The sequence below is a fragment of the Streptomyces toxytricini genome (assembly GCF_014649915.1).
Classification (GTDB): domain Bacteria; phylum Actinomycetota; class Actinomycetes; order Streptomycetales; family Streptomycetaceae; genus Streptomyces; species Streptomyces toxytricini.
Genome location: NZ_BMTY01000028.1, coordinates 1 through 56,110, shown reverse-complemented (window position 1 = coordinate 56,110; position 56,110 = coordinate 1). Strand labels below are relative to the sequence as shown.

At 75.7% G+C, this 56,110-nt stretch carries 50 protein-coding genes (1 of these 50 cut by a window edge); 23 read left to right on the top strand and 27 right to left on the bottom strand.

Annotation, left to right across the window (positions count from 1 at the left end; all coding sequences use genetic code 11):
- The 6 genes from IE170_RS28970 to IE170_RS28945 form a co-directional block, all read right to left on the bottom strand.
- Window positions 1-1,707: the 5' portion of an FAD-dependent monooxygenase gene (locus tag IE170_RS28970; protein WP_189812437.1), read on the bottom strand. Its footprint begins 18 nt before the window's first position; the window shows 1,707 of its 1,725 coding nt (coding positions 1-1,707); it begins with the start codon at window positions 1,705-1,707; its stop codon lies beyond the left edge, outside the window.
- A 154-nt stretch (window positions 1,708-1,861) separates the two neighbouring features.
- Entirely contained in the window at window positions 1,862-4,414 is a 2,553-nt protein-coding gene (locus IE170_RS28965; protein WP_189812465.1) for an acyl-CoA reductase, read from the bottom strand.
- 2 nt (window positions 4,415-4,416) lie between these two features.
- Complete coding sequence (locus IE170_RS28960; protein ID WP_189812436.1) at window positions 4,417-5,565, bottom strand: LuxE/PaaK family acyltransferase; 1,149 nt, start codon at window positions 5,563-5,565, stop codon at window positions 4,417-4,419.
- Window positions 5,562-6,710, bottom strand: a complete 1,149-nt coding sequence (locus IE170_RS28955; protein ID WP_229885264.1) for a GNAT family N-acetyltransferase — start codon at window positions 6,708-6,710, stop codon at window positions 5,562-5,564. Before IE170_RS28955 ends, IE170_RS28960 begins: the two co-directional genes overlap by 4 nt.
- Entirely contained in the window at window positions 6,707-8,062 is a 1,356-nt protein-coding gene (locus IE170_RS28950) for an MFS transporter (protein WP_189812435.1), read from the bottom strand. Before IE170_RS28950 ends, IE170_RS28955 begins: the two co-directional genes overlap by 4 nt.
- A complete protein-coding gene (locus IE170_RS28945; protein ID WP_189812434.1) occupies window positions 8,059-9,327 on the bottom strand; it encodes a phenylacetate--CoA ligase family protein in 1,269 nt (422 codons plus the stop codon). The genes IE170_RS28950 and IE170_RS28945 overlap by 4 nt, the downstream gene beginning before the upstream one ends.
- A 286-nt stretch (window positions 9,328-9,613) precedes the next feature.
- Here IE170_RS28945 and IE170_RS28940 point away from each other — a divergent pair, with 286 nt between their 5' ends.
- The gene (locus IE170_RS28940) at window positions 9,614-9,931 is read left to right on the top strand and encodes a hypothetical protein (RefSeq protein ID WP_189812433.1); all 318 of its coding nucleotides are present in this window, start codon (window positions 9,614-9,616) and stop codon (window positions 9,929-9,931) included.
- 84 nt (window positions 9,932-10,015) lie between these two features.
- Window positions 10,016-11,119, top strand: coding sequence for a hypothetical protein (locus IE170_RS28935; RefSeq protein WP_189812432.1), 1,104 nt, complete (start codon window positions 10,016-10,018; stop codon window positions 11,117-11,119).
- Between the two features lie 153 nt (window positions 11,120-11,272).
- Here IE170_RS28935 and IE170_RS28930 read toward each other — a convergent pair whose 3' ends face one another.
- Together IE170_RS28930 and IE170_RS28925 are read right to left on the bottom strand one after the other, a co-directional pair.
- The gene (locus IE170_RS28930) at window positions 11,273-12,463 is read right to left on the bottom strand and encodes an alpha/beta hydrolase family protein (RefSeq protein ID WP_189812431.1); all 1,191 of its coding nucleotides are present in this window, start codon (window positions 12,461-12,463) and stop codon (window positions 11,273-11,275) included.
- A gap of 211 nt (window positions 12,464-12,674) precedes the next feature.
- On the bottom strand, window positions 12,675-13,361 hold the full coding sequence (locus IE170_RS28925; protein WP_189812430.1) for a spermidine synthase family protein: 687 nt from the start codon (window positions 13,359-13,361) through the stop codon (window positions 12,675-12,677).
- 456 nt (window positions 13,362-13,817) lie between these two features.
- Between IE170_RS28925 and IE170_RS28920 the strand changes: the two genes are divergently transcribed.
- From IE170_RS28920 to IE170_RS33280, 4 genes are all read left to right on the top strand, one after another.
- Window positions 13,818-15,257, top strand: a complete 1,440-nt coding sequence (locus IE170_RS28920; protein WP_229885261.1) for a N,N-dimethylformamidase beta subunit family domain-containing protein — start codon at window positions 13,818-13,820, stop codon at window positions 15,255-15,257.
- A 65-nt stretch (window positions 15,258-15,322) separates the two neighbouring features.
- Window positions 15,323-16,684: an LCP family protein gene (locus IE170_RS28915; protein WP_223855761.1), complete on the top strand. Its 1,362-nt coding sequence runs from the start codon at window positions 15,323-15,325 to the stop codon at window positions 16,682-16,684.
- Window positions 16,685-16,728: 44 nt separating this feature from the next.
- Entirely contained in the window at window positions 16,729-17,199 is a 471-nt protein-coding gene (locus IE170_RS28910) for a hypothetical protein (protein ID WP_189812429.1), read from the top strand.
- A 102-nt stretch (window positions 17,200-17,301) separates the two neighbouring features.
- Window positions 17,302-19,080, top strand: a complete 1,779-nt coding sequence (locus IE170_RS33280) for a serine/threonine-protein kinase (RefSeq protein WP_189812428.1) — start codon at window positions 17,302-17,304, stop codon at window positions 19,078-19,080.
- A 15-nt stretch (window positions 19,081-19,095) separates the two neighbouring features.
- Here the strand turns inward: IE170_RS33280 and IE170_RS28900 are convergent, their stop codons facing one another.
- Window positions 19,096-19,893 (bottom strand): hypothetical protein, encoded by a 798-nt coding sequence (locus IE170_RS28900; protein ID WP_229885259.1) that lies wholly within the window; start codon window positions 19,891-19,893, stop codon window positions 19,096-19,098.
- Between the two features lie 124 nt (window positions 19,894-20,017).
- The gene (locus IE170_RS28895; RefSeq protein ID WP_189812426.1) at window positions 20,018-21,448 is read right to left on the bottom strand and encodes a hypothetical protein; all 1,431 of its coding nucleotides are present in this window, start codon (window positions 21,446-21,448) and stop codon (window positions 20,018-20,020) included.
- Between the two features lie 75 nt (window positions 21,449-21,523).
- Here IE170_RS28895 and IE170_RS28890 point away from each other — a divergent pair, with 75 nt between their 5' ends.
- Window positions 21,524-22,111: a GNAT family N-acetyltransferase gene (locus IE170_RS28890; protein WP_189812425.1), complete on the top strand. Its 588-nt coding sequence runs from the start codon at window positions 21,524-21,526 to the stop codon at window positions 22,109-22,111.
- A gap of 46 nt (window positions 22,112-22,157) precedes the next feature.
- A complete protein-coding gene (locus tag IE170_RS28885) occupies window positions 22,158-22,607 on the top strand; it encodes a hypothetical protein (RefSeq protein ID WP_189812424.1) in 450 nt (149 codons plus the stop codon).
- Between the two features lie 158 nt (window positions 22,608-22,765).
- Here IE170_RS28885 and IE170_RS28880 read toward each other — a convergent pair whose 3' ends face one another.
- The 3 genes from IE170_RS28880 to IE170_RS28870 form a co-directional block, all read right to left on the bottom strand.
- Window positions 22,766-23,023 carry a hypothetical protein gene (locus tag IE170_RS28880; RefSeq protein ID WP_189812423.1) on the bottom strand — a complete coding sequence of 86 codons (258 nt, stop codon included), beginning with the start codon at window positions 23,021-23,023 and terminating at the stop codon, window positions 22,766-22,768.
- Window positions 23,010-23,279, bottom strand: coding sequence for a DUF6400 family protein (locus IE170_RS28875; protein WP_189812422.1), 270 nt, complete (start codon window positions 23,277-23,279; stop codon window positions 23,010-23,012). The genes IE170_RS28880 and IE170_RS28875 overlap by 14 nt, the downstream gene beginning before the upstream one ends.
- A gap of 165 nt (window positions 23,280-23,444) precedes the next feature.
- Window positions 23,445-23,972: a hypothetical protein gene (locus tag IE170_RS28870; protein WP_189812421.1), complete on the bottom strand. Its 528-nt coding sequence runs from the start codon at window positions 23,970-23,972 to the stop codon at window positions 23,445-23,447.
- 439 nt (window positions 23,973-24,411) lie between these two features.
- Here IE170_RS28870 and IE170_RS28865 point away from each other — a divergent pair, with 439 nt between their 5' ends.
- The 3 genes from IE170_RS28865 (at window position 24,412) to IE170_RS28855 (ending at window position 27,934) form a co-directional block, all read left to right on the top strand.
- Window positions 24,412-25,728: an FAD-dependent monooxygenase gene (locus IE170_RS28865; protein WP_189812420.1), complete on the top strand. Its 1,317-nt coding sequence runs from the start codon at window positions 24,412-24,414 to the stop codon at window positions 25,726-25,728.
- Window positions 25,725-26,786, top strand: coding sequence for a hypothetical protein (locus IE170_RS28860; protein ID WP_189812419.1), 1,062 nt, complete (start codon window positions 25,725-25,727; stop codon window positions 26,784-26,786). The genes IE170_RS28865 and IE170_RS28860 overlap by 4 nt, the downstream gene beginning before the upstream one ends.
- A 110-nt stretch (window positions 26,787-26,896) precedes the next feature.
- Window positions 26,897-27,934, top strand: coding sequence for a quinone oxidoreductase family protein (locus IE170_RS28855; RefSeq protein ID WP_223855808.1), 1,038 nt, complete (start codon window positions 26,897-26,899; stop codon window positions 27,932-27,934).
- 172 nt (window positions 27,935-28,106) lie between these two features.
- Here IE170_RS28855 and IE170_RS28850 read toward each other — a convergent pair whose 3' ends face one another.
- The 4 genes from IE170_RS28850 to IE170_RS28835 form a co-directional block, all read right to left on the bottom strand.
- Window positions 28,107-29,363 (bottom strand): cytochrome P450, encoded by a 1,257-nt coding sequence (locus IE170_RS28850; RefSeq protein ID WP_189812417.1) that lies wholly within the window; start codon window positions 29,361-29,363, stop codon window positions 28,107-28,109.
- Between the two features lie 27 nt (window positions 29,364-29,390).
- Entirely contained in the window at window positions 29,391-30,782 is a 1,392-nt protein-coding gene (locus tag IE170_RS28845) for an NAD(P)/FAD-dependent oxidoreductase (protein ID WP_189812416.1), read from the bottom strand.
- Complete coding sequence (locus IE170_RS28840) at window positions 30,775-30,984, bottom strand: ferredoxin (protein ID WP_189812415.1); 210 nt, start codon at window positions 30,982-30,984, stop codon at window positions 30,775-30,777. Before IE170_RS28840 ends, IE170_RS28845 begins: the two co-directional genes overlap by 8 nt.
- A gap of 92 nt (window positions 30,985-31,076) precedes the next feature.
- Window positions 31,077-31,721 (bottom strand): hypothetical protein, encoded by a 645-nt coding sequence (locus IE170_RS28835; RefSeq protein WP_189812414.1) that lies wholly within the window; start codon window positions 31,719-31,721, stop codon window positions 31,077-31,079.
- 217 nt (window positions 31,722-31,938) lie between these two features.
- On the opposite strand from IE170_RS28835, the gene IE170_RS28830 reads away from it, so the two are divergent.
- Complete coding sequence (locus IE170_RS28830) at window positions 31,939-32,850, top strand: aminoglycoside phosphotransferase family protein (protein WP_189812413.1); 912 nt, start codon at window positions 31,939-31,941, stop codon at window positions 32,848-32,850.
- Window positions 32,851-32,880: 30 nt separating this feature from the next.
- On the opposite strand, the gene IE170_RS28825 is transcribed toward IE170_RS28830, so the two are convergent.
- Complete coding sequence (locus IE170_RS28825) at window positions 32,881-34,158, bottom strand: Nramp family divalent metal transporter (protein ID WP_189812412.1); 1,278 nt, start codon at window positions 34,156-34,158, stop codon at window positions 32,881-32,883.
- 81 nt (window positions 34,159-34,239) lie between these two features.
- On the bottom strand, window positions 34,240-35,514 hold the full coding sequence (locus tag IE170_RS28820) for an MFS transporter (RefSeq protein WP_189812411.1): 1,275 nt from the start codon (window positions 35,512-35,514) through the stop codon (window positions 34,240-34,242).
- 96 nt (window positions 35,515-35,610) lie between these two features.
- Here IE170_RS28820 and IE170_RS28815 point away from each other — a divergent pair, with 96 nt between their 5' ends.
- Window positions 35,611-36,651, top strand: coding sequence for an ArsR/SmtB family transcription factor (locus IE170_RS28815; RefSeq protein ID WP_189812410.1), 1,041 nt, complete (start codon window positions 35,611-35,613; stop codon window positions 36,649-36,651).
- Window positions 36,652-36,679: 28 nt separating this feature from the next.
- On the opposite strand, the gene IE170_RS28810 is transcribed toward IE170_RS28815, so the two are convergent.
- The 4 genes from IE170_RS28810 to IE170_RS28795 form a co-directional block, all read right to left on the bottom strand.
- A complete protein-coding gene (locus tag IE170_RS28810) occupies window positions 36,680-37,108 on the bottom strand; it encodes a VOC family protein (RefSeq protein ID WP_189812409.1) in 429 nt (142 codons plus the stop codon).
- A gap of 71 nt (window positions 37,109-37,179) precedes the next feature.
- A complete protein-coding gene (locus tag IE170_RS28805) occupies window positions 37,180-37,788 on the bottom strand; it encodes a CAP domain-containing protein (RefSeq protein WP_189812408.1) in 609 nt (202 codons plus the stop codon).
- A gap of 191 nt (window positions 37,789-37,979) precedes the next feature.
- The gene (locus IE170_RS28800; RefSeq protein WP_189812407.1) at window positions 37,980-38,507 is read right to left on the bottom strand and encodes an SMI1/KNR4 family protein; all 528 of its coding nucleotides are present in this window, start codon (window positions 38,505-38,507) and stop codon (window positions 37,980-37,982) included.
- A 44-nt stretch (window positions 38,508-38,551) separates the two neighbouring features.
- The gene (locus tag IE170_RS28795) at window positions 38,552-39,145 is read right to left on the bottom strand and encodes a maleylpyruvate isomerase family mycothiol-dependent enzyme (protein ID WP_189812406.1); all 594 of its coding nucleotides are present in this window, start codon (window positions 39,143-39,145) and stop codon (window positions 38,552-38,554) included.
- 71 nt (window positions 39,146-39,216) lie between these two features.
- Here IE170_RS28795 and IE170_RS28790 point away from each other — a divergent pair, with 71 nt between their 5' ends.
- Both IE170_RS28790 and IE170_RS28785 read left to right on the top strand, forming a co-directional pair.
- Window positions 39,217-40,164: a LysR family transcriptional regulator gene (locus IE170_RS28790; protein WP_189812405.1), complete on the top strand. Its 948-nt coding sequence runs from the start codon at window positions 39,217-39,219 to the stop codon at window positions 40,162-40,164.
- 159 nt (window positions 40,165-40,323) lie between these two features.
- Window positions 40,324-42,165 (top strand): glycoside hydrolase family 15 protein, encoded by a 1,842-nt coding sequence (locus IE170_RS28785; protein WP_189812404.1) that lies wholly within the window; start codon window positions 40,324-40,326, stop codon window positions 42,163-42,165.
- A 27-nt stretch (window positions 42,166-42,192) separates the two neighbouring features.
- On the opposite strand, the gene IE170_RS28780 is transcribed toward IE170_RS28785, so the two are convergent.
- The gene (locus tag IE170_RS28780) at window positions 42,193-42,924 is read right to left on the bottom strand and encodes a hypothetical protein (protein ID WP_189812403.1); all 732 of its coding nucleotides are present in this window, start codon (window positions 42,922-42,924) and stop codon (window positions 42,193-42,195) included.
- A 112-nt stretch (window positions 42,925-43,036) separates the two neighbouring features.
- On the opposite strand from IE170_RS28780, the gene IE170_RS28775 reads away from it, so the two are divergent.
- Both IE170_RS28775 and IE170_RS28770 read left to right on the top strand, forming a co-directional pair.
- Window positions 43,037-43,519 (top strand): Imm50 family immunity protein, encoded by a 483-nt coding sequence (locus IE170_RS28775; RefSeq protein ID WP_189812402.1) that lies wholly within the window; start codon window positions 43,037-43,039, stop codon window positions 43,517-43,519.
- A 1-nt stretch (window position 43,520) separates the two neighbouring features.
- Window positions 43,521-43,907, top strand: coding sequence for an Imm50 family immunity protein (locus tag IE170_RS28770; protein WP_189812401.1), 387 nt, complete (start codon window positions 43,521-43,523; stop codon window positions 43,905-43,907).
- Window positions 43,908-44,102: 195 nt separating this feature from the next.
- Here the strand turns inward: IE170_RS28770 and IE170_RS28765 are convergent, their stop codons facing one another.
- Complete coding sequence (locus IE170_RS28765; protein ID WP_189812400.1) at window positions 44,103-44,633, bottom strand: GNAT family N-acetyltransferase; 531 nt, start codon at window positions 44,631-44,633, stop codon at window positions 44,103-44,105.
- 253 nt (window positions 44,634-44,886) lie between these two features.
- On the opposite strand from IE170_RS28765, the gene IE170_RS28760 reads away from it, so the two are divergent.
- On the top strand, window positions 44,887-45,390 hold the full coding sequence (locus IE170_RS28760; protein ID WP_189812399.1) for a tetratricopeptide repeat protein: 504 nt from the start codon (window positions 44,887-44,889) through the stop codon (window positions 45,388-45,390).
- Window positions 45,391-45,464: 74 nt separating this feature from the next.
- Here the strand turns inward: IE170_RS28760 and IE170_RS28755 are convergent, their stop codons facing one another.
- A complete protein-coding gene (locus IE170_RS28755; protein ID WP_189812398.1) occupies window positions 45,465-45,950 on the bottom strand; it encodes a cation:proton antiporter regulatory subunit in 486 nt (161 codons plus the stop codon).
- 279 nt (window positions 45,951-46,229) lie between these two features.
- On the opposite strand from IE170_RS28755, the gene IE170_RS28750 reads away from it, so the two are divergent.
- The gene (locus IE170_RS28750) at window positions 46,230-46,901 is read left to right on the top strand and encodes a response regulator (protein ID WP_189812397.1); all 672 of its coding nucleotides are present in this window, start codon (window positions 46,230-46,232) and stop codon (window positions 46,899-46,901) included.
- Here the strand turns inward: IE170_RS28750 and IE170_RS28745 are convergent.
- Window positions 46,888-47,577: a TetR/AcrR family transcriptional regulator gene (locus tag IE170_RS28745; protein ID WP_189812396.1), complete on the bottom strand. Its 690-nt coding sequence runs from the start codon at window positions 47,575-47,577 to the stop codon at window positions 46,888-46,890. The genes IE170_RS28750 and IE170_RS28745 overlap by 14 nt on opposite strands.
- A 94-nt stretch (window positions 47,578-47,671) precedes the next feature.
- Here IE170_RS28745 and IE170_RS28740 point away from each other — a divergent pair, with 94 nt between their 5' ends.
- The 4 genes from IE170_RS28740 to IE170_RS28725 form a co-directional block, all read left to right on the top strand.
- Window positions 47,672-48,190 (top strand): hypothetical protein, encoded by a 519-nt coding sequence (locus IE170_RS28740; RefSeq protein ID WP_223855760.1) that lies wholly within the window; start codon window positions 47,672-47,674, stop codon window positions 48,188-48,190.
- Window positions 48,191-48,375: 185 nt separating this feature from the next.
- Window positions 48,376-49,350, top strand: a complete 975-nt coding sequence (locus IE170_RS28735; protein WP_189812395.1) for an SAM-dependent methyltransferase — start codon at window positions 48,376-48,378, stop codon at window positions 49,348-49,350.
- 194 nt (window positions 49,351-49,544) lie between these two features.
- Window positions 49,545-51,026, top strand: coding sequence for a hypothetical protein (locus IE170_RS28730; protein ID WP_189812394.1), 1,482 nt, complete (start codon window positions 49,545-49,547; stop codon window positions 51,024-51,026).
- Between the two features lie 584 nt (window positions 51,027-51,610).
- Window positions 51,611-56,110: DNA-binding protein (locus IE170_RS28725; protein WP_189812393.1), on the top strand; the 4,500-nt coding region annotated here is incomplete at its 3' end.

Below are 56,110 nucleotides of genomic sequence, written 5' to 3'. Positions count from 1 at the left end.
CGCGAAGTGGGCGGCCAGCCCGGCCGCCGTCTCCGGCGCCGCGACCGGCGCCAGCCGCACCCCCAGGTAGCCGTCCGGCCGCACCACGAAGGCCGTCGCGCCGCCCGTCCCGTACGCCCGGGCGAACTCGCCCCGGCCGTCCACGAACACCGGCAGCGGCGCGGTGTCCGAGGCCGACCCCTCGTACGTGGCGTCCACCGCCGCCCCGTGCCAGTCCCGCCCCCCGCCGCCTGCGGACGGGTCGGGCGCCGCGAGCACCACGCACGCCTGCGGCCCGCCCCCTTCCGCGTCGGCCGCCGCGCCGGCCGACCGCCGGGCCAGCGCGGCCAGTTCGCCGCACGCGGCCAGGTCCGCCGCCGACTCCGCGTACAGCACGAGCACGTGCCCGCGGTCCCGCAGCAGGTCGAACAGCCGCAGCTCCACCGCCGCCACCCCGCTCGTCAGGCCGCCGCAGTCCGGGGCGCGCTCGCCCGGCCCCGGTCCGGCGCCGTCCCCGCCGCGCGGGCCGACGAGCGGGCTGCCCGGGTACGCCACCAGCAGCTGCGCCTCGCGGAGCAGCGCCGTGCCCGCGTCCTCCGCATCCGGCACGGAGCCCTGCCGGGCGTGCCGGACGGTCCGGCCCACCACCTCCTCGCCGACCGGGTGCCGCTCGGCGTGGTAGCTCTCCAGCAGCCGCGGGTGTGCCCGGCCCGCCACGGCGAGCGCCAGCTTCCAGGCCAGGTTGTGGGCGTCCTGGATGCCGGTGTTCATGCCCTGCGCGCCGGTCGGCGGGTGGATGTGCGCCGCGTCGCCCGCGACGAACACCCGGCCGTCCCCGTACCGGTCCACCAGGCGGTGGCTGATCCGGAACACCGACGACCAGCGCAGCGCCGAGGCGGTGACCGGCTCGGGCGCCAGCCGGTCCAGCACCGCCTGGATGTCCTCCAGCCCCGGCCCCCGCCCGGTCTCCAGCCCGTGCGCGAGCCCGTCCGCGCTGACGCCGTCGGCGGAGCCGGCCGCGGACAGCTCGGGCGGCACGAGCATCGACATCCGGTACCGGTGGCGGCCCGGCAGCGGAATGCACACCAGCACGTCGTCCACCGCGCCGTCCGCACCGTGGTGCAGCGACCGGACGCCGTACCCCGCGGGCAGGCTCCAGTCCACCTCCACGTCGCCGAGCATGTACTCCTCGGGGAACGCCCCGCCCTCGAAGGAGAGGCCGAGCCCCTTGCGTACGGTGCTGTGCGCGCCGTCGCAGCCCACGAGGAACAGCGACCGGACCTCCTCGTCGCCGTCGCCCGCGGTGATCCGGCTGAGCACGCCGTCCTCGTCCTGCGCGAACGACACCAGCTCGGCCCCGCGCTCGATGCGCGTGCCGAAGCGGGCGAGGTGCTCCTCCAGGATCCGCTCCGTCTCGTACTGGGGGAGTGCCGCGAAGCCGTACGGCACCTCCGGCGGCAGCCGCAGGTCGATGCGGCCCTGCTCGGCCCCGTCCACGTACAGCAGCTGCCCGCGCATCGGGACGGCGGCCTCCAGCGCGGCGCGGACCAGGCCCATCCGGTCCCACACCTCCAGGGTGCGGGGCTGGATCCCGACCGCCTTCGCGTACGGCAGCCGGCCCGGCAGCCGGTCGATGACGCGGCAGTCCACGCGCTGCCGGCGCAGTTCCGCCGCCGCGGTCAGTCCGACCGGTCCGGCGCCCACGATCAGCACATCGGTGTCCGTCACTGGCCCTCCCGGGGGACATCCCCGAGCGCATGTCCTCCCATCGTCGGCCGGGGCCCCGGCCCCGGCCACTCGGCGCCGGGGCCCGCGCCCGCCCCGCCCCGTGCCCGCGCCCGCCCGGCCCGGAGCGGATCCGGGCGGGCGCGGAGGCGGCGGGTCAGACGGCGCGGGGCCGGTCGTCCACCACCGAGCGGAGCTTGCCGCTCGTCGGGACCCGGTCGAGCGCGGCGCCGTCCACCGCCTCGACGACCAGCTCCAGCAGCCCCTCGCCCACGGCCGAGCGGAGCTCCGGGTAGCCGGACAGGAAGAGCTCGCGCAGCCGCTGCGGGTCCGTCCCCTCCGCCTGCTCCACCCGCACCGCGAGCCGCTCCCGCTCCGGGCCGGCGCCGATGCGGAGCTGCAGCTCGCCGCGGTGCCCGCCCTCGCCGGCCAGGGCCGTGAAGCGGCGGTGGTTCAGCAGGTACGTCGCCACCCGCACCGTGTCGCCCGTCCGCCCCAGCAGCTCGAAGCGCGGGGCGAGGCTGCCGCACGGGCAGCGGCCGGGCACCTCCCGCCCGAGGTCCCCGATGACGTACCGGCCCAGCTGCTGGCCGCGCCGCGCGTGCGTGGCGAAGACCAGCCGGCCCGTCTCCCCGGGCGCCGCGGGCCGGTCCTCGGCCTCGTCGAGGATCTCCAGGGTGTGCAGGTCGGCGTGCAGGTGGTGGACGCCGCCCGAGCTCTCCGTGCACTGGTAGCCGAGCGGGCCGAGGTCGGTGCTGCCGTAGGTGATCGAGCGCACGACCTCGATGCCGAAGTCCTCCTCCAGCACCCGCTGCTGCTCCGGCGTGAAGTGCTCGCCGCCGTAGAAGACCTTGCGCAGGCCCCCGTAGACGCGCAGCGCGTCCGCCTCCGCGTGCAGCAGCTGCCACAGGTAGGAGGGCATCCCGAAGAGGGTGTCCGCCCGGTGCTCGACGATCGCCCGTGCCGTCGCCGCGTGGTCGGGGCCCGCCGCCAGCGGCAGCTGCACCCCGCCGAGGCGCTCCAGCACGGAGAAGAAGCTGATGAAGCTGCCGTACATGCCGCCGCAGTAGAACAGGTTGGCGGTGCGGTCCCCCACCGGGTCGTACCCGGCGGCGATCAGGCCGCGGGCCGCCGCCCGCATCTGCGTGTCGTAGTCGTCGTAGCTGAACAGCGACAGCGCCGGGGCGCCCGTGCTGCCGCCGCTGTGGAAGTACAGCTCCGCGTCCGCCCGTGCCACCCGCCCGTTGCGGGCCTGGACGTCGTCCTTGCCGACCAGCGGCCCCCGCGGCGGCGGGAGGACGGCCGCGCGCGCCAGGTCGTCCAGGCAGGCGGTCGTCGCGAACAGCTTCGGGTCCGCCTGGACGGCGACGCGCCGGCTGTAGCGCTGGAGCGCGTACACGCCGTCGTGCGGCTCGCCCGCGTAGCTGTGCGGCATCGCCCCGACCGGGGTGACGCGGGTCGCGCCGGCGGCGAGGACGGTGCGGGACAGCTCGGCGACATCGGTTCGGCTGCCCGCGATGCCCGCGGTCTGCAGGTAGCGGCGCATCGGGCGCAGCGTCGTGATCAGCTCCTTGCGGGGCAGCGGCTTGACCCACACGCTGCGGTGCAGCGGTGACGCCGTCAGCGGCGAGCGGGTGTCGGCCATGACCCGCCAAGAGCCGTCGGGGGCCGCGAACACGCGGGTCAGGCCCAGGTGTTCCTCCAGCCGGGCCACCAGCTCGGTCGTGGTCAGCTCGGCCTCCTCGGCCGGGTCGGGCGCACCGGCCGGACCCGTCGGGACGGCCGGCGGACGGGCGCCGAGTACGGCGGCGAAGCGCTCCGCGAACGCGAACACCTCCACCTCGTCCCGGGTGTCGAGGTAGACCACCTGCGGGCTGGAGCAGGCCTGCTGCTCGAACAGGCACACGTCGTCCGCGAGGGCCTCCAGCACGGCCGGGTCCGACCAGGCGTCGGCCGTCAGATAGGCGAAGGAGATCCGGTGCCCCCACTCCACCAGCCGGCAGCCCGCCGGCACGTGGGCGGCCACCCCCTCGACGGCGGCCTCCCCGCCCCACACGGCGACGGCGTCCGCGGGCGCGCACATCAGGCGCAGCCACTCCTGCCGCGAGGACGGGAAGCGCAGGACGACGATCCGGCCGGCCAGCGCCCCGGTGGGGTCGAAGGCCGCCAGCTCGGCCATCAGGGCCTGCGCGAGGAGGGTGTCCGCGCTGCTGGTCTTCAGGACGTTGACGTTCCCGGCGAGGAGGCCCTCGACGATGCTGAGCGGCGCGACGGTCGCGGCGTTGCCCGGCGCGATGTGGGCGACCATGCCGACCGGCGCCCACGCCTCGTAGACCGTCTCGCGCGGGTCGGTCCGGTCCAGGCGGCCCGGCGCGGCCCCGCCCAGCTCCCGGCGCAGCTTGCGGGTGAGCTCCCGGCGGCCGAGGGCCTGTCCGAGCTCGGCGAGGAGCGCCGGGTCCTCCCCCTCGGGGAGGTGGGCGGCGAGGCGGACGTGGACCGGGTGCGCCGGGTCGAGGAGGGCGGCGGACAGGGCGTCGCAGGCGGCGAGGACGGTCTCGGTCTCCAGGACGCCGGCCAGCGCGGCCTCGACAGCGGCGGGCAGGTCGGCCAGGCGGCGCCCGGCCTCCTCGTCGCCGATGAAGGCGCCCTGCCAGAAGTGCGGCGCGGCGGCGGTCGGGGCGGCCGCGGTTGCGGTGGTGGTGTCGATCATGGTCACGCCATGCCCTTCATCAGTTCGGCGGCGGCGACCGCACAGCTCCGGTTGCGGCTCACCCCGGCACGCCCGTGGACGGTGAACCAGGGGGTCGGCACGTCGCACCCGCAGGCCTCGCCCGGCTGCAGCGAGGCCAGGTCGCCCATGACGACGCTCTGCGCCGGGACGGAGGTGATGTACGGCGACACCAGGTGCAGGTAGCCGGGCTCCCCGTACGGCAGCGGCTCCAGGGTGCGCGTGGAGCGGATCGCCACCCGCGACCACACGGGGGCGTGCAGCCGGTGGTGGTCGCACTCCACGTACGGGATGCAGTGCTCGACGGAGCCGAAGGTGTCACGGATCCGCCCGCCCGGAATGCCGAGCTGCTCGGAGACCCGGCCGTACAGCTCCTCCTTCTCGATGCGCCGGTCGGCGTGGCCCTTCCAGCCGCCGCCGAGGACGACCAGGGAGCCCTCCGGGAGCTGCAGCGGCGGCACGCCCATGGCCCGCATCCGCTCCAGGGTGAAGAAGAGGAACGCCGGGAATCCGAGGATGCGGACCGGCGCGCCGTCCTCGGCGAAGCGCCGGAGGGCGGCGATGCAGCCGAAGGGGTCGAACTCGTGGCCGCCGCCGGTGTTGCGCAGGGCGTACGCGACGCTGCGGGCCGGCGCGAAGTCGCACAGGTAGTTGTCGGTGAAGGCGGTGCCGAGATTGAGGGACGGCGCCGGCTCGTAGCTGTAGAGCAGGTAGTTGACCTCCTGCTCGGGGGTGATCCAGCCGTTGCGCTCGAAGATCCGGGCGACCATGCGCTGCGCGGAGCGGATCGTCCAGGTGTCGAAGAACATCTGCGACTTCTGCCCGGTCGTCCCGGAGGAGGTCAGGTGCAGTTCGACGTCCTCGCGGGGGATCGACAGCACCTCGTGGCGCTTGAAGAAGTTCGCGTGGACCAGCGGCGTCCGGTACGGCTCGGCCGGCGGCGTCGCCTCGTACAGCGAGCGGAAGAACGGCGACCGATCGCGGTGCCAGGCGTGCGACTCGGCCATGGCGGCGGCGAACAGCTCGTCCTCGGCGGGCCCGAAGGCGTACGGGTCGGTCAGGTCGCACAGTCGCTGGACGTGCGGCAGGAGGGCCGGGTCGGGTACGGACACCGGCGCGAGATGGGGGTTCATCGGGCAACCTCGGAGGGGGTGGGCAGGTGGGTCGACGCCCAGGCCGACACGTAGCAGTCCAGGTAGGGGCGCAGCGGCGGTTCGACGGCGACGCCGCGGAAGTCGATGCGCTCCGAGGAGCGCGACAGCACGGCGTAGTCGCGGAAGCCGTCGCCGTCGGCGCGCATCGCGGGGTACAGCGCCCCGGCGACGAACCCCTGGGCGTGGAAGGCCCGGAGGGCTTCCGGGCGGTCCAGCGGAACCAGGGCCTCGACGTAGCCGGCGCCGGCCCGGGCCAGGGCGCGGGTGACGGGCTCCAGGTGGGCGGCCGCCGCGGCCGGCTCGGGGTGGGCGGTGAGGAGGGAGCAGTAGCCGCCGGTCCGGTTGAGGTAGGCGTACACCTCGAACCGGCCGTCCTCGGGGGCGAGGAGGACGTTCGGGGTGTGCAGCGGGTAGAACCAGTCCTTGCGGTCGGGGAACCGCTCCCGGAAGCGGCGGCGTACGAACGCCGGCGCCTCGATGACCTCCAGGCGCTCGGCGGCTCCCGGGGCTGCGGCCGGCGCGGACGCCGGCCCGGACACGGCCCGGACGCCGCCGTAGCTGATGCCGAGGGCGTCCTCGGCGGTGCGCAGCAGCGGCATGAGGGCCGCGGGGACCTCGGTGACGGGCTTGCGGCGCTCCAGGACGCCGGCGGAGTGCCTCGCGTACAGGGCGAGGCTCTCGCGGCTGCGCAGGTCGACCGCGTTCGGCAGGATGCCGAGCGGGCGGAAGCCGTTGCGCAGGACGACCCGCTGGGGGCCGGCGCTGACGGTCCGTACGGTCGCGTAGACGGAGTCCAGGCGCCCGGTGTCCAGCATGCCGGCGCACAGTTCCGCGGTGAGGGCGCCGGCCAGGCCCCCGGAGCGGTGCCCGGGGTGCACGGCGATGCCTTCGAGGCGGCCGATGCGGCTGCCCGCCTCGCCGTGGATGGCGGCCGACCCGGTCAGGGCGCCGCTGCCGGGGCACCGGCCGACGAGCCACAGGGAGTGCGGGTCCTCGATCAGCCGGGCCATCTCGGCGGGGTCGGTGCCGAGGGCCACCGGGTAGTGGGGCCCGTAGACGGCGTAGTACAGCTGGCGCAGTTCGGCGATGTCGGCAGGGGAGGCCGGGGTGATGACGGGCTTCACCGGCCGCCTCCCTCGGCGCCGGCGGCCGCGTCGGACGCGGGCTCGCGCGCGGGTTCGGGCTCGGGGGTGCGCGCCCCGAGGAGGGCCAGGGCGAGGGCGGCGGGGAGCAGGCCGGCGCCCTGGACCAGGCACAGCGTCCGCGGGGACAGCACGTCGCCCGCGAAGCCGAAGACGAGGGACGCCACCGGCAGGGACGCGCCCAGCACGGCCTGCATGACGGCGAAGAACCCGGGCTTGTCGGCGGGCGGAACGAGTCGCTGGAAGAGGGCGACGAACCGGACGCTGACCGCGCCGGCGCACCAGCCGGAGACGGCGAGGCCGCACACCGCCGCGGCTCGGTGCGCGGCCAGGCCGGGCAGCGCCAGCGCGACGGCCATCAGGCCGAGGCAGTACGCGCCGGCGACGGTGGGCCGGCCGGGGACCCGCGTCCCCGTGAACGCGCCGACGAGCGCCCCCGTGCCCAGCGCGGCCTCGAGCAGGGCCACCGTGCCGCCCCCGCCGTCGAGGACGGAGCGGGTGTAGAGCGGGACGACGACGAACACGGCGGCGGTGAACAGGTTCGCCGCGGTGAAGCACACCAGGATCCGGCGCACGTAGGGCAGTTCGCCGAGGATGCGGCGCAGCGGGCGCCCGACCGGAGCGGCGCCGTCGGCGGGCGCCGCTCCGTCCGCGGCGGCGGGCGCGGGGCTGCGGAAGCGGGCCGTGGCGACGAGGACCGCGGCGCCGAGGTAGGCGGCGGCGCAGCCGGCGGCCAGCCCCGCGACCCCGGCCCGGTCCACGGCGAGCGCGCCGAGCAGCGCCCCGCCGAGCCCGGCCAGCGACTGCGTGGACAGCTCGAAGCCGGTGGCGGCCTCGATGTCCTCGTCGTCGACGAGCTCGGGGACTGAGGTGGTCAGGCACGGGTCGAAGAACGCCTGGCAGGTGGCCAGGCCGAGGGCGGCGGCGTACACGCCCGCGAGCGGCGGCCCGCCCGCCTGCGCCGCGACGGCGAGGACGGCCGCGGCAGCCGCGGCGAGCCCGGCGGCGGTCCGCAGCACCGAGCGGTGCGCGTACCGGCCGACGGCCTTCGCCACGACGGGGGCGAGGACCACCGCGGGGAGCGTGCAGACGGCCATGAACAGCCCCGATGCGAGCCCGGCGGCGTCCCGGACGGCGTAGGCGACGAGCCACCAGGAGACGCCGACCTGGAACATGCGCACGGCGGCCTGGGTCAGGACCTGGCCCAGCCACACCGCGCCGAAGGCGCGGTTGCGCAGGACGAGCGGGGCGCGCCGCGCGGACCGCCCGCCCGGCGCGGCAGCAGGCGCCGGCGGGGGTGCGGTCGAGGGCGCGGACGGCGGCGCGGCGGTCATGCGGTGGGCCTCTCGTCGAGGACCCGGACGAGCTTGCCGGAGCGCGGGTTGACGGCGAGGTCGCGGTGGCGCGCCCACTCCACGGACAGCGGGTGCACGAAGGAGGCGGCCACGCTCTGCGGGTACAGCGGCCGCGCCGCCTCCAGTTCCGCGACGACTGCCTTGGCGAGGGTGTCCAGGCCGTCGCCGGTGTCGCCGGGGGCGGTCGCGAGGCGGAGTACGAGCCCGTCGCGGCCGTCCCAGCGGCGGACGACGAGCTGCATGCCGACGACCCGGCCCGCGGTGTCCGCGGCGGCGACGGCGTTCTGCGCGTCGTCGGTGTGGAGCGAGACCGGCCCGACGCGTACGCCCTCCTCGGCGCGGCCGAGGATGCGGAAGCTCCCGGGCCCGGTGCCGGTCCACTCGGCGCGGTCGCCCGCGGGGTAGCGGATGATCGGCATGAGGCGCCGGAAGAGGCTGGTGACGACGACCCGGCCGGGCCGCCCCGGCTCCGTGATCGGCTCGCCGGTGGTGTCGTCGAGGATCTCGACGACGGAGTACGGGGTGAACGCGCGGTGCACGCGGGCGTCGGAGCCGGGCACGGGCCGGCCGAGCAGGCCGGCGTCCACACTGGCGTAGCCCACGGAGCGGGCCTCGGCGCGGGGGAACGCGGCGGCCAGCAGGCGGCGCTGGTCGTCGAAGAGGGCCTCGCCGCCGAAGAGCAGCAGCTCCACCGACTCCAGCCGGTCGCCGCCGGCCGCGAGGTGCTCGGCCAGCCGGCACAGGGTGGTGGGCGTGCCCGCGACGACCTGCGCGGACAGGTCCCGCAGTGTCGGAACCGTCGACTCGAGCGGGGCTCCGCCGCCGACGGGCAGGCGGACGTTGTCCACGGGGGCGTGGGCGAGGGAGTCGAGGATGAAGAGGAAGCTGGCGTACAGCTCGCCCGCGTAGAACAGGTCGGCGACGCGGTGGCCCGGCCGCAGGCCCGCGTCCACCAGCCCCTGGCCGAACGAGGTGACGAAGGTGCGCCACTCGTCGCGGGTGTAGACGGACAGCTTGGGGGCGCCGGTCGTGCCGCCGGTCTTGAAGACGGTGGCCTCGCTGAGCGGGCCGGTCAGGACCCGGCTGCCGGGGAAGGCGTTCGCCTCCCAGAACCGCTTCTGGTCGATGACCGGGAGGTCGGCGAGGCGGTCGGCGCCGGGAGGGATGGAGGCGTAGAGCTCCTGGTAAAAGGGCGAGTTGTGACGGGCGAAACGTATGAGGTCCGAGAGCTGCTGGGCGGACATGGGCCTTTGCCTAGATGACGGGATACCGGGGCGGGAGCCACCGTGCGCGGCGGGGCCGTGAGCCCGCTGCGGAACCATCCGGTGTGACCGGGGAACCCCCGTGCCCCCGCCTCCTCGGCGCACGCCCAAAGCTGACGTGCAGTCATGATGATGGAACATCAGTGCGCCAGTCGCCAAATCTGCCAAAAATATCCGGCCAGTCAGACGATATTCAACAACTTTTCTGTTTCTTTCGGTGGCGGCGGGCACCGGCCGCGGAGGCGGAGGGGCGTTCTAAGCTCGTCCGATGACGGAGAACGAGATCAAACTGAAGGCCATCGCCGCGCTCACCGCCCTCCGCTCCGGGGCCGACCGCGGGTTCGTCTCCGACGTGCTGGCCGAGGTCATGCCCACTCAGTTCGTCGTCCCGGCGGACGCCAGTGCCCAGGAGGTCGGCATGGCCGTCCTGGAGCAGATGTCCGCGCCCCTGAGCGCGTTGGTCAACGGCTTCATCACCGCCTTCGACGCGCTCGCGGACGCCCACGACGAGGCCGATCCGCCGGTGTCGACGGAGCAGATCCTCCAGGACCTCGCCCTGGCCCTGGCCCGGGAGGACACCGACTGACACGCCGCCGCTGTCCGGGCGTGCCCGCAGCCGGCCGGCGGGTCGCGGGCGGCGGCGGCCGGGGCGGCGCCCCATGGTGGGGGCATGGACGTCGATGCGGTGATGCGGGAGCTGTACGCGCTCCACCCGGGCGGGTTCGTGGCGGCCAGGAACGCGTACGCGGCCCGGGCCAAGCGGGAGGGCGACCCGGAGTCCGCCCGCACCCTGTCCGCGCTGCGGCGCCCGACGCTCGCGGTGTGGGCGGCGAACCTGCTGGCGGGTGCCGAGCCGGAACGGGTGGCGCAGCTGCTGGAGTCGGGCGACGCCCTGCGCAGGGCGCACCGCGAGCTCGACGGCCGCCGCATCAGGGAGCTGTCGGCCGAGCGGAACCGGCTCTCGGCGGGTCTGGCCCGCGACGCGGCCGCACTGGCGGAGCGCGCGGGAGAACGCGGCGGCGAGGCGCTGGCCCGGGAGGTCGAGGCCGTCCTGCACGGTCTGGCGGGCGACGAAGAGTCCGGCCGGGACTGGGCGGAGGGGCACCTGGCGCAGGCCCCTGCACCGCGACTCGGCTTCGAGGGCCTGGAGCCGGGCCCGGCCGCCCTGTCCGCCCTGAACCGGCCGACGCCGGCCGCGACGGAACGGGAGCCGGCGGAGCCCGCACCGCCTGCGGCCCACCGCGAGCGGACGAAAGCGGAACCACCGCACAAGCGGCCCGGCGAACCGGCCCGGGAGCGGACCGAGGAGTCGGCAGCAGAGGAGAAGACGCCGAAGCCGACCGGAAAGCCGGCCGGCAGGGCGGCCGCGCGAGCCACCGAACCGCCGCCCCCGAAGCCGGCGGGGAAGACGGCGGTCCGGAAGCCCGCCCGCGCTCCGGAGCCCCCGCGGGATGCCGTTGCCGAGCGGCAGGCCGCCCGTCAGGAGGCCCGTGTCGAGGCGGCGTTGAGGGCGGTCGCCGCGGCCGAGGAGGAGCGGGAGCGCGCCCGGACGGTGCTCGACGGGGCGGCGAAGGAGCTGGACCGTACCTCCGCGGCGGCGGAGGCGCTGCGCGAGGAGCTGTCCCGGCTGAGGATCCGCCTGGAGGCGGCCGAGGAGGCCGCCGGCGCCGCCCGCTCCCGGCACCGGCGGGCCGAACAGGCCCTCCGCAAGGCGGAGCGCACGGCCGACGCGGCCACCCGCCGCCTGGGCGCCGCCCGTTCGCACGGCCGCTGACCGTACGGCCCAGGGCGTCCGGCCCGATTCCGGGTACGGCCGGCTCCCTGTTGTACGGCCGACCGCGCCGTGCGGCCGGCCCCCGGCGTGCGGCCCGCGTCGGCGCGTTGCCGGGTCCCGCCCCCGCCGAGCGGGGGTGGGACGCGCCCCGGCTCACGGCTGGTGGAAGCGCACCTCCGGGTGGGATGCGGCCGGCCCGTCCAGCAGTCGCCGGGGCTGCCCGCGCAGGTGCTGGTCGAAGAAGGCGGCGGTGTAGGCGCGGGTCACCGCGAGGGCGCGTTCGGCGGGGATGTCCCCGGCGGGCAGGCCGAAGTGCCGCTGGATGACGGGTGCGTCCGAGAAGCTGTAGTGGTCCGTCCCCGCCACCGTCAGCCACCGCTTCCAGCCGCCGAGCGCCTGCCAGGTGGTGTCCCAGGTGGTGTCGGCGCCGCCCGGCCGGTGCATGTCGTCGTCGGTGCCGAGCAGCATGAACGGCCGCCCCTGCAGCCCACCGGCTGGGAGAACGTCCCAGAACGATCCGTCCATGTTGACGCCCGCGTCGATGCGCGGGTCGGCGAGCATGGCGGTGGCGGCACTGGCGCCGCCGATGGAGTGGCCGGCCATGCCGATCCTGGAGGCGTCGATCGACGCCGCGTGCCGCCACGCCGGCGCGGGGCCGGTCAGCCGGTCCAGCAGAAATCGGGTGTCGGCGGCGCGGGCGGCGGTGACGGTGCTCCCCGGCACGCCGCCCCCGTCGAGGACCGTGCACGCCGTGCAGGTCAGCAGCCGCCCGTCCGGGAGCGACGTCCCGGACGACTCGTAGGCGTGGTCGACGGACGCGACGACGTACCCGCGCGACGCGAGCTCCTCGGCGAGGTTCGTGAGGGTGAACCGCGGCGCCCCGAACCCGGGGGAGAGGACCACCAGCGGATGCCGTCCCGGGGCGGGGCGCGCGTCCACCGCGCCATGCGTCCGCAGCCGTGCCAACTCCCCCGCAGAGGAGGGGCTGTCCGGCGCACCGGCCGCCTTCAGCAGCTCCCGGGCCTCCGGCTCGGTGGCGTACGGGGCCGGCCGGCCGTGGGCGCGGCGGGCGGCCGGGTAGTGCAGGGTCACCATCAGCTCGCGGCCGTCGGCGGCGGGCTCCCACGGGTCCTTGCGGGACCGGTCCACCAGGTGGAGCACGGTGCTGCCGACGCCGTGGGCGCCGGTGGGCGCGGGCAGTCGCATGCGGCCGGCGGAGGCCGCGTCGGAGGCGGCGGGGCGGGCGGCGGAGGTGTCGGGCGCGGCCGCCGCGGCGGCGGTGGCGGGTAAGGCGAGCGTGCAGGCGAGGACGGCGGCCGCGGCCGCCCGAGGCAGTGTGATCATGCCTGGGACGCTACGGGCGCCGGGGCGGTCCCGCGTCGGCCCGTGGGCTGAGGTGTCCGCCCGCCGCGTACTCCCGGGGGTGGACGATCGGCGGCGGCTGCATCCGGGCGGCCCCCGGTCCCCGAAGTCCCTGCGGGCCCCCTGCTCCAGTCGGCGGAGCAGGGGGCCCACCCGGGCCGCGGAGCCCCGTCCGCATCGACGGGGCTCCGGGTCACGGCCTCCGCGCCAGGTGGACCACGTCCGGTACGCCGCGCGCCACCGGGACCTCCTGCGTCCGCACGCCCTCGAACCCCGCCCCGCGCAGGGCGGCTTCGAACGCGGCGGACGGCTGCGCCGACCACACCGCCAGCACCCCGCCGGGCCGCAGCCGGTTCCGGCACGCCGCCAGGCCCGCGGGCGAGTACAGGCCTCGGTTGTCCTCGTCGACCGTCCAGTCCGGGCCGTTGTCGATGTCGAGGCACAGGGCGTCGTACCGGTCGGCCGAGCCGGCCAGGTAGGCGACCAGGTCGGTCCGCAGGACCTCGGTGCGCGGGTCGGCCAGGGCCGCGGCCGACACCTCGGCGAGCGGCCCGCTGCGGTGCCAGTCGACGACCGCCGCCTCGCGTTCCACGACGGCGATGCGGCCCCAGTGCGGCTGCGCGGCGGCGTGGGCCAGCGAGAACCCGACGCCGAGGCCCCCGATCAGCAGGTGGGGGCGCGCGCCGGGCGGCGGGTCGAGCGCAAGGTGCGCGGCATCGACGAGCAGCCGCTCGGAGCGCCCGTCCGAGGTGTCCATGAGGAAGCAGCCGTTCGCGATGATCTCGTACGTGGTGCCGCGCCGGCGCAGCACCACCTCCCCGTAGGGGCCCTCGCGCCGGTCCAGCGTCTCGGGGATGTCCGGTGTCACAGGTACGGTCATACGAGTCCCAACGACGCACTCCGGAACCGCGTTCCCGCCCCCGGCGGCCCACGCGCGCGGCGCGCCGCGAACGGCCGCGTGCGCCGCCCCCGCCGGTCGCTCCGCTAGACAGGAGTCCGCACGGACGACGACCCACGCCCGGAGTGTGCTGCGATGAACCGACGGAGCGAACGCGGCGACACCGACGGGCGGGAGCGGGCCCCCCGACCCGATCCCGATCCGAGCACCCGGCCCGCCCCAGGCCTGGAGCGGGCGTTCGAACCCGAGCCGGAACCCCGGCCCGAACCGGACCCCGACTCAGGCGCCGGGCGCGAGCCGGGTCCCGCGAGGCCGGGGCGGCGGCGGGTGCTGGGGGTCGCCGGGCTGTCGCTCGCCGCCGTCGCCGGGCCGTGGCCCGGGGCGGCCGCCGCGGGCGCGGGACGCCGGGCAGGCGGTCGCGGGGTATCCGCGGCTGCCGTGGGCGGCTTCGACGTCGCGGCCGAGAACCGGCGCGCCGGCGACCCCGGATGGCGCGTCACCCGGCCGGGCGCCGCGCACGCCGTCGAGGGCTTCGCGGAACGGACGAGCGTGCTGCCCGGCGAGCCGATCGGCCTCCGCGTCTCCACCACCTCCGCCGCCTACACCGTCAGCGCCTACCGGATGGGCTGGTACGGCGGCGCCCGCGCCCGGCTCGTGTGGCGTTCGGGGCCGCTGCCCGGCCGCCGCCAGAGCCCCGCGCGCCTCGAACCGGCCACCCGCACGGCGACCACCGACTGGGAGCGCTCGGCGGTGCTGCAGACCGCCGGCTGGCCGGAGGGCTGCTACCTCCTGCGGCTCGACACCGTCGACGGGCGCGCCCAGCGGTTCGTCCCCGTCACCCTGCGCAGCGCCGCCGCCGTCGGCCGTACGGTCCTCGTCAACTCCGTCGCCACCTGGCAGGCGTACAACCGGTGGGGCGGGGCGGACCTGTACCAGGGTGCGACCGGTCGGAAGGACTCGCGCTCGCTCGCCGTCTCCTTCGACCGCCCCTACGCGAACCGGCACGGCGCCGGCCAGTTCCTCTTCTTCGAGGCGCCCCTCCTCGCGCTGGCCGAGCGCCTCGGCCTGCCGTTGGCCTACGCCACCGGTGCGGACGTCGCCCACCGCCCGGGCCTGCTGTACGGGGCGACCGCCCTGCTCTCCCCCGGGCACGACGAGTACTGGAGCCCGGAGCAGCGGCTCCACGTGACGCGCGCCCGGGACGCCGGCATGAACCTGGCGGTGTTCGGCGCGAACTGCTGCTACCGGCGCATCCGCTACGAGCCTTCGCCGGTCGGGCCGCGGCGGACCGTCGTCTGCTACAAGGAGGACTACGCGCAGGACCCCGGCCACCGCCGCGGCCTGCCGCCCACCAGCGACTTCCGGCGTGCGCCGGCGCCCGACCCCGAGAGCAGCCTCCTCGGAGTGCTCTACGAGGGGTATCCGGTGGACGCCCCGTACGTGGTGTCCGATCCGGACCACTGGCTGATGGAAGGGACCGGGGTGCGGCGCGGGGAGTCGTTCCCGCACCTGGTGGGCGTCGAGTTCGACCGCGTCGACACCGCCCGGCCCACCCCGCGGCCGATCGAGATCGTCGCCCACTCGCCGGTGGTGTGCAAGGGGCGCCGCACGCACGCCGACTCGGCGTACGCGACCCTGCCCGGCGGCGCCGGCGTCTTCGCGACCGGCACCATGAGGTGGGTCGAGGCGCTCGACGCGACCGGCCCGGGCGGCACGGCCAACCACGGCCTGGACGGACGGGCCGGGGCCTTCACCCGCACCGTCACGGCGAACGTGCTGGAGGTCTTCTCCCGCGGCCCGGCCGGACGCCTGCGGCCCGCCGCCGACAACGTGGCCGCCCACTACCCGGGCGGCGCGCGCCCCGCTCCCGGCGCGTAGCCCCGCCCCTGCACCCGCCGACCACTACTGTCTGCGATGTCCGAAACAGACCGTTATGGGGGTGTATGTTGCGTCGATTTACGATTGCCCTGACCCTGCTGGCGACGCTCGCCACGGGCTCCTCCCTCACCGCCGAGGCGCGCCCCGCCGCCGGCGGCCCGGCCGGCGCCCCCGGCCGCGGTACGAACATCCTCGTCGTCGGCATCGACAGCCGCACCGGCATCTCGGCCGCCGACAAGCGCCGGCTGAACGTAGGGGGCAAGGGCTGCAACTGCACCGACGTGATGCTGCTCGTCCACCTCTCCGCCGACGAGCGCCGCGCCAGCGTCGTCTCCATCCCGCGCGACTCCTACGTCGCCTACGCGCAGGACACCGAACCGGCCCGGCTCGGCAAGATCAACGGCGCCTACGCGCTCGGCGGCGCCGACATGACCGTCCGCACCGTGGAGAAGGCCACCGGACTGCACGTCGACCACTACCTGGAGACCGGCTTCCTCGGCTTCGAGCAGGCCGTCGACGGCATCGGCGGCGGCGTCGTCTGCACCGACAAGCCCCTGAAGGACGAGAACTCCGGACTCGACATCCCCGCCGGCCTCCACCTCACCGACGGGCGCGGCACCCTCCAGTACGTCCGAGCCCGCCACATCAACCGCCCCGGCGACCTCGGCCGGGTCCGCCGCCAGCAGCGCACCGTCTCCGACCTGCTGAGCCGGCTCACCGCCGAGGGCACCCTCACCGACCCGATCGGCGCCGCGCGCACCGTCCGCACCCTCCTCAAGTCCGTCCGCACGGACGCGGACACAGGCTTCGACGACCTCGTCCACTTCGCCTGGGCGCTGGGCCGCCTGAAGCCCGGACAGACCGAGTTCGCGACCGTCCCCATCAGGGAGTTCGACCACCGCGTGCCCGGTGTCGGATCCACCCTGCTCTGGCACGAGGCCCGCTCCCGGGCGCTGTGGGCGGCGCTGGCCGCGGACCGGCCGATCACCGGCGACACCCGCATCCAGCCGGCCTACGCGGCCCCCGCCCGCACCAACCCGGCCGGGATCCGGGTGCGCGTCGACGACGCCGCGGTCGCGGCGGCCCTGCGCGCCGACACGTTCGCCGTCACCGACACCTCCGCGGCGGCGCCCGCCGTCCGGCCGGCAGGGCCGCCGGTCATCCGGTACGCGCCAGGCCGGGAGGACGACGCGGCCACGGTCGCCGCCGCCCTGCCCGGGGCCCGCCTCCAGGCCGTCCCCGGACACGGAACCGCCCTCGACGTGGCCGTCGGGAAGGACCCCGTCACCGTCCGGCACGTCACCTACGACCGGAACGTCGCCGAGGGCGCCCCGGTCACCGGCGACACGCTCGGCTGTGCGGGCACCGTGGGCCTGCCCGCCAAACCGGCGAAGCCCGCCGCGCCCGCGATGCCCGCCGCCGGCTGAAAACGGCTTGGCGGCGGCCGGCGCCGCGTCTACCGTCGGCCCCGATGGAGATGTCCTTCCGGAAGCTGCCGGACAACCAGCACGAGATCCTCGTCCGCGACCGCAAGGGCCCGGACGTCAGGCTGCCCGCCCAGCCCGTCGGACCGGCCATGCCGCACGACCTGGTCCACGCCGTCGTCGAGACCGCCCTCGGCATCGACGACGGCTTCTGGGGCGCGATGGCACGCGGAGCCACCTTCCAGGGCTTCGAGCTGCTCGCCCCGGGCCGGCACCGCCGCTCCGGGATGAAGGTCCTGCGCCGCGGCGGCGACGCCGTGCTGGCCGCCGAGCTGTCCGTGAACTGGGCGTACCGGGTGTGGCGCGGCCTGCCCGCCGAGGGCCGCGGCGTCGGCCGCGCCCCGATCGGCCCAGACGCCCTGGCCCGCACGGGCCCGCGCCTGGACGCGGCGGCCGCCCGCTGGTCGGCGGTCCCCGAAGGCGGCGCCCTCCTGTGGCACTGGGGCGCCGACAGCTGACGGACGGGGCCGGAGGAGAGAGCCACCCCGGCCCCCCAAGTACCCTGTCCCGCACTGCACTTGTACGGACCACCGGACAGCCGGCATCGCGGGGGAGCACACATGTGGGGACGGGGCACGGTCCTCGGGGACCGGTACACGCTGACCGAGCGGATCGGCGGCGGCGGAATGGGCGAGGTCTGGCGCGCCGACGACCGCGTGCTCCGGCGGCAGGTCGCCGTGAAGGTCCTGCTCCCGGCCCTGCTCGACGCGCCCGGCTTCGCCGCCCGCTTCCGGCGCGAGGCCACCGTCCTCGCCTCGCTCAGCCACCCCGGCATCGTCGACGTCCACGACTACGGGGAGAGCCCCCTGGAGACGGGCGAGCGGGTCGCGTACATCGTCATGGGGCTCATCGAGGGCAGGACCCTCGGCGAGCTCCGCTCTCGGTCCGGCCCGCTCCCGCCCGAGCAGGCGCTCGACATCGCCGCCCAGGCCCTGGACGCGCTGCACGCCGCCCACGTGGGCGGGGTGACCCACCGCGACATCAAGCCGTCGAACCTGATGGTGTCCGAGGACGGGCGGGTGACCGTCACCGACTTCGGCATCGCCCGCTCCAGCGCGGCCACCACCAGCATCACCGACTCCCACGCCGTCCTCGGCACCGCCCTGTACATGGCGCCCGAGCAAGCCGAGGGCCACGGCGCCGTCGCCGCCTCCGACCTCTACTCCATGGGCGTCGTCTGCTTCGAACTGCTCACCGGTGAGCCGCCGTTCACCGGCGACTCGGTGATCGAGATCGCGCTCAAGCACGTCCGCGAGCCCGCGCCCGACCTTCCCGGTGAGTTCCCCGGGCCCGTACGCGCCTTCGTCGCGCGGGCGCTGGCGAAGAAGCCCGAGGAGCGGTACGCCGACGCCTCCGTGATGGCCGCGGCGGCCCGCCGGGCGGCAGCCGGCCGGCCCCTCGGGGAGCTCGACGCGCCGGCCGGCCCTGTCGTCGCCGCAGCCGCGCCCGCGGGCGGTGAGCAGAAGAAGTGGTGGCAAAAGCTCCGGGTTCCGGCGGGCGTCGTCGTACCGGTGGCCGTGTCGGTCACGGTGACCGCCACGGTGGCCGTCACGGTCCTGCAGGTCGCGCCGTGGGCGCGGGACTCCGAGGCGCGGGGCGCGGGCGCGCAGCCCGCAGCATCGGCCTCCGCCCCGACCCCGGGCGGCACGGCCTCCGGCACGGCCGCCCCCGGCGGTACGCAGTCCCCTCCGCCCGCATCGGCGGTCCCGCCGCCGGCCCAGGACCAGGCGGCCGGCCAAGGCGGCGGCGGCACCGGCACGCCCCCCGGCGGGCCGGGTGGCGCAGGGGCGGCCCAACCGCCCGCACCCGCCCCCGCCCAGAACGCCGCAGGCGGCTCCCCGAGCGGAGGCACCCCGGCGGGCGGCGGCACACCCTCGGGCGGCTCCCCGTCCGGCGGGGCCGGCGGCGGCTCGGGCCCGACCCCGCCCCAGGGCTGCGGCGGAGGCGTCTGGGGCGCCATCACCAGCGTCGGCGACGGCCTCAAGGTCGGCCTGGCCTCAAACAGCCAGGCATCGGGAACGCAGGTCGTCATGGGCGGCACCACGGCCTTCGGCTGGGTGTACGAGCGCGGCAGCTACGAGAGCTTCCGTGTGTGCTCCTCCAGCGGCCAGCCCCTCGCCCGCGCCCTCACCCACTTCGGTGAAACGGTGCGTGTGGAACTGGGCGGCGCGGGCGGCGGACTCTGGTGGAACCTGGAGCGCGTCCCGTCCTCGAACGCCTACACCATCAAGGACATCGCCTTCCAGGGCGGCTGCCTGACGTCGAACGGCGCGGGCCGGCAACTCACGGTCACCCCCTGCACCGCGAACAACAGGTCCCAGCAGTGGCGCATCCCCTGAGCCCGCCCGCAACGGTCAGGTCGCGGCGGGTGTGTGGGGCACTGCCGCGACCCGGGCCACGGCCCGGAGCCTGGCGAAGTAGGAGGCGCAGTACGCCTCGTTGACCAGGGGGACGATCCTGTCGAGGGCGGCGATGCAGCGCCAGAGGACGGCGATGCCCTCGTCGTCGAGGCCGCCCGACAGCTCGCTCTGCACGAGGCCGGCCACGTCGGCGTCCAGGAGGACCAGGTCCACACCGTCGACGTCCACGCCGCGGAAGCCGCCGGGGAACGGCGCGCGCAGGTGCTCCTCCCACAGTCGGGTGAGGTCTGCCGCGCCCCCTTCTGCGGCCTCCGCCGCCTCCGGCGGGCACGCCGGGTGCAGGAGCAGGGAGACGGCCTCGAAGACGGCACGCACCAGGGCGACCGCCCGGAGCGGGGGGAGGGCCGCACTCGACGCGACGCCCTGCGCGAGTCCGTCGCGCAGGAGCCGGCTGCGGTCGAGTTCGGCGGCGAGTCCGGCCGTGACGAGCCCCGCGTCCGCGGCCCGCGCGATGAGGACGCGGAGCGGTTCCTCCACGCCGAGCCGCTCGGCGAGCACGTGCTCCAGGGCGAACAGCGCATGCGTGACGGCCACGGTGGCGAACTCGTACCGGTGGAAGGAGTGCCGAACGAGCTCGCGGGAGGTCTCCAGCGCGCTCATGACGTACATCGACGTGCCGCAGGGCAGCACCAGCTCGGCAACCAGGTCGTCCATGTCCGCATGGTCGAGGACGAGGCCGCGGCTGCGCGGGTCCTGTACCGGCAGCAGGCGCGGCGTGGGAAGGGCGTTCACCGGGGCAGTCTCGCCGTCGGAAGGCTGTCGGTGCCACCGCATTTGCCGGGCCGAAGCCCGCCCCGGACCCGCAGCTGCTCGCCGAGGCCCGGCCGTGGCAACCGGCGGGCCGGCGCGGGGTGCCTCACACCGGGGCCGTGAGGGTCGTGTGGAGGCGGCGGGCTTCGCGGGTGGAGGGGGCCGAGCCCGGGCGGGTCGCGAGGGTGTCGACGCCGGGGACGGTGCCGCGCGCGCCGCAGGCCGCGGCGCAGTCCGCGGCCAGGGCGAGCAGTGGCACGTGCGGCCGTACGGGCCCGCCCGCGCCCGGCGGCGCCAGCAGCTCGGGGAGGGCCGCGGCCACCACCGGCCACACGGCGGCCGCGCCGCCCGGGGCCCCCGCGGCCTCCCGGAGCGATGCCGTGACCACCGGGAGCTTCAGCGTGCCCAGGAGTACCAGCCGGGCCACGTGGGCGCCCAGCAGCGCCCCGTCGAGGCGGCCGCGCGCCGCCAGTCCGGCCAGCGCCTCCACTGCCGCGGCGCGGGCGGGGTCGGGCCGGGCCCCGAGCCCGTACGCCACGGCCAGGTGCACGGCCGGCCCGGCCGGGCCCGCGCTGCGGGCCAGCGCCGGCAGGAAGTCCGGGCTGCCGTCGCCGGAGCCGTTCTGGTCGGCGGTCGCCGCGACCTGCGCCAGCAGCCTCGACGCGACGATCTCCGGATGCCAGGGCAGCGCGGCGGCGGCGTGCCGCTCGCGGGACCGCAGCAGCAGGTGGTTGCAGCCGATCATCGGCTCGAAGCGGCGAAACAGCGACCAGAACGGGCGCGGGAAGTCCCCCCGGCCGGGAAGCTCCCCGGTGCCGACGAGGATCCGCCGCCCCACGCGGGCCCGCCGCCGACGGCTCGGCGGCTCCGGCTCACCGGGCTCCCGCTCCACGGTGAGCTCGGGCTGCGGCAGCCCGCCCGCGCGCAGCCACGCGGCGACCCGCTGCCCCTCCGGCAGCTCCAACTCCTCGGCGGCCGCCACCACGTCCGGGTCGGCGGGCCCGCCGCCGCACCGCAGCAGCGCCTGCCCGAGGTCGGCGGGCCCGGGCCGGGCGCCCGCCTGCTCGTACTCCGTCAGCCGCATCACCAGCTCGCGCGGATCCAGCGTGCCGTCCGCGCTGTCGGACGTGGCCAGCAGCATCGGCACCGCCACCCCGCGGCGCAGCAGGGAGCAGACCTCCCCGGCCCGGGCCGCGAGCAGCACGTCGACCGCCTCGTGCTGACAGGTCTCCAGGAAGCGCGACGGCTCCGCGGGGCCCGGCTCGACCGGTCCCGCCGCGCTGCGGACCACCGCGAGGAGCCGCCTCGCTGCAGCCGCCTGCGGCTGGTACGGGCCGGGCCACTGCTCCACGACCGGCTGCAGGGCCGCGGCGAGCGCGGCCCGGTCCCGTCCGGCCAGGCGGACGACCGCGTCGAGCAGCGCCTCGTACTCGGGCACGCTGCCGCCGTCCCCGCCGATCAGCTCCCCGGCCGCCCGCGCCACGGCCTCCGCCGCTGCCAAGCGGTACCCGCCCGCCACGCCACCCCGGACGTCCACCCCGCACCCTCCTGGTTCCCTGCCCCTGCACAACGGTGCGGCGACGCTAACAGGCCGGGCTGACATCATGATCGGATGCATCCGATACCGCCCGTGCTCCCCGCCGGCGCCATGGGAGCGGGCGACCAGCCGGAGCTCCCCCTCCGCTCCGGTTTCCTGCTGCGCCCCTGGTGCGGGACCGACGCCGACGCGGAAGCCCTGGCCGACTCCTGCCGCGACCCCGGCATCCGGTACTGGAACCGGCCCGAGGACCTGACGCCGGCCGCGGCCCGCGAGAAGATCGCGCAGTGGGGCCGGCGATGGCGCGCCGAGGAAGCGGCGGTCTGGGCGATCGCCCCGCCCTCCGGCGAACGCCCGGTGGGCCTGGTCTCACTGGCTGACGTCGACCTGGCCGGCGGCAGCGCCGAGTTCGTGTACTGGCTGCTGCCCGCGGGCCGCGGGCACGGGGTCATGGCCGCCGCCGTCGCCCGCGTCAGCCGGTGGGCCCTGGACGAACTGGGCCTGCACCGGCTGAGGATCACGCACTCCGTCGGCAACGAGGCCTCCTGCCGGGTCGCCCTCCAGGCGGGCTTCCCCCTGGAAGGCACCCTGCGCAGCGCCCTGCTCCACGCCGACGGCTGGCACGACGAGCACCTGCACGCCCGCATCCACGGAGATCCGTGATGCGGCGGCGAGCCGGACTGTCGCAGCCGGGCACTAGCCTGCGGCCATGTCCGACACGTATGAACTCGTCCTCGCCGTGGACCTCCGCGACGACCTGACCGAGGCGGAGCTCACCGGGCTGCGCCGGCACCTGGGCCTCGGCCCGCGGCCGGAGCCCGTACCCGCAGAGCCGTACGAGGCCCTGGGCGCGGAGGACGACCCCTGGCCCCTGCTGGGCGGTTCGGGCCCGGCCCGCTCGTCGGGCGGCGCCCTGGTGTCCGTCCTGGTCCGCCGCGAGGGCCCCGGCCCCGGCGGCTGGGCGCTGACCAGCCGGCAGGAGCTCCACCCCGACGAGTTCGAGGACGTCGGCATCCTCCTCGCCTGGCTCGCGGCCAGGGCCGCCGACCGCCACCACCGCGCCGACGGCGCGGTCGCCCTCGGCTGGACCCGCTTCCACGAATCGGACCGCCCCGAACCCCTGCTCGTCCGCAACGGCACCGCCGTCTGGCCGACCTGACCGTCGGGTCCCCTACGGGCGGGAGGTCGGGCGGCGCGGCGGGGACGGCTCGCAGCCGGGCCGCGACGGCCACCGCCGTGAGAACGCCGGCCGTGCCCTCCTGTGCGCGCTGCCGCCGGGCGCGCCTGCGGGTGCGCCGCCGCGGTGCGGGGGTCGGGTCAGAGGTTCCGGAGGGTGTCGGTGAGGCGGTCCCAGCGGGAGCGGGTCGCGCCGAAGCCCGTCTCGTGGACCCACACGTGCGTGCACCCCGGACACTGGAGGTGGAGCACGCTGCCCGTGTTGGTCAGCAGGTAGCGCCAGTGGTCCGGGCAGGTGCGCCGCTCCGCGCACGGCCCGCACGCGCTGGCGTCGTCGCAGCCCGGGCAGGGCACCCAGGCGCGGCGGCCCGGGTCGGCCTGCGGATCAAGAGGCAGCACGGCCGCCGCCCGGGCGGTGGGGGAGCACCCCGGCGGCCACGAGGTCGTCGTAGATCCGCTGCTGGCCGGCGTCGAGGCCCGAGTACAGCAGGTCGTACGCCTGCTCCTCGCCGCGAAGCACCTCGACCGGATCCCAGTCGGGCCCGAGGGCGGCGAGGACCTGGGCGCGCCGCTGGATCTCCTGCGCGGTCAGGTCGACGTCGAAGCCGACGAGGGCGCCGGGGCCGGGCTCGGGAATCTGGTCGTGGGGGGCCATGCCCAGGAACTTAGGTATGCCTTTCCTGGTACGTCAAGGGAGGGTGGGGGGAGTCACAGCCCGGGCTTCGTCGGCACGCAAGGGCTCCCCGCCCCTGGCCGTGCGGCGGGCGCACGGACGGGCGGGGAGCCCAGCGGCAGGGAAGGGGCGGGTGCGGGCGGGCGGTCAGCGTTCCGCGGCGGCCACGGGGACGACCGGGCGGGACAGGCGGGTGAGGGCCGTTTCCGCGCGGTTCGCCTTCAGGGCCTCGTACGCGAGGCGGAGCGCCTCGGCGCGGACGGGCCGCCGGGCCGCGCAGGCCGACAGGTCGCCGGCGCACTGCAGCTCCCACCGGGGGAACCGGCGCCGCGCCGTGGCGACGGGGGCACTGGGCGCGAAGTACAGCATGGTGGTGTTCTCGTGCGGGTTGTGCGCCGAGCCCTCGTACACCATGAGGCCGGCGGTCTCCAGCCGGTCCGCGAGCCTGCTGAGGACCGGCGCCTCGGCGCGGGCCATGAACAGCCCGACGTGGTTCTCGAAGCCGTGGACGCGCTCCTCGGAGCTGACGTCGTCCTTGTAGCCGGGGCTGCACCGGGGGAAGAGGAAGACCTCCACCTCGGGCGCCGGACCGGGCGTGACGCGCAGCCGCGTCACCCGTATGTCGGTGTCCTCCGGAAGCCAGTGACGCTCCACCAGACGGCGCTTGACCAGCACGCTAGGTATGGTGGCCGAGGCAGCCCACCCGTTCTCGGCGAAGTACGCGAGAGCGGAATCCACTGTTTCGGGGAACAGTAGGGTCGCACAATGCGAAACGACACAACCGCTCTTGATTTCCCGTTTGAGTTCGCCGGGCATCCAGGGTGGCAGGAGGGCGTCCAGCGATTTGTGGGAGGCGTGGAGGGCGTAGTCAACAGCATGCCGGAGTCGCTGGACGTCGCACGGTTCGAACGTAACGTCATGCATGTCGCAGCCTTTCTGTTGCCGACACCTCGATTAAAGCCATGTCACCCGTCAGGAGGCACACGGCCGTACTCTGAACGGGTGAGGGCGAGTTGTTGACCTGCACACCTTCACTTCGCCCGAACGCGGCGGTTGTGCCTTTCGGACTTCCGCCGCAGTTTGTAGGCAGGGGTCTTCCTCGGGAGGTAAGGGAATGTCTCTGGTCGGCACGCGGAATCCTCCGCGCATCCTCATAGCCGGCGCCGGAATCGGCGGATTGACGACCGCGCTGAGTCTTCATGCGGCGGGACTGAACGACGTGCGGATCGTGGAGGCGTGCCCGAATCTCCGGGCCGTCGGGGCGGGAATCAACCTGCAGCCCGCCGCCGTCCGCGAACTCACCGAACTCGGCCTCGGACAGGCCCTCGACGCCTGCGCCGTGGCCACCGGCCGCCTGGAGTTCCACCACCGCTACGGCGGCCTGATCTGGTCCGAGCCCCGCGGCCGCGACGCCGGCTACCACTGGCCGCAGTACTCGGTGCACCGCGCGGCCCTCCAGGAGCTGCTCCTCGCCGCCGTGCGCGAACGCCTCGGCCCGCAGGCCCTGTCCACGGGCCGCCGGCTCCTCCGCTACGAACACGCGGGCGAAACCGCCGGCAGCCGCAAGGCCGCCCCGGCCGGAGTCCTCGCCTTCCTGGACGGGGAGTCCGAGCCGATCGCCTGCGACCTGCTCATCGGCGCCGACGGCATCAACTCCGCGGTGCGGGCCACGATGTACCCCGACGAGGGCCCGCCCCTGCGCAACGGCATCTCCATGTGGCGCGGGGTCACCGAGGCGCCGCCCTTCCTCGACGCCCGCACCATGGTCATCATCGGCTGCAACGCGCGTGTGAAGGCCGTCGTCTACCCCGTCACCAGGCCCGGCCCCGACGGCCGCTGCCTGCTCAACTGGGTCGTCGAGGCCCGTACGGCCGACGACCCGTCCGCCGACGACCCGCGCGGCGGAGCCGACTGGGACCGCGCCGTCCCGGCCGACGAGGTCCTCGCCCACCTCGGCGGCTGGCGCAGCGACTTCCTCGACCTGCACGCCGTCGTCTCCGCCGCCCCCCTCATCGGGCGCTACCCGATGATCGACCGCGACCCCCTGCCCACCTGGCGCGACGGCCGCGCCGTCCTCCTCGGGGACGCCGCCCACCCCGTCTACCCGACCGGCTCCAACGGCGCCTCGCAGGCCATCGTCGACGCCCGCGTCCTCGCATGGGCGCTCGCCCGCCACGACGTGGAGCAGGCCCTCGCCCGGTACGAGGCCACCCGGCTCCCGCAGACCACCCGCGTCCTCGGCGCGCACCGCCGCCTCGAACCCGACCCGGTGCTCCGCCAGGTCGAGGCCCTCGCCCCCGACGGCTTCCGCGACATCCGGCACGTGCTGCCCGACGACCGCCTCGACGACATCCGCTCCTGCACACGCCAGGTCACCGGCACCGACGCCACCGCGCTCAACGAACGGTCCTCCTGGAGCGTGACCGCATGACCGCCCGCCGACCGCACGGCCCCCGCCCCCGCAGCCGCCGCCCCTCCGACCGCCGTGGGAGCGGCCCGAGCCCCGCCGGGGCGGCCGCCGCCGGCCTGGCCGGCGCCGCCGTCCTCCTCGCGGTCATGCTGCCCGCGCTCGCCCGACCCGCCGACGCGACGACCGAAGCCCGCCCCGCGACCGCGGCGGCCGACCCCGCCGCCTGCACCGGGGAAGGAGCGGCCGCCACCGACGGCGGGCGCACGTGCACCCGGTACGGGCCCGCCGCCCGCCTCGGCCGCGGCACCGTCCGCACGTACACCGAATACGCCGGCGGCGTCCCCAAGGCGCTCGGCGTGTCCCTCGGCGCGGCGGCGCTCACCGCCCTCCCCTCCGCCCCCACCGACGGCCGCCACTGCCACGACGCCGACGGCGACGGCAGCACCGACACCCGCCGCGAGTGCGTCGGCGGCCACAGCATCGAACTGGCCCTGCCCGCGGCGCCGCCCGATGCGCCCGGACTGCCCTACCAGTGGGCCCTGTTCAACTGGAACCCGCACGGCCACAGCCCGCACGGCCGCTACGACGTCCCCCACTTCGACGTCCACTTCTACCTCGTCCCCCGCGAGGTCCGCGCCGCCATCCGCACCGGCCGCTGCGCCCTGCTCATCGACTGCGGCCAGCTCGCCGAAGCGGCCGAACCGGTCCCCGCCGCCCACCTGCCGGCCGGGTATCCGGCGAGCAGTCCGCAGACCGCCGAGGGTGCCATGGGCGCCCACCTCGACAGCCGCCCGCCGACCTCGGGCACGCTCAGCGGCCAGACGTTCATCTACGGCGCGTACGGCGGCGACATCGTCTTCATGGAGCCCATGCTGACCAAGGACTTCCTGCTGCGGCACCGCACCTCGGCCGGGCGCCGCACCTGCGAGTCCGTGCCCCAGCCGGCTGCCTGGCGGATCCCGGGCTGGTACCCCACCCGGTACTGCACGGCCTACCGTCCCGCCGAACGCGACTACACCGTCTCCCTGACGGACTTCGCCCCCTCGGCCGGCCTGCGCGGCCACGCCGCCGCCCCCTGACCCGCGCGGCCCCCGGCACACCCGCGTGGCGCAGCCGGGGCCCACGGCAGACAGCCGCCACAATCGGACTGTCGTTTATGCCGCCTTGTCACCCATTTGGGGGCTTGCCCATGCACGCTGCCGTCGTCCACGCCCTGGGAGAACCACCCCGGTACGCCACGGTGCCCGAACCGGCCCCCGCCGCCGGCGAGGTCGTCGTGGAGGTACTGGCCGCGGCGCTGTACCCGCTCGTGCGCTCCTTCGCCTCGGGCGGCCACTACACCGGCGCCGCGGCGCTTCCGCTCGTCCCCGGCTTCGACGCGGTCGCCCGCACCGCCGGGGGCGAACTCGTCTACGTCCCCGGGCTGGAGCCCCCGCACGGCACCATGGCCGAGCGCATCGCCGTGCCCGCCACCGCCCTCATGCAGCTGCCCGACGGGCTCGACCCGGTCGCCGTCGCCGCCGCCGTCAACCCGGCCTCGTCCGCGTGGATCGCGCTGCGCGAACGGGGCCGGCTCCGCACCGGCGAGTCCGTCCTCGTCCTCGGCGCCACCGGGAACGCCGGCCGGGCCGCCGTCCGCCTCGCACGCGACCAGGGGGCCGGCAGCGTCGTCGCGGCCGGACGCGACCCGGAGGCGCTGCGGCGCACCGAGGAGCTCGGAGCCGACCGCACCGTGCCCCTGACAGGGTCGGACGAGGACGTCGCCGGCGCGTTCGGCGCCGCGGCGGCCGAGGCCGACCTCGTCCTGGACTACCTGTGGGACCGGCCCGCCGAGCTCGCCCTCGACGGGATCCTCCGCCACCGCACCGACCTCGCACGGCCCCTGCGCTGGGTGCAGGTAGGCTCGGCCGCCGGCGCCGACATGACCCTCCCCTCCGCCTGGCTGCGCAAGGCCGACGTCCACGTCTGCGGCAGCGGCCTCGGCTCCATCTCAGGCGCCCGCCGCAACGCCTGCCTGCGCGAACTCCTCGACCGGCTGCCCTCCCTGGAACCCACCACCGAGCCCGTCGCCGTGCCGCTCGCCGACGTGGAGACCGCCTGGCAGGCCCCCCTGCGCCCGGGCACCCGCATCGTGTTCACCACCCCCGCGGCCGAGACGGACCGCGCCGCCGGCACCCGCCGCCGGGCCGCGTCCGCCGAGGGCGCAGGCGCACGCGAAACCGTCTGAGGACGCGGGCCCCGCAGGCCGTACGCGCTTTCCCGCCGAGGCAGTTGCCCGGCCGGCCGCGCAGCCCCGCGGCCCCGCGCCCCGACCCGCCGCGGCCGCGCCACAGGGCCGCCCGGCGCTCCGTTGCGCCGGACGGCCCGGTCCGGAGATCCCCCGTCCAGGCCGGCGGCCCTCAGGGCCTGACGTCGTCGCAGGCGATCATCAGGTGGCGCGGCCCGCGCAGCACCGCGTTCTGGCGGTAGGGCGGCGGGTCGTCCAGCAGCCGCGGATTGTGCAGCCGGCGCGCCAGCTCGCTCAGCGCGAGCTGCGCCTCCAGCCGCGCCAGCGGTGCGCCGAAGCAGCTGTGGATGCCGCTGCCCAGCCCCAGGTGCTGGACGTCCTTGCGGTCGGGGTCGAAGCGGTCCGGGTTCTCGAAGCGCTGCGGGTCCCGGTTCCCGGCCGCCAACACCAGCCACATCGGCGCCCCCTTGGGGATGGTCACCCCGCACACCTCGATGTCGGAGAGCGGCGTGCGCTGCGGCAGCAGCTGGACCGGCGGCTCGTACCGCAGCAGCTCCTCCACCAGCGGCACCGCCAGCCGCGGCTCCCGCCGCAGCCGTTCCAGCACGTCCGGATGGCGCAGCAGGGTCAGCATGCCGTTCGTGATCAGGTTGACGGTCGTCTCGTGGCCGGCGATCAGCAGCAGTGCCGCCGTGCTCAGCAGCTCCATCGTCGACATCGTCTCGCCCTGCCCGTGCCCGGCCGCCAGTTGGGACAGCATGTCGTCGCCGGGGTTCTTGCGCCGTTCCTCGATCAGGCCGGCCAGGTACATGCCCAGTTCCATCCGGGCGCTGCTCGTGACCTTCTCCCGCTGCTCCGCGTCGGCGTCCGGATCGGGGTCCAGGCTCGCGGCGAGCGTGTCGGCCCACACGTGGAAGCGGGCCTCGTCCTCCCGCGGCACACCGAGCAGCCGGCAGATCATCGTCACCGGGAACGGGTACGAGAACTGCTCCACCAGGTCGATGCCGTCCCCGCCCACGGAGCCGCCCCTCCCGTCCGCCAGCCCGTCGATCAGGCCCTTCACGATCGACCGCAGCTCCTCCCGCATCCCGTCGATGCGGCGCGGCGAATGGGGCGGCCCGAACGGCCGGTTCGTCATGCGGCGCAGCCGGTCGTGTTCGGGCGGGTCCAGCTTCAGGAAGCTCGGCGGCAGCTGCCCCTCGCCCTCCTCCTGCCCGGCCAGCGGGTCGCCGGCCGCCGCGCCGCGGTTGCGGGTGTCGGAGCTCAGCCGCGGGTCGTGCAGCAGGCCGTGGATCTCGTGGTAGGTGCTGACCACGTACGGCCCCTCCCCGTCGTGGAAGACGGGCGTCCTGCGCAGCTCCTCGTAGAGCGGGTAGGGGTTCGCGCGGTTGGCGTAGTCCAGGATCTGACTCAGGATCCCTTGCTTCATGACAGGTCCTCCGGGGCGTGCGGGCGGTCAGTTCCTGGCAGGGGTGAAGGTCATCCGGCGGTCGGCCGGCGAGTACCCGCTGAGGGTCACCGTCGGGCCGTGCGTGGGGACCGACGGGTCCGGGAAGTCCGCCGGCACGGGCCGGCCGCCCTCGGGGCGCCGGTCGACGTTCGAGAACTCCGGCGGGAAGGGCGCCGTCGCCTCGATCTGCCGCTGGTAGAAGTCCAGCCAGCGCGCGTTGTCGAAGGTGACCGCGCCGATGATCCGGCCCTGGTAGCCGTAGACGCCCGCGAAGCGGCGCTCGGCCGGCGACCCCTGCGTGATCATGATCTCGGTGCCCATGGTCGGGACGCCGACGGACTTGATGTTCACCCCGAACTGGGAGGACCAGAACGCCGGCACCCAGATGTGCGGGCGCCGGCCGGCGCTGTCGCTGAGCATGTTGTGCGCCGCGGTCTCGGCCTGCGAGACCGCGTTCCCCCAGTGCTCCAGCGACAGGAACTGGTAGCCGAACAGCGGGTGCGGGGAGCGGGCGACGTCGCCCGCCACGTAGATGTCGTCGGTCACGATGCCCGTGATGCCGAAGGCCCGGCAGCCCGCGTCGCAGGCGATGCCGCGCGGTCCCGCGCCGAGGCCGGAGCCGGCCAGCCACTCGGTGTTGCGCTGCGCGCCCAGGCACACGACCACCACGTCGCACTCGACGACCGCGCCGTCGGAGAGGTGCGCGGCGCGGACCCGGCCGCCCGCATCGCCCTCGAGGCGGGTGACCATCACCCCGGTGCGCAGGTCCACGCCGTGCTCCCGGTGCATCTCGGCGGCCACCGCCCCGACGACCCCGCCGAGAGCGCCGACCAGCGGGGCGTCCGCCCGCTCCGCGACGGTGACCTCCAGGCCGCGCTCCCGGCAGGCGGAGGCGATCTCCGAGCCGGTGAACCCGGCGCCGATGACCAGGACGCGGCGCGGCCCGGCCTCCAGCCGCCGCGCCAGGCCGGCGCCGTCCGCGCGGGTGCGGAGCACGAACACGCCGTCGAGTTCGCCCTCCGCCTCGTTCGGCCAGGGCCGGGCCCGCACGCCGGTGGCGATCAGCAGCCGGTCGTAGGGCACCTCGTCGCCGTCGGCGAGCTTCACCCTCCGTCCGGCCATGTCGAGGCCGCTCGCGGGCACGCCGAGGCGCCACTCCGCCTCGATGTCGCGGCGGCGCGGTAGCGCGGTGTCCTCGGCGCGGGCCATGCCCAGCAGCACCTGTTTCGACAGGGGCGGCCGGTCGTACGGTTCGTACGGCTCGTCGCCGATCATCGTCAGGGTGCCCTTGAAGCCCTTCTCCCGCAGGGTCTCCGCGGCCCGCAGACCCGCCAGCGAGGCACCCACGACGACGATCCGCCCGCGGCTCTTGAGGGACTCCAGCTCCGACTCAGGCATCGGAGGCCTCCGCGTCCTCGACGAGGATCGCCTGCACGGGGCACGCCGCGGCGGCCTGCGCGACCCGTTCGCGCTGGGCGGCCTCGGCCTGCGGGTCGTACAGCAGCCCTTCGTCGCCGTGCATGGCGAAGACGTCGGGGGCCAGGAAGGCGCACTGGGCGTACCCCTGGCATCGGTTCAGATCGACGACAAGCCTGAGCAAGGTGCGGTCCTTTCACTGGCCCCCGCGCTTCCCGGGCCAGCGTGCGGCCTGCGGCCCGGGAAGGCCCGCCGGGGGCGCCGAAGGAGTGAGGGCTACGCGGCCGCGCTCCGCCGGCCGCGGGCGGCGCGCAGGACGTACACGCTGACGGCCAGGGCCCACGCCGGGAAGACCAGCTCGGTCCACGGCACGGCGGAGCCGACGAACAGCAGGACCAGCCCCGCGGCGTACCCCGCCGCGGTCAGCCCCCGCGGCATGACACCCATGCGCCGTCCGATCGCCGACGTGGCGAAGACGAAGACGGCGGCCATCCGCATGGCGTAGGTGGTCATCAGGGTGTAGGCGAAGTGGCGTCCGAACGACTCGGGTTCACCGGCGGAGAGCACGGTTCCGGCCGCGGCGGTGGCGCCGAAGAGGCACGCGACGAACACGAGCCCGCTGCCGAGGAAGACCGTCGCGAAGAACCGGTCCTCCGCCGCGCCGGTGTGCTCGCGCAGCGCCCCCATGAACCACAGGAAGGCGATCCCGGCGAACGGGACGAGCTCGACGGCCGCCCGCAGTGCGTCCTCCCGGCCCGGCGCGACGGCCACCGCCTCCCCGCCGCCGCCCGACGGCAGGGCGGTCCGTACGAGGACGATGGCGGCGGCGAGCAGCACGGCGAAGGCCACTCCGGCGAGGCCCGCGGCCCGCGGGGTGCCCAGCCGCGTCTCCGGGGGCGGGTCCGGCAGGGTTTCTCTCATCCCACCAGCAAGCCGCCGCGGACGCCGCGCTGCCAGCGGGCCCGCGCACTCGGGTGAGGCCGCCGGGGCGGCTGTTTGACTGGAAAACGGTTTGACCCGGCCGCGGCCCGGGCGGTCCCATGGCCGACGGCCGTCGGCCGTCGGCCATGGGGCGGCAACCGCTCCCGGCGTCCGGCGCCCGCGCGCTGCCGCCCCATCCCCGAGGAGGATTCCGCCCGTGCACCCCGGCAGGCTGCACGCCGGCGAGCCCGACACCGGCTCCGCGCTGGTGCGCCGCCTGGTCGCCGCCCGGTTCCCCGCGTGGGCGGACCTCCCCGTGGAGCCCGTCGCCACCGCGGGCACCTCCAACGCCGTCCACCGGCTCGGGACCGGCATGTCGGTGCGCCTGCCGCGCACCGCCGGCGCCGCCCGGGACGTCGACAAGGAGCACACCTGGCTGCCCCGGCTCGCCCCGCTGCTGCCGGCGGCCGTCCCGCTGCCGCTGGGCCGCGGAGAGGCCGCCGAAGGCTATCCGTGGCCCTGGTCGGTGCACAGCTGGCTGGAGGGGGAGCGGCCGGCCGTCGGGCACCTCGCGCGGCCGGAGCTGCTCGCCGCCGACCTGGCGGCGTTCACGGCCGCCCTGCACCGGGTCGGGACCGCGGGCGGGCCGCCCGCCTACCGCAGCGAGCCCCTCGCCTCCCGGGACGCGCGCACCCGCGCCGCCCTCGCCCACCTCGCCGGCGAAGTCGACACGCGCGCGGCCACGACCGCCTGGGAGGCGGCGCTGCGCGCCCCCGACCACCGGGGACCGGCCGTCTGGATCCACGCCGACCTCCAGCCCGGGAACCTCCTCGTCACCGGGGACCGGCTCGCCGGGGTCATCGACTTCGGCTGCCTCGGGCTCGGCGACCCCGCCGTCGACCTGATCGCCGCCTGGTACGTCCTGCCCGCCGCGGCCCGCCCGGTCTTCCGTACGGCCCTCGGCGCCGACGGCGCGGCCTGGGCGCGGGGCCGCGGCTGGGCCCTGTCGGTGGCCCTCCTGGAGCTGGAGCACTACCGGGCGACGCACCCGGTCATGGCGGCGGCGGCACGCCGCGTGATCGGCGAGGTCCTCGCCGATCACGCGGGCGGTTGCGCGGCCGCCCGCTGAGCCGCCGCGTCCGCAGGCCGCCGGCCTGCGCTACCAGGGCAGGTCGCGCAACTGCTGTACGCACAGCAGCACGAACAGCAGGCCGGCGGCGCCCAGCATGCCGTTGCTGACCGCCCCGTTGCGCCATTCGGCGGGCGTGCGCTTCGAGTTGAGCAGCCACACCAGCGTCAGCGCCAGGAACGGCATGAACAGCGCACCGATCACCCCGTAGACGACGACCAGCCCGAACGGCTGGTCCAGGAACAGCAGGCTGATCGGCGGGAACGTCAGCCACAGCAGGTACGCCCGGAACGGCAGCGACTTCTCGGCGCTCCGCCCCTCCGCTACCAGCGACGGCCGCAGCTTCCCCACGAAGTCCGCGAACATCAGGCTCACGCCGTGCCACACGCCGATCAGCGAGGTGAACGAGGTGGCGAAGAACCCGATCAGGAACAGCTTGGCCGTGGTCTCCCCGTAGGTCTGCGCGAGGACGCTGCCCAGGTCGAGCAGCCCCCGGTCGCCCTTTGCGAGCGCGATGCCCGAGGAGTGCAGCAGCTCGGCGCCGACGAACAGCATCGCCACCACGAACACGCCGGTGGTCAGGTAGGCCACCCGGTTGTCGAGCCGCATCACCTTCATCCAGCCGGTGTCCCGCCACCCCTTGGCGTTGACCCAGTAGCCGTACGCGGCGAGCGTGATGGTGCCGCCGACGCCCCCGATCAGGCCGAGCGTGTAGACCAGCGACCCCTCCGGCAGGACGGGCACCAGACCGGCCGCCGCCGCCCCCAGGTGCGGGGTGACCCGGACCGCGAGGTAGACGGTCACCACGAACATGACGCCGACCAGGACGGTCATGACCTTCTCGAACGCGGCGTACCGGTTGAACCAGACGAACACCAGCCCCACCAGCCCGCACAGCACCGCCCACACCTTCAGGTCCAGCGCGCCCGGGAAGAGCGCCGCCAGCGGCAGCGCGCTCGACGACATCGCGGCCGCGCCGTAGACGAACCCCCAGACGACGACGTACCCGGCGAAGTACACGGTCGTCCAGGAGCCGAGGCTGCGCCAGCCGTCGAACAGGGTGCGGCCCGTGGCCAGGTGCCAGCGGCCGACGGCCTCCGCCAGGGAGATCTTCACCAGGCAGCCGACGACCGCCGCCCACAGCAGCGTGTAGCCGAACCTGCCGCCCGCGATGAGGGTCGCCACGAGGTCGCCGGCGCCGACGCCGGTCGCCGCGACGACGATCCCCGGGCCGATCGACCGCCAGCCCGCCCTGCGGGGAGGCACCCCGCCGCGCGCCCCCGTCCCGGTCGTGGTCGTGTCCGCCATCCGCGCCGCCTTCCCGTACGTCCTGCACCGGCTCCGACGGGCCACGAAAGGCGCTGCACGCCCCGCGCGCAAGAGGGCTTTTCAGCCAGTGCCGCCCGGCGCGCCCGCCCGGCCCGCGGCGCGCCCGCCGGCGCCCCGGCGGGCCGGCCGCACTCGCACGTGCCGCCGCCCGCCCGGGCCGGTGCGCCTGCCGCCGCGCGGCCACAGGTGCCGTAGCAGGCCGGCGGCCGCGAGCGCGGCGACCAGCACGCACACCGCCCCCCACCCGTACGCCGCGTACAGGCGCACCCCGAGCCACGACCCGGCCGTACCGCCCAGGTACGCGCACATCATGTACGCCGTGGTGAGCCGGCTGAGCGAGTCCTCCCGCAGGGCGTACACCCGCGCCTTGTTGGCGATCATCCCGCCCTGCATGGCGACGTCCAGCAGCAGCGTGCCCGCCGTCAGCGCGGCCAGCCCCGGCAGTCCGCCCGACCCGCCCGCCGCGAGCACCGCGGCCGACACGGCGACCCCGGCGAGGGCCGCCAGGTTCACCGGCCCCGCCCCGTGCCGGTCGACGAGCCGGCCCGCGTACGGCGTGCACAGCATCGTCACCGCGCCGACCAGCGCGAGCACGCCGACCGCCTGCGCCCCGTACCCGTACGCCGGGCCCGCGAGAAGCAGCGCCACGCTCGTCCACACGGCCGAGAACGCCCCGAACACGGCCGCCTGGTAGAAGCAGGAGCGGCGCAGCTCCGGCTCCGCGCGCAGCAGCCGCAGCGGCTCGGCGAGGAACTCCCGGTACGGCCTGCGGGCGTCGGCGGCCGCGGGGGCGGTGACCGGGACCGCGTACGCCATGACCGCGGCCAGGACCAGCGCGACGGCCGCGGCCACCAGGTAGGGGGCCCGCCAGCCGAGCCACTCGCCGAGGACGCCGCTGAACGCGCGGGCCAGCAGCATGCCGCCGGTGGAGCCGCTGAGCAGGGCGCCCAGGACCGCGCCGCGCCGGTCGGGCGCGACGAGCCCGGCGGCGAGCGGGCTGATGACCTGTGCGGCCACCGTGGTCAGGCCGATCAGGGCGCTCGCGGCGACCAGCGGCGGCAGCGCGGGCGCGCAACCGGCGGCGAGCAGGGCCACACCGGTGACGGCGAGCAGGACCACGAGAAGCGAGCGGTGCGGGAAGCGGTCCCCGAGCGGAACCAGCAGCACCATCCCCGCGGTGTAGCCGATCTGGGTGGCGGTCACCACGAGGGACGCGGCGTCGGGGGACACCCCCAGGCCGTCCGCGATCAGCGGGGCGATGGCCTGCGGGAAGTACAGGTTGCCGACGGCCACGGCGCCGGCCACGGCCAGGAGCAGCAGCAGCCTGCGGCTCATCCGGCCGCCCCCGGGCGGGGTCGGGAGGGGAAGGAGGTCATGGGAAGAGTCCACGGCACGGGACCGGACCTGCCAATTGATGTAGCGTGCCGCTTAATGATCAGCTTCGAGCTCGGGGTCGAGGACCTGGCCCACACCCGGTTCGCGCTCTCGCCGCTCGGCGAGACGGTGCTGAGCCTGCGCGTGCTTCGGGATCCGGGCGTCTCCGCCCTGCACCTGCCCTGGCGCCGCTCGGTCCTCGCCCGGATCGGCGGCCCCGACGGCGGCCTCGACACCGGGCTGCTGCTGTCCCTCGTCGGGGACCTCCTCACCCTCCCCGACTTCCTCACCCCGCGCCCCGCCGTGTACGAGCCGGACTTCGAGGACGAACTGGCCGTCGTCCGCGGCACCCCGCCCGACCGGGTGCGCCGCGACCTGCTCGCCGCGCACGCCCCGCACCCGCTGCCCGCACCCCTGCGCGCGGCGACCGCCCCCGGCGACGGGCCCGTGACCGCGCTGCGCGACACCGTGTGCCGACTCCTGCACCGCTACTGGGAGATCGCCATCCGCCCGGTCTGGCCGCAGATCCGCCTCGTCGCCGAAGCCGACATGACGTACCGGGCGCGGCAGCTCGCCCGCGGCGGCGCCCGGCTGCTCTTCGCCGACATGCACCCCCAACTGCGCTGGGAGGACGCAGGATCCCGGGGCGTCCTGCGCGTGCACCGCACCATCGGCGGGTACGAGGCCAGGGCAGGCGGCCGCGGCCTGCTGCTCGTGCCGTCCGTCTTCGCCCACAAGTGCGCGCCGCCGGTGGGCCCCGACGAGCCGCCCTCCCTGCTCTACCCGAGCCGAGGGGCGGCCACCCTGTGGGAGGCCGAACCCGAACCGGTCCTGCGCAACGGGGCGGACGCGGCCGGTAGGACTGCCGAGGACGCCCTCGTTCCGCTGCTCGGCGCACCCCGGGCCCGGCTGTTGCGCCTGCTCGCGGAGCCCGCCGCGACGGTCGAACTCGCCCGCCGCCTGCGGGTCACCCCCAGCGCGGTCTCCCAGCACCTGCGCGTCCTGCACGCCGCCGGCCTGGCCACCCGCGCCCGCCACGGCCGCCAGGTCCTGTACCGGCGCAGCCCGCTCGGCGACCGGCTCGCCGACGGCTGCTGACGCAGCGGCCCCGTTCAGCAGTCCGCGTTCAGGACGCGCCGAAGTCCGGGAGGGTGAGGGTGCCGTCGTCAGCGAGGGCGAAGCCCGGATTGTGGGCGATCTCCCACACGTGGCCGTCAGGGTCGGTGAACACGCCCGCGTAGCCGCCGTAGAACGTCGGCGCGGGCGGCCGCGTCACCGCCGCACCGGCGCGCCGGGCCGTCTCGACGAGCTCGTCCACCTCCTTCGGGGACCGGACGTTGTGCGCCAGGCTGATCCCGCCCCACCCGGGTGCGTCCCCGATGCCGGTGTCCTGCGCGAGCTTGTCGCGCCCCCACAGCACCAGCGCGAGGCCTCCCGCCTGGAAGAACACCGTCTCCTCGGCCTGCTGCCCGCGCCAGCCCAGCTGCTCGTAGAAGGCACGGGCCCGGCCGAGGTCGGCCACGCCGAGGGTGATCAGGCTGATCCGCTGCTCCATGGCGCGAAGCTACCACCACGGCGTCACGGCATTGGAGCCGTCCGCCGGTCGAACCGCGCCGCGTCGGAGGGTCAGCGCTGGCAGCGGCCGAAGGTGACGACGTACGTCCCGGCGTTCGGCGCGGAGGCCCCGGCGCGGTCGGCTGCGCCGGGCTGGACGCCCGGGCCGATGTTCCGCAGTGCCGCGTTGAGGATGACGGCGCGGTGCCCGGGGCTGTTCATCCACCAGGTGACGGCGGCCTGCGGGGTGCCGGAGCCGCCCCAGCCGGTGTAGGCGATCTCGGCGAACTCCCAGGAGCGCGGGTTCGGGCAGTAGCCGGCGGCCTGGATGCGGGTCTGCGGCGTCGAGCCGGTAGCCGGGTTGCGGTGCGGGTCCTTGCCGGGCCCCCACCACTTCAGCTGCACCGCGGCGGCCGCGTGCTGCTGCGCCGCGTTCGTCAGGGCCTGGTCGACGGTGAGGGCCGGCAGTCCGCGCCGTGTGCGCTGGGCGTTGACGAGGCACACGACGACGCTGCGCGCCTGCGCGGCATTGGCCGCGGTGGGGGCCCGGTTGGCGGCCGCCGCATCACAGGTGACGGCCGCGGCGGGCGGCGCCGCGACGAGGGGGGACAGGGCTGCGGCCAGGGCGGCGGCCGCGGCCGCCGCAGGGAGCTTGCGGGTGCGGGGAGCATGGCGGTTCACGGAGGATGCACCTCCAGCGGGCAGGACGAAGAACGGTGATGAGCGGGGGTGAGCGGGGGAGGGGGCGACCGGCCGCGCGGCTCCGCCTTCCAGGCTGCCACCGGCCCGCCGGGGCCGCCATTCGGCCCAGGCCCGTCCGCGGCCGGGCGTGCCTGCCGCCGCCGTGCCCGTCACCGCGCCGGACGCCTGCTTCAGCGGCAGAGCGCCGTCACGTCGTCCGCGTACGACGGGAACTCGGCGCGGGCCGCCGCGACGACCTCGCGCGCCGCGCGCCGAGGGGTCGTGGAGTACCGCTCGGCGAGCGCGGCCATTTCGGCGTCGGGGCGCCCGGCCGGATCGTCGTACTCGACGGCCTCCCGCGGGCCGATGCCGTCCGCCAGCATCCACAGGAAGTCCGACAGGTTGCCGGCGACGGGACCGCACTCGCCCTCCGAGCCCATGAACACCACGGGCTGGCGGTCCAGGGGCAGGCCGGGCCGCACGCACCACAGTGCGGCGAGCCCGCCCGTGCCGTCCTGCCCGAATACCCGGTAGGCGCCGCCGTCCACGCCCGGGTTGTCGGTCCAGCAGCGCAGCCAGTCCGTCGTCTCCCCGGCGGAGAGGAACTCCGCGTACGGCTCGAAATCGATGCCCCCGCCGTCGTCGTACGGAAACGCGGCGTCGGCCAGGTCGGCGAGCGCGGGCAGGAAGCCGCGGTCCGCGGCGGTCGTATCGGTCACCGGCGCAGGCTAACCGGCGGCACCGGCACCGCCGCGCCGCGGGGTCACCCGGGCCCCGGCCGCCCGGGGAGCCGACGGCCGTACGCGAGCAGCAGCAGCTCCTGCGCGGGCCGCTCCACCACCGGGGCCCCGCCGCCGTACGACCAGTCGAGGTCGGTGGCCCGCAGGCCCCGCCCGGCCAGGTCCGCGCCGAAGAACCGCAGGGTGCGCGGGGCGACCGTGCCGAGCACGATCCGCAGCCGCTGCGGCGGGACGCGGCGCCCGAGCCCGAGGGCGGACGTGATGTCCAGCCCGTGGACGACATCGTGCGCCAGGGCGGCCGCCTCCCCGCCGACGGGCGGCTTCCAGGGGTGCTCGGCGTTGTCCCGCAGCGCGGCGGCCAGTTCCGGCGGGGCGAGGGCCGCCGCGTCACGGCGGGCGAGCCGGTCCGTCATCCGGTGCAGGCTGCCGCCGGACCGGGCGAGCTCCCGCACCGTCCGGCCGAACGAGTACCGGAAGCCGAGGCTCATGTGCGCGGCGACCTCCCGCACCCGCCACCCCGCGCACAGGCTCGGCGCGTCCCACGCCCACTCGGCAAGCCCGTCGAGCACATCGGCCAACTCGCGCCGCTCGGCGGCTATTTCGTTACGCACGTCCATGATCACCAGGGTTCCGGGTCCGCGCCCCGAAGTCCAAGACCGAGGACTTCTCGCGGCTAGCATCACCGCTTATGGAGCTCCGCCAGCTGAAGTACTTCGCCGCCGTCGTCGAGGAGGGCGGCTTCACCCGGGCCGCCACCCGGCTCCACGTCGCACAGCCCGGAATCAGCGCCCAGATTCGGCAGCTGGAAAGGGAGTTGGGGCAGCAGCTGCTGGACCGCTCCGGCGGGAGGGCGACCCCGACGGCCGTCGGCGAGGCCGTCCTGCCCTTCGCGCGGGCGGCCCTCGCCGCCGTCGAAGGGGTCCGGCGGACCGCCGACGAGTTCGCGGGCCTGCTGCGCGGCCGCGTCGTCGTCGGAGTCGTCTCCGGGGCGATCGGCGAGGGCTTCGACATCGCACCCGTACTGGCCGGCTTCCACGCCGCGCACCCGCACGTGGAGATCGCGATGACCGAGGACACCTCGGAGCGGATGCTCGCCGCACTGCGCGGCGGGGGCGGACTCGACCTCGCGGTGGTCGGCACCAGCGCGCCCGGCGCCCCGCCGACGGGCGTCGGCCTGCGGACCATCGTCGACGTGCCGCTCTGCGCGGCAGTGCCCGACGGGCACCCGCTGCTGGAGCCGCCCGGCCGCACCGAGCTGCCGCTGGCGGACCTGGAGGGGCTCCCGCTCGTCAGCCTGCCCCGGGGGACGGGCATCCGCGCCGCCCTGGAACACGCCTGCGCCGCCGCCGGCTTCCGGCCGCGCATCGCCTTCGAAGCCTCCGCGCCCGCCCAGGTCGCCCGGCTCGCCGCCGGCGGCCTGGGCGTGGCCGTCGTCCCGGAGCCGGGGGCGGGGGCAGGGCCGGCGGGCCCGGGGACGGAGACGGGCGCTGTGGCGGGGCTGCGGATGCTGCGCCTGACCCGGCCGGCCCTCCGGGGCCGGGTCGCCGTCGCCTGGCCGGCGAACGGCCCCGCCACCCCGGCGGCCCGGGCCCTCCTGGCCCGGCTCTGCGCGGCGTTCCCGGAGGCGGGCGCATAGAGGCCCCCGCCGGGACCACGCGGCACCACCCGCACCACCCGGCACCACCCGTACGGCCGAAGGCGCCCGAGCGGGGACGCGGGCCGCGGTGCCGGGCCCCGGCCGCGGCCGTAGCGTGAGGGGCAGGGGCGGGCCGCCGGCAGCCGCGAAGGGACTCGCATGCGTCGATATCCGCCGATCGGCGACCACGGGCTCATCGGGGACCTCCGGACGGCCGCGCTGGTCTCCTCCGAAGGCGTGCTCGACTGGTACTGCGCCCCGCGATTCGACTCGCCCAGCCTGTTCGCCTCCCTCCTGGACCACGACCGCGGCGGCCACTTCGCCGTCACCGCCGACGCGCCCGGCGCCGTCGTCCGCCAGCTCTACCTCGCGGACACCGCCGTGCTGGTCACCCGTTTCATGACGGAGGAGGGCGTCGGCGAGGTCGTCGACTTCATGCCCCTCGGCGAGGCCGAGGCGCCGCCCGACCGGCACCGCATCATCCGCATCCTGCGCGTCACCCGTGGAAGGGTCCGCTTCCGGATCGACTGCCGGCCGGCCTTCGACTACGGGCGCGCCGCGCACACGACGGACTTCCCCGTCCCCGGCACGGTCCGCTTCACCGGCCCGCAGGAGGCAGTCTTCCTGCAGACCGCCGGACCCGTACGCCTCGCCGGGGACGGGCCGGCGGGCGTACGGGGCGGGGCGGAGCTGGGGCAGGACGACATGGCCGCGGCCGTCCTGACCGTCTGCCACGACCCGGCGGCCGAGCCGCCCGACCCGCCGACCGAGGCCGACATCCGCCGCGCGTTCCGCTCCACGTACGGCTACTGGCACCGCTGGCTGCGCCGCAGCCGCTACCGGGGCCGCTGGCAGCAGATGGTCAACCGGTCGGCGATCACCCTCAAGCTCATGACGTACGCCCCGACCGGCGCGCCCGTCGCCGCGGTGACGGCCGGCCTGCCCGAGCAGATCGGCGGCGAACGCAACTGGGACTACCGCTACACGTGGGTCCGCGACGCCTCCTTGTCCGTCAAGGCCCTGGTCGACCTCGGGCTCGACGAGGAGGCCGACGCCTTCCGCCGCTGGCTCGGCGCACGCGTACAGTCCGGCCGGACCGTCACCGGCGAACCGCTGCAGATCATGTACCGGGTCGACGGCGACCCCCGCCTCGACGAGGAGGTCCTCGACCACCTGGAGGGCTACCGCGGCTCCGCCCCGGTACGCATCGGCAACGGCGCGGCCGAGCAGCTCCAGCTCGACATCTACGGCGAGGCCGTCTTCGCCCTCAGCCAGGCCCGCGACCTCACCCAGCTCGCCGGGTACGACGGCTGGGTGCACCTGCGGGAGCTCCTGGACTGGCTGACCGGCCACTGGGACCGGCCCGACGAAGGCATCTGGGAGACCCGCGGCGGCCGCCGCGACTTCACCTACAGCCGGCTGATGTGCTGGACGGCCTTCGACCGCGGCATCCGGCTCGCCACGGAACTGGCCCGGCCCGCGGACACCGCCGCCTGGACCGCCGCCCGGGACGCCGTCTTCCAGCAGATCATCGACCGCGGCTACAGCCCGCGCCGCGGGGCGTTCGTCCAGCACTTCGACGGCGACGTGCTCGACGCCTCGCTGCTGCTCATGCCGACCGTCGGCTTCGTCTCCCCGAAGGAGCGCCGCTGGCTGTCGACACTGGACGCCATCGAGGCCGACCTGGTCTCCGACAGCCTGGTCCACCGCTACGACCCGCGCGAGGCACCCGACGGGCTGCGCGGCGCCGAGGGCACCTTCTCGCTGTGCACCTTCCTCTGGGTGAGCGCCCTGGCACGGGCGGGCCGGCTCGACATGGCGCGCTACGCCTTCGACAAGATGCTGACGTACGCCAACCACGTCGGCCTCTTCGCGGAGGAGATCGGCCCGACGGGCGAACAACTCGGCAACTTCCCGCAGGCGTTCACACACCTGGCCCTCATCACGGCCGCCCTCGCCCTCGACGAGGAACTCGACCGCGAGGAACACACCGACCGCTGACGCGGGCGGCGCCACCGGCGCGGCCGCTCACACGCCGCCGCCGGCGCCGGAAGCGGCCGCCTCGTAATGCCTCGCGTACTCCTGCAACGCCGGGGCGGCCGCGTCGCCGCTTCGGCCCCCGTTGGCGACGTCCCAGAGGACGTTCTCGATCCAGAACCGGTGGGCGAACGCCTCGAAGGACTCCGCGCACCGGACGAGGGCCGCCCGCTGCTCCTCCGGGTCCGCGAGGTCCGTGCCAGTGGGCCGCCCGGCCCGGTGCGCGTCGTACACGTACTCGTACTCCAGGTGCGAGCACACGACGAACGCCTCCCCGCCCGGGCGCAGGTACAGGTACCAGATGACGCAGTCCTGCTGGTCGCGCAGGAACCGCACGAGGAACGCACCGGGCTCGACGGGACTGGGCAGCGGTGCGGACAGATCCGTCCGGCAGGCCGTCACGGACACCTCGTCGAGCGCCCGGTGCAGCCGCGTGCCGGAGTGGAACGCGGCGAAGTCCCGCGGCAGGGCCAGGCCCTCCGCGGCCAGCAGCTCCCCGATCCCCGCGACCCGAGCGGCGCGCCCGGGCTCGTCCACCCCGACCCCGCCGAGCCACTCGAACTCCCCGGTGTACAGGGCGGGATCCAGCGGGGGCAGGCTCTCGTACGGGTAGCACTCGTAGGTCCCCTCGCACGCCCGGTACGCCCCCAGATCGGTCCCGCACCAGGCAACGGCAAACACGGGCGCGGCCCCAGCGGCCGCCGCACTCTGCTTCTCGGACATCGACTTCCTCACCCACACGACGCGCGACATCGGACCGGCGCAGCATCGCACCCCCCGCCGACATCGCACCCCGGCGGACGTGCACAACACCGGCGGCAGGCAGACTACGTCCATGAGGTGGACTGATCTCGTCGTGAACGAGGACCTCCGGGCACGCTACGGCGAGCTGCCGGACCTGACCGGTGTCCGCTTGCGTGCGGTGCACCTGGACGGCTGGGGCGCGACCGTCACCCTGCGGTTCGACCTGTCCGCCCTCCCCGAACGCCGGGAGGCCGGCCCGGGCGACACCATGCAGTGCCGGCTGCAGTTCTTCATGGTCCGCGACTTCGTACTGGAGGGCTGGCGGCCACCCCTGACGGCGGACATCGCCCTCACAGCACTGCCGGAGCACCGGCTGGCGGTGGAAGTGACGGCCCCCGGCGCCATCGCTTCCTACACGTCGAACGCCTCACTCACAGTCGGCGGGTTCAGCGTGTTCACGCGGGACGCGGACGGCGGCGACAGCGGCCGCCACCACTTCTCCCGCCCCTTGGAGCACAAGCTCCACCCGACGATCCCGCCGCCCCACAACACCACCTTCCACGGACGGGTGTGACATGTCCGAACCGCTCACCTGGCCCGAGCTGCAAGCCCTGTACGGCACACATCCCGTGCCGGACCTGAACACCTGCCACAGCTTCCACGTGCACGTCGACGAACGCGACACGTCGGTGACGCTCGGCTTCGAAACGCAGCAACTCCCACAACACCCGAAGCCGGAATGGACGGCGAAGGCGTACAACACCCTGTGCTTCTGGCTGGAGTTCAGCGGCGTGGCCGACCTCCGGGTGCACGGCATCCTGGCAGAGGCGGAACGCTCGGTCCGGATCACGCACGGCGACCTCATCCGGGTCGCGATCCACAGCAGCACCCGCTCGATGGCCTTCACCGCAAGGGCCGCACGGGTGTCCCACACCAGGGTCTACCTCCAGGGACCGATCTAGGCCTGTCCGGTGGGCCGTGTTCCCCGGGCATGGGGCTGTCTGCCGCTGGTGAGGAGGGCCAGGTCGTGCTTTGGGCCGGCACCGGCCTCCCGCAGTTGCTCAGCACGACGCCGCTCACGAAGCTGCGACTCGCACCGGGCGAGCCACGGATCGGACGCGTGGCTCTTCTGCGGGGCCGAGGTACCGGCCCGAGCCTCAGGGCCTCAGCAGTCCGCCCACCCACCAGTCGTGCGGCTTTCCATCGTTGGCGATGCTCCGATTGCGCAGAGTCCCTTCGACTGTGAAGCCGAGCCTCTCGGCGACGGCACGCGAGCCGGTGTTCCCGACCATGGCCCACCACTCGATGCGGTGCACGTCGAGCGTGGCCCAGCCCCAGTCGCACAGGGTCCGGGCTGCCTCCACCGAGTACCCGCGTCCGCGCTGCTCCTTGACCGCCCAGAAACCGAGCTCCCAGACGCCGCGGCTGACGAGGGTCAGGCAGTACGAGCCGACCAGGGCGCCAGTGTCCTTGCGGAACGCGCCGAGGGTGTAGTCCCTGTCCTCGGCCCACTGGGCGGGCAGCTCCTCACCGACGAGCTTCTCGGCGTCCGCACGCCGGTACGGCACCGGCACCGGGGTGTAGAACTGGATGTCCTCGTCCTGGCAAGCCCCGTACACCGCATCCACGTCGGCAGGCGTGAAGGCCCGCAGCACCAGACGGTCGGTCTCGAGAGTCACTGGATCCATCGCGGCAGTATGACCACCACCAGCAAGCGGCGACCAGTGAATATCCCGGCCAGGCACCGCACATCACCACGCCCCGGGCCGGTCGTCGCAAGGCCCCGGATCAGCTACCCCGCCCGGACGGAGCCTCACCCGCCATCAATCGGGGCCGAGCCGCCATGGTCGACGGACGCGGATGTGGAGGATTCGACCGCAGGCCGGGACCGGCGACCGAGGGGGTGGGTGCGGCTGGGTCCGGTGTGACACCGTGGGCGGCATGGGCAACGATCGCGAGAGGGACGCGGCGCTGGCGCGAGCGGTACGACTGCGGGAACAGGGGCAAGCCGAGCAGGCCCGGGAACGACTGTTGGAGCTGGTCGACCGGTATCCGGAGGATGCCGAGATCGCCTACCAGACCGCCTGGGCACACGACGTTCTCGGTCTGGAACGCGAAGCCGTCCCGTTCTACGAGCAGGCCCTGGCCGGCGAGGGCTTGTCTCCCGAGGACCGTCGCGGGGCTCTTCTCGGGCTTGGGAGCACCCACCGGGTTCTGGGCTCCTACGGGGTGGCAGCACAGACGCTGCGGCGCGGGCTTGCCGAGTTCCCCGACGACCCGGCACTGCAGGCCTTCCTGGCCATGGCGCTGTACAACCAGGGCGAAAGCCGGGAAGCAGTGCGACTGCTGCTGAAGACGCTGACGGCCACGAGCAGCGACCGACGGGTGCAGGCCTACCGGCGGGCGATCGAGTACTACGCGGACGATCTGGACGGTGTGCAGTAGAGGGACGAGGGCCCGCCGGCGAGGCGAACCCCGCTTGTCCGATGCGGGGTTGGCGCAGCCGCCTGCCTGCGCTTCTACCTGCGGCCCAGGAGCTCTGCCGCGGCCTCGACGCCCTCCCGGGTGCCGATCACTATCAGGGTGTCGCCGCCGGCCAGGCGGAACGCCGGGGGCGGGGACGGGCGGGCTTCCGCGCGGCGGAGGACGGCCACCACCGAGACGCCCGTCTCCGTCCGCATACGGGTCTCGCCGAGCAGGCGGCCGTTCCAGTACGAGCGGCCCGCCAGCTCGATGCGTTCCGCGACGAGGCCCAGGTCGTTGGTGTGCAGCAGGTTGGGGCTGTGGTGACACGGCATCAGCGCGTCGGCGAGGGCAGCGGCCTCGGCTGCCGTCAGGTGCAGCGAGGCGGCACAGTCGTCCGGGTCGTCGCCCCGGTACACGCTCAGCGTGCGGGTGCCGTTGCGGTGGGCCACCACCGACACGTGCTGCTGCTCCTCGGTCGTCAGGTCGTGCTGGACTCCGATCCCGGGCAGTGGTGTCGTACTCGTCCGCTGAGCAGGCACGGCCCATCCCCTCGTGTTCGTTCCGTGCTGGACGCCGGCGCGAGCCCATCGTCCCATCTTCCCGGGGGCCGCAACACGGGTGTCATCACGGACGGGGCCGGGCGCCGCGGCGCGGGTGTCCCGGCGGGGGAGTAGGCTGCGGCTGGGTGGCAGGTCAGGCCGTCCGGAAGGCGTGGACATGGTGCCGTACCGACGTCGGATGGCGTGGGCGATCGCCTCGGGGCTCGCGGCCGTGGTCGCGGTGCCGGGTTCCGGCGTCCGTACCGGGGGTGCCGCCTGATGGGCGGGCCGGGCGCGGCCGAGGCCGCGCGGATCCTGCTCGCCGACGACCACGCCCTCGTCCGCAGCGGCGTTCGGCTCATCCTCGACGCCGAACCCGACCTGCAGGTCGTCGCCGAGGCCGGCGACGGGGCCGAGGCCGTAGCCCTCGCCCGGCGCGATCCGGAGCTCGACCTCGCCGTCCTCGACATCGCGATGCCCCGCCGCACCGGCCTCCAGGCGGCCCGGGAGCTCGCCCGGCTCCGCCCCGGACTGCGCATCCTGATGCTGACCATGTACGACAGCGAGCAGTACTTCTTCGAAGCGCTGCGCGCCGGCGCCTGCGGGTACGTCCTGAAGTCCGTCGCCGACCGGGACCTCGTACAGGCCTGCCGGGCCGCCCTGCGGGACGAGCCGTTCATCTACCCCGGTGCCGAGACCGCGCTGATCCGCACCTGGCTCGACCGGTTCCGCGAGGGCAGGACGCCGCCCGACCGGCCCATCACGGAGCGGGAGGAGGAAATCCTCAAGCTGGTCGCGGAGGGGCACACGTCGAAGGAGATCGGCGACATCCTCGTCATCAGCCCCAAGACCGTCGAACGGCACCGCGCGAACCTCCTGCAGAAGCTCGGCCTGCGCGACCGCCTCGAACTCACCCGCTACGCCATCCGGGCCGGCCTCATCGAGCCGTGACCGGGGTGCAAGGTGCGGCGGGCGGCAGGCCCAGGACGCCGCGTACGGCGCGCTCCGCCAGCTCGACGTCGTGCGGCGGGCCGATCAGGTCGTGGCTCACGAGCCCTTCCATCGCGCCGAGGCAGGCCCGCGCGGTGTCCGCCGCCGGCGGGCCCGGCGGGATCGCGCCGCTGCGCCGCCCCTCCGCGATGCGCCGCTCCACGTCGCCCGTGAGCTTGCCGAGGATCCGGCCCAGCTCACGCGCCACCGAGTGGTCCCGGCCGGCGAACTCGATCGCCAGCACCCTGATGACCCCCGCCACGTCGCGCCGGCAGTAGACGGCGTGGCCGCGCGCCATCAGCATCAGCCCGGCCACCGGATCGGCCTCGGCGGCCGCCGGGTCGCCGACCTCCGCCGCCCACGTCTCGTCCACCCACCGCACCACCGCCAGCGCGAGCTCCTCCTTGCCCGCGAACTGGTGGTACAGCGCGCCCCGCGTGTATCCGGCCTCCGCGGCCACCCGCTCCAGCACCAGGTTCGCGTACCCGTGCCGGGACAGGCCGCGCGCGGCGGCCTCCAGCAGGGCGCTGCGAGTCCGGGCACGCCGGTCGGCCTGGGTGCGGCGGCCGGCGGCCCGCTGGGTCGGGCGGCGGGTCTCGGCCCCGTGGTCGGCCCCGCCGTCGGCCTCCGGGCTCATGGGGTCGACCCCTCCGTCTTACATACAGTCATGTACGTATGTTACGTTGCCGATCGGGATTCCGGAATGGAAAACCGCCCGAAGGGAGAAGGCCATGACGGTCGATTCGGAAGCAGGAAGCGAAGCCGGCGGCGCCGTACCGGCGGTGCGGCAGCACCTCGTCCTGCCCGACGCGGTACGCCGCCTCAGCACACTCGCCGAACCCGACTACGCCGACCTCTTCACCCTCACCACCGCCGGCGTCGCCGCCCGGTCGCCGGAGCAGTGGGCGTGCGCCGTGCTCGAGGACGCCGCCGGCTGGCAGGGCCAGTTCGTGTGGCGCCGGATACTCGGCCTGCGCCTGCAGGGCCGGCCGACCCCCGGTTGCGTCGCCGGATGGGAGATCGACGGCCGCGGCGACGACTGGATCCGCCTGGAAGCGCACTCCCGCATGATCACGAGCCAGCTCGTGCTCCGCGTGGAGGAGGGGCAGGCGTCGCTCTCCACGTTCATCCGCTACCGAAAGCCGTCCGGCGCCCGCGTGTGGACCCGGCTGACGCCGCTGCACCACAAGTTCGTGCCCGGACTGCTGCGCGACGGGCACCGGATCCTGCAGGACGCGGCGGCCGCCTGACATCGGGCGGGCCGCCGGGTCGCCCGACCGCCGGGACCCTCCCCGTCCGCCGACCCGGCCCGCGGCCCGGCCCCGCCGCGCCCGTACGCCGCCGCGGACGCCCTCGGGTGGGCGACCCCCCGTTTATTCGGAGCCGGGCCCCGGAAGGAATGCGGACCCCCGCACTCCTCCCCGGACGGTGAGCGTTGAACCGAGCGAAGCACTCTGCAATCGGCTACAAGGGCAGCTCAGACGAGGCGATCCGGCACCACTACGACTTCCTCGGGGACTTCTACCGGCTCGCCCTCGGCCCCGACCTCGTCTACTCCCTCGCCCGATGGGAGGACGGCGACACCCTGGAAACGGCACAGGTCCGCAAACTCGACCTGCACGCCCGCGCCGCCCGAGCCGAGGGCGCCTCCCGCGTCCTCGACGTCGGCTGCGGCTGGGGCAGCATGATGCACCGCCTGACCGAGGTGCACGACGTCCGCCACGTCGTGGGCCTCAACGTCAGCGCCTCCCAGGTCGAGTACGTCCGCAGCAGGGAATGGCCCGGCTGCGAGGTGCGCCTGGAAAACTGGATCGACCACCTGCCCGACGCCCTGTACGACGCCGTGTTCGCGATCGAGGCGATGGAGCACTTCGCCGGCAGCACGATCCGCCGCTCCCAGCGCGTCGCCCGCTACCGCCTGTTCTTCGAACGCTGCCACGGCTGGCTGCGCCCCGGCGGACGGCTCGCCGTCCAGTCGAACGCGTGGAACGCGCGCGGCTGGCTGGCCTCCATGCTGCTCCCGGCCCGCATGCTCGACCCGGACGGCGGACCCCAGGGGCTTCGGCTCGGCTTCCGTCCGCGGGACGTCCGGGACGCCGTACGCAATCTCCGGGAGGGCCTGCACTCCTCCCGCCGGGTCTTCCCCGAATGCTTCGTGCCGACCCGCTCCGAGCTCGTCGAGGCCGCCCGCGGCCTGTTCACCGTCGCCGAACTGCGTGACGACCCCGATGACGGGGCCCGCACCCTCCAGTGCTGGATGGAACGCTGCATCGCCCACCGCGACCAGGGCGCGCGGCTGATCGGCCGCCAGGCCGTGGACGACCTCATCCGGGAGCAGCGGGCGACGCTGCGTTTCATGCGCGAACACCGGTGCACGGTGCTGCGGATGGCGCTGGAGCGGGTCGACTGAGCGGAGGGTCGTCGTTTGCCCGCTGATTCGGGGCCGGCCGGGTGTCCGTCACCGGCTGATCTTCGGCTTCTGCTCCGGCTCCGGCTCCGGCTTCCGCTTCGGCTTCGGCGCCGGCTCCGGCTCCGGCTTCGCCGGGCGTCGCCTTCGTCGTTGGTGCCCGTCGGCGCCGGGCCTCGCCACAGGAAGGATCGGACATGGCCGCAGTCCCCCTGGCCCCGCCGGCCGCCCCGCCCGTCCGGGGGGCGTCCGCCCTGCCCTGGACGGCGGGGCCTGTCGTCGCGTTCGCGCTCGTGCAACTCGCCGTCGTCGTACCGGGCTCCTCGCTCGGCTGGGACGAGATCGTCTACGTGAGCCAAGTGCAGCCCGGAACTCCCGCCGCGTTCTTCTCGGCGCCCCGGGCGCGGGGCATCTCGTACCTCGCCGCGCCCGTCGCCGCGCTCACCACCTCGACCACCGCGCTGCGCGTCTGGCTCGCGCTGCTCTCCTCCGGTGCACTGTTCCTCGCCCTGCGCGTGTGGCGGCGCCTCCTGCCGCCGCCCGTGCTCGGCTGCGCCGGGCTGCTCTTCGCCGGACTGTGGGTCACCACCTACTACGGCCCGCGCGCCATGCCCAACCTGTGGTGCGCGCTGGGCGCCCTCGCCGCGGCCGGCTGGCTGCTCCGGGCGGAGCGTCCCGGCGGGGGCGGTCGGGCCGCCGCGGTCTGCGCGGGCGGGGCCGTCGCCTTCGTGACGGTCATGCGGCCCGTGGACGGGGTGTGGCTGGCGCTCCCGCTCACCGGCGCGGCCCTGCTGACGGCCGGCCTGCGGCGGCCCCTGCTGTGGGCGGCGCCGTCCTTCGGTGTGCTGGCGGGAGCCGTGCCGTGGGTGGTGGAGGCGTACACCTCGTACGGCGGACTCGCCGCCCGCCTCGCCCGCGCGAGCGAGATCCAGGGCGGCATCGGCGCGCACTTCGCCGTCGACGACCACGCGCGCAGCCTCGTCGGAGTGACCCTGTGCCGGCCCTGCGACACGGCCTGGAACCATCCCTGGACGGCCGCCTGGTGGCTCGTCCTTCCGCTGCTCGTCGTTGCGGGCACGGTCGCGGCCCGCCGGGCCGGCCGCGGCCGGACGGCCGCCGTCGTCGCCGCCGCCGGGGTCTGTCTGGCACTGCCCTACCTGTTCACCGTCGACTACGCCGCCCCGCGCTTCCTGCTGCCCGCCTACGCCCTGCTGGCCGTGCCGGTCGCCGAGTGCGTGGCGGCCGCTTTCGGAGTCGTACGGGACCGGGCGCGCACCGCCGGCCGGCGCAGGGCGGCGTACGGGGTGCTGGCCGGCGTGATCGTGCTGCACGCCGCCGTACAGGCCGCAGTGCTCCTCCGCGTCAGCGAACGCAGCCGCGACCGGCACCGCGAACTCGCGGCCGCGGCCGCCGCCCTGCACCGGCTGGACGTGCGTCGCCCCTGCGTGCTGAGCGGGGACGAGGCCATCCCGCTCGCCTACTACACGGGCTGCGCGTCCCGCCAGGTCGGCGGCCACGACGGCAGCACCACCGCCGACGGGCTGGCGTCCCTCGGGCGGCGGATGCCGGTCGCCGTGATCACGGCCGCGGGCGCCGCCCGGGCGCCGGAGTACGCCCGGGCCTGGCCGGCATACGTGCTGCCCGGGGGGTATACGGCTCGTGTGGCGCCCCGGGGGTGAGGCGGAGCGGGGGTGTCGGTTCGGCAGGAGCCGGCCGGTCGGGGTCGGTGGGTGCGGGGGGTGTCCCGGCAGCCCATTGTCCTTCCGGGGCGGGCCGCCCTGTAAAGGGCGCTCCTCCTTCGTCGTCGCGTCGCTGCGCGATGGCCTTCGGCCACCCTTGACAGGACGACCCGCCCCGGAACGCCAACAAGCTGCCGGGAAGCCCCCGGGGGAATGGCCTGGAGGGACCATGGCCTGCCGGGCGGATCAGAGCCGCTGCTCTCCCGCCCCGGCCGCCGCGTCCCGCACCACCGGCATCAGCAGTCCCTGATCGGCGCCGGGGCCGGCGACTTGTCGCCTTGAGCCTGGCTACGGGGCCGTCTCGGCGGTCGGGGTGGCCGTGGTTGCGGGAAACGCCGTTCAGGACGTCGTCGGGAGGCAGGGACGCGTCGGAGCGCCCGGGGGATCGGCGGCTGACGCTCCTCGGGGCCGGCGGTGTCGCTGTCGGTGGCGGCCGTTAGGGTCCCGCTGACACCGCAGGCCGGACGGCATTCGCCGGCACGCCGGGGAGGGCGGTGGCACACGGAACAGGGCGAGGACGCGCGATGAACACCATGACGGCCACGAGTACCGACGACGCCACGCCCGTGTGCGGTCCCGGAGCCGCCCTGGGCGGGTCCGGGGACGCTGATGCGCGGGCGGCTCGGGTGCTTGATGCCGGGGGCGTCGTGCCCGTCGGACAGTTCGGGGAAGTCGGGCAGGTCGGGGCGGTGGAGGTCGCCGCGCGGCGGTACCGGCATGGCGGGCTGCCCGACGGGCGGGTCGTGGTGCGGTTGGCGCCCCTCGGGCGGGGGGACTGCGAGGATCGGGCCGCCGCCTTTCTCGGGCTCGTGCGCGACGGTGTGCCCGCCGTCGTGGGGGTGGGTCGGGAGACCCCTCTGCGCTTCCCCGACTGGGTTCTCGTGCACCACCCGGAGTGCGGGAACCAGGCTTTGGCCCTCGTGCCCGAGTTGGAGATCCTGGGGCGGCAGGCCAAGAGCCGGCCCAAGGCCGCCATGAAGGCGTGTCGGCGGCTCGTCGAGCGGCTGGCCGCCTCCGTGCCCCTTCTGCTGCCCTTCGTGCTGGAGGAGGCCGCGCGCGGTTTCCTTGCCGCGGAGCAGCCCGCCATGGCCGGCCAGCTGTTCGCGCAGGCGCGGAAGAGCGAGGCCGTACACGGCCTTGGTGTCGACCAGGACCGGGTGGACGCCGTCTTCCTGGAGTTCGCCCTCGCCGGTGCGCTGCCCGTGCGGGCGCTCACCGGATACGCCAAGGACCTGGAGCAGCGGCTGCCCGCGGACGTGGCCTACGAGCGGTTCCGCCGGCTGTGCGTGCGCCGTACCGCGGGCGGCACCGCGCCCGCCACGCAGGCCGCCGCCGCACTGCGCCGCCTGGCGCGCGCCGCCGGAATCGACCCCGCCGCGGCCGAGCGCGAGCACGTTGCCGAACTCCTGCGGCTGCCCGCCACCCGGCACGCGACCGCCGCCTGGTGGCGGGCCCACCGCAGCGCCCTCGCCGACCTCGCCCGGCGCGACCCCGCCGTGCGGGGCACCCTGCTCGCGCTCACCCCGCCCGTGGATGCGGATGGTGAAGACACCGTCGGGTTCTGGCTGGACCTCCTCCGGGAGACCGGCGCCACGGACGGCCTCGTCCTGGAGGCTGCGGCCGAGGAAGAGCGCAGTCCCGACGGCACCGCCGGCTGGCTGGAGCGGCTGTGCGCCGCCCGGCGCAGCGGCTGGGGCCCGCGCCCCGGCCTGCCCGCGCTGCTGGACCTGGCCGAGCGCTGCGCCGGGCGGCTGCGCGCCGAACTCGCCGAACGCGGTGAAGGGCTGCGGATCGGCGGGGCGGACGTGGATCTGCTGGATCTGCTGCTCGTGCTCGAAGTCCCTGTTGCCGCCCCCGGTGCAGGCGACGCCCTCGCCCTGGAGGACTGGGCCGCCGGGGAGCAGCGTCGCGACCTCGGCGGCCTCGCCGCCGACGGGCGGTTCCGGCCCGCCTTCGCACGGGCCGCGGACGCCCTGCCCGACACGGAGGCCGCCAGGACCGTTCTGCGCCGACTGGCCGCGGCCCCCGGCGGCCGCATCCTGCTCGCCGACTGGGTGCGCGGGCTGGCCCGTGCCTGTGCCCGCACCGGGCTGCCGCACCTGCCGGCGGCGGTGGGCCGCCTCGCACGGCTGCCCGCCGGCATTCTCGCCCTTGCCCCGGAGGAGGTGGCGGAGGCTGCTGCCACCGACCTCGCCGACCTCCTCGCCCGCAGTGTGCGGGGTGGTCTGTTCCAGGAGCTGACGTGGCCCGCCTGGGAGGAGGCCCTTGCCGTACTCGCCCCCGACGGCGACCGCCGTGAGGTGAGCGTCACGAGCGCCTGGCCGCACCTGGTGGTGGCGAACCAGCGGCACGTGCGGGTGATCGACGCCGAGGGCACTGTTCTCGTCCACGACCTGCGCATCCCCTACGAAGCCGGCCATCGCACCCTCGGTCTGCACTACGTCGACGGCGAGCTGCTGGTCTGCTGGCGGTACTGGAACCGGCCGGGGGAGGCGAAGGCCTACTGGCACAGCGCTCCCGCGGACGTCTTCACCCTCGACACGGGCGGCCGGTCGGCCTGGCGGCTCGGGCCGGAGCACGCCGGGCTGCCGCTGCCGGGTGGCGGCCGCGCCACCGGGGCGGGCGTCCTGCGCCGCGGCGACACGAGGTTGCCCGTGGAGCGGCCGGTGATCGGCGACGGGCGGGCGTACTGGGCCTGGGACGAAGCCGGCGTGGACGGAAAGCCCGGCGGGTGGGCAGAGTACGATCCGGCCGCGGACCGTCTCGGACCGCGCTCCCTTCCGGCCTTCCCCGGCGCCGCGTCCTGCCTGCCCCCGGGTGCCGTCCTGCGCGAGGAGGACTGTCGGCTGCGGCCCGGCGTCGTGGTCGGGGGATCCGTGCTCTCCCCGCCCGTCGGCGGACTGCTCGGCTGGCGGGTTGCCGAGCTGCCCGACGGCGGCTGGTGGGGCGGCGATGCCGCCGGACGCACCGTCACCGTGCCGCAGGGCGCCGAGGTGCCGTTCGGCGCCGCCGTCTTCCCCGGCGACGGCCGGCCGCGCGCCCTGTCGCAGGTGTGGAGCGAGTTCCGCATCACCGATCCGGACGGCACCGTCACCGCCGACACGCGTACGGGAAGCCGGCCCGCCGGCCTTCCCGCCGGAGCACCGCCGATGCCGCCCGCCGACCACTGGTACTGCCTGCGCCCCCGCGACCCGCACGGCTCGCTCGCGCTGCGGGGTGTCGACGCCCCGGCCGCCGCCGCCCTCATCGCCGCCGGCAGCGCCGCAGCCGCCGGCGGGTCGGCCCGCGCCGACATCGCCGAGGTCCTGCTGCCCGTGGTGCGGGACGCACTGCCGCAGGTCACCGACCCGGTGCTCGTGCGGGGTGTCGTCGACCTGCTCGCGTTCACCCTTGATCAGCAGAAATTGCTGGACCGGGGCCTCGGCGCCGGCCGGGGCGATGAGGCGGAGCCGCAGGAGCCGGACGGGCCCGATGACCGGATCATCGGGCTCGCTCTGCGGGGCATCAGCGGCATCGTGCACCGCGACTGGGTGGGCCGCGGCGCCCACGCACTGTCCGCCACGCTGTCCGCCTTCGCCGCGGCGGCCGCCGACACCGCCGCCACGGCCGTACCCGGCCGCCTCCACGGCGACGTACCCTCCCTGCCGTGGTGCACCGTCGCCTGGCTCCCGCTGCTCGGACAGCCCGGCGCCGTCGCCTACCGGGCCGCCGCCGCGGCCACCGGTGACGAGGAGCGGGAGGCCCTGCTCGGGCTGCTGCGGGCGTGGGACCGGCTCGGGCTGGACTCCGCGGCCGCCGGGCGCTGGCGCAGCGCCGTCCTCCATCTCGACGCGCGCGCCCTGCGCCGGCCCGACGGCACCGAATCGCAGCCCCAGCACCGCGGCTTGCTGCCGCTGGGCGGCGGGGCCTTCCTCGCCACCACCGGGCCCTGCACGCCCGTACCGGACGGCTATCGGATCGAGGGCCTCCAGTACGACCCCGAGGGCCGTTTCGAGCTGCCCCACGCCTACAGCGCCCGCGCCGTCGAACCGCTGGGCGACCCGGAGCGGGAGGCCGGCTGGCTGAGCCGGTTCCTCGACGGCGCCGCCGAGCGCGGGCCGGTCCCCTGGACACCGGCGGCGGCCGACGCGTTCGCCCGGCTCACCGGCACCACCGACACCCTCGCCCGGCTCGTGGTCGCCGGGCTCCCCGCCGTCGACAGCGACGACCGCGGCTTCCTGACCGCCGAACAGCGCACCCTGCTCGACGTGCGGGCCGCCGACGCCGAAGCCGCCCGTGCGGACCTCCGCTGCCTGCCCGCGGACGTGCGGCGTGCCCTGGTGGCGGCGCTGCTGCCCCGCGACCCGGCGCGGCTGTGGACCGACGGCCCGGACGCGGCCGCTGCTGCGGAGGTCTGGAACCGTCGCGTCGGCCGCCGCACCCGCATCCCCGACCGGCTCGCCGCCGAAGCGGCCCACGAGGTCCGTACGTGGTGGCCCGCCGTGCGCGCCCTGCCCGCCGTCCTCGACCCGCAGAACGCGCCCGAGCTCAGCAGCGACGCCGAGTGGGAGCTCGGCCACGACCGGGCCGTACCCAAGGGCCCCGCGGCCGACGCCTTCTCCGCCCGCGTCCTGCTGGGCGCCGTCGCCATGACCGCGTGGCTCGCCCACCGGCTGCCCGCCGGCGACCCCGCCCGGAGCCGGCTGCCCGCGGCGCTCGCCGCCGTACGGGAGCGGCTGGCGGCCCCCGGGCTGCTGCTCGACCTGGGCCGGCGCGTCGACCTCCGCGAGCTCCGCAAGGCGGCCGGAGCCCCGACCCGGACCGACGGGAGGGCCGAGGAGTACGGGGCCCTGGTGACCGTTGCCGACGACAGCAGGTTCATGCCCGCTCTGCGTCCCGCCCTGCTCGACTCCACCGGCGGCGATCCGCACGTGGCGCTGCTGCGCGGCACCGCCCAGCAGCCCCTTCCGGTCGAGGTGGCGCTGCGGTGCGTCCACGATCCGCGGTTCGCGGCGCTGCTCGCCGATCCGGGGGCCCCGGCGGCG

Excerpts from the sequence above, each read along its gene's own strand:
- IE170_RS28925 (WP_189812430.1), bottom strand. The coding sequence starts at position 13,361 with ATGACCGTACCTGTGACACCGGACATCCCCGAGACGCTGGACCGGCGC.
- IE170_RS28860 (WP_189812419.1), top strand. The coding sequence starts at position 25,725 with ATGACCGCCCGCCGACCGCACGGCCCCCGCCCCCGCAGCCGCCGCCCC.
- IE170_RS28745 (WP_189812396.1), bottom strand. The coding sequence starts at position 47,577 with ATGAGCCCGGAGGCCGACGGCGGGGCCGACCACGGGGCCGAGACCCGC.
- IE170_RS28785 (WP_189812404.1), top strand. The coding sequence starts at position 40,324 with ATGCGTCGATATCCGCCGATCGGCGACCACGGGCTCATCGGGGACCTC.
- IE170_RS28760 (WP_189812399.1), top strand. The coding sequence starts at position 44,887 with ATGGGCAACGATCGCGAGAGGGACGCGGCGCTGGCGCGAGCGGTACGA.
- IE170_RS28945 (WP_189812434.1), bottom strand. The coding sequence starts at position 9,327 with ATGTCCGCCCAGCAGCTCTCGGACCTCATACGTTTCGCCCGTCACAAC.
- IE170_RS28890 (WP_189812425.1), top strand. The coding sequence starts at position 21,524 with ATGCATCCGATACCGCCCGTGCTCCCCGCCGGCGCCATGGGAGCGGGC.
- IE170_RS28825 (WP_189812412.1), bottom strand. The coding sequence starts at position 34,158 with ATGGCGGACACGACCACGACCGGGACGGGGGCGCGCGGCGGGGTGCCT.
- IE170_RS28965 (WP_189812465.1), bottom strand. The coding sequence starts at position 4,414 with ATGATCGACACCACCACCGCAACCGCGGCCGCCCCGACCGCCGCCGCG.
- IE170_RS28845 (WP_189812416.1), bottom strand. The coding sequence starts at position 30,782 with ATGCCTGAGTCGGAGCTGGAGTCCCTCAAGAGCCGCGGGCGGATCGTC.
- IE170_RS28885 (WP_189812424.1), top strand. The coding sequence starts at position 22,158 with ATGTCCGACACGTATGAACTCGTCCTCGCCGTGGACCTCCGCGACGAC.
- IE170_RS28950 (WP_189812435.1), bottom strand. The coding sequence starts at position 8,062 with ATGACCGCCGCGCCGCCGTCCGCGCCCTCGACCGCACCCCCGCCGGCG.
- IE170_RS28835 (WP_189812414.1), bottom strand. The coding sequence starts at position 31,721 with ATGAGAGAAACCCTGCCGGACCCGCCCCCGGAGACGCGGCTGGGCACC.
- IE170_RS28865 (WP_189812420.1), top strand. The coding sequence starts at position 24,412 with ATGTCTCTGGTCGGCACGCGGAATCCTCCGCGCATCCTCATAGCCGGC.
- IE170_RS28780 (WP_189812403.1), bottom strand. The coding sequence starts at position 42,924 with ATGTCCGAGAAGCAGAGTGCGGCGGCCGCTGGGGCCGCGCCCGTGTTT.
- IE170_RS28855 (WP_223855808.1), top strand. The coding sequence starts at position 26,897 with ATGCACGCTGCCGTCGTCCACGCCCTGGGAGAACCACCCCGGTACGCC.
- IE170_RS28810 (WP_189812409.1), bottom strand. The coding sequence starts at position 37,108 with ATGGAGCAGCGGATCAGCCTGATCACCCTCGGCGTGGCCGACCTCGGC.
- IE170_RS28910 (WP_189812429.1), top strand. The coding sequence starts at position 16,729 with ATGGAGATGTCCTTCCGGAAGCTGCCGGACAACCAGCACGAGATCCTC.
- IE170_RS28750 (WP_189812397.1), top strand. The coding sequence starts at position 46,230 with ATGGGCGGGCCGGGCGCGGCCGAGGCCGCGCGGATCCTGCTCGCCGAC.
- IE170_RS28740 (WP_223855760.1), top strand. The coding sequence starts at position 47,672 with ATGACGGTCGATTCGGAAGCAGGAAGCGAAGCCGGCGGCGCCGTACCG.
- IE170_RS28930 (WP_189812431.1), bottom strand. The coding sequence starts at position 12,463 with ATGATCACACTGCCTCGGGCGGCCGCGGCCGCCGTCCTCGCCTGCACG.
- IE170_RS28820 (WP_189812411.1), bottom strand. The coding sequence starts at position 35,514 with ATGAGCCGCAGGCTGCTGCTGCTCCTGGCCGTGGCCGGCGCCGTGGCC.
- IE170_RS28775 (WP_189812402.1), top strand. The coding sequence starts at position 43,037 with ATGAGGTGGACTGATCTCGTCGTGAACGAGGACCTCCGGGCACGCTAC.
- IE170_RS28815 (WP_189812410.1), top strand. The coding sequence starts at position 35,611 with ATGATCAGCTTCGAGCTCGGGGTCGAGGACCTGGCCCACACCCGGTTC.
- IE170_RS28940 (WP_189812433.1), top strand. The coding sequence starts at position 9,614 with ATGACGGAGAACGAGATCAAACTGAAGGCCATCGCCGCGCTCACCGCC.
- IE170_RS28850 (WP_189812417.1), bottom strand. The coding sequence starts at position 29,363 with ATGAAGCAAGGGATCCTGAGTCAGATCCTGGACTACGCCAACCGCGCG.
- IE170_RS28795 (WP_189812406.1), bottom strand. The coding sequence starts at position 39,145 with ATGGACGTGCGTAACGAAATAGCCGCCGAGCGGCGCGAGTTGGCCGAT.
- IE170_RS28790 (WP_189812405.1), top strand. The coding sequence starts at position 39,217 with ATGGAGCTCCGCCAGCTGAAGTACTTCGCCGCCGTCGTCGAGGAGGGC.
- IE170_RS28770 (WP_189812401.1), top strand. The coding sequence starts at position 43,521 with ATGTCCGAACCGCTCACCTGGCCCGAGCTGCAAGCCCTGTACGGCACA.
- IE170_RS28730 (WP_189812394.1), top strand. The coding sequence starts at position 49,545 with ATGGCCGCAGTCCCCCTGGCCCCGCCGGCCGCCCCGCCCGTCCGGGGG.
- IE170_RS28875 (WP_189812422.1), bottom strand. The coding sequence starts at position 23,279 with ATGGCCCCCCACGACCAGATTCCCGAGCCCGGCCCCGGCGCCCTCGTC.
- IE170_RS33280 (WP_189812428.1), top strand. The coding sequence starts at position 17,302 with ATGTGGGGACGGGGCACGGTCCTCGGGGACCGGTACACGCTGACCGAG.
- IE170_RS28765 (WP_189812400.1), bottom strand. The coding sequence starts at position 44,633 with ATGGATCCAGTGACTCTCGAGACCGACCGTCTGGTGCTGCGGGCCTTC.
- IE170_RS28935 (WP_189812432.1), top strand. The coding sequence starts at position 10,016 with ATGGACGTCGATGCGGTGATGCGGGAGCTGTACGCGCTCCACCCGGGC.
- IE170_RS28960 (WP_189812436.1), bottom strand. The coding sequence starts at position 5,565 with ATGAACCCCCATCTCGCGCCGGTGTCCGTACCCGACCCGGCCCTCCTG.
- IE170_RS28915 (WP_223855761.1), top strand. The coding sequence starts at position 15,323 with ATGTTGCGTCGATTTACGATTGCCCTGACCCTGCTGGCGACGCTCGCC.